Origin of the sequence: Sphingomonas kyeonggiensis, from assembly GCF_014204495.1 — a bacterium.
Lineage (GTDB): Bacteria > Pseudomonadota > Alphaproteobacteria > Sphingomonadales > Sphingomonadaceae > Sphingomonas > Sphingomonas kyeonggiensis_A.
Genome location: NZ_JACHLN010000003.1, coordinates 690,758 through 745,400, shown reverse-complemented (window position 1 = coordinate 745,400; position 54,643 = coordinate 690,758). Strand labels below are relative to the sequence as shown.

The window sequence follows — 54,643 nt, the reverse complement described above, 5'->3', positions numbered from 1 at the left end:
CGGCGGTGAGCGCGAGGAACGCGCCCAGATAGTCGACGAACTCGACCGGACCATAGGCCCAGTCGATGGCGAAGCGGGCCGCGGCCTTCTGCGCCGCGGCGGTCGGTGCGCCATCGGCGGCGAGCTGCGCCTTGAGGTCGAGCAGCGCGATCCGATCGCCGAGCGACAGCGCCTGGAACAGCGGCGCGCCCGCCACGCCGAGCGACTTGAGCAGCGTATCGACCGCGGCGAGATCGGCGGCGGTGTACAGCGCCTCGCCCGCCAGCAGCGTTTGCGCGGCGGCGGTGGTGGCGGCGTCCTCGCTGCCTGCCTCCACCGCCATCAGCAGGCGCAGGTCGGCTGCGGACAGCGCGATCAGCCGCGCCGCGCCCGCCAGCAGCCCGAGTTTGGGCAGTAGCACCAGCGGCATGCCGTGCAGCCCCTGCTGGGCGGCGACGACGAGCGCCATCTCGTCGTCAAAGGCATAGACGCGCGGTGCCTGGATCGCGTGGGCGAGCCATTCATTGCCGCCGTCGATGCAGCTCAGCACGAGCAAAGCGGGCTGCGACAGACCCGCCGGCTGGAAGACCGGCTTGGATGCGACGATCAGTGTCATCCCGGTTTCTCCTCAGGCGCTGGGAAAGCCCTTGAGCGCGGTGGCGGCGGCTTCGCAGATCGTCGCATAGCTCCGCACCGCGGTGTCGAGCGTGGCCTGCGCCGCGGCGAGCGTTTCCCGCGCGCCGGCATCGCCCTCGAGCATCTGCGCCATCGCCACGCCGATCGCGGTGGTCGAGACGGTGGAGATGTTGCGCAGCATGTCGGTCGCGTCCTGCACCGCGATCGCGGCGGAGGCGGCGACCGACTGATAGGCGCGCCCGGCTCCGCCCGACAGCAGCACCTGCTGGCCGAGCGTGGCAAGCTGGGTCTGGCTTATCGCGTCGAGGATGGCGGGATCGACCCCGGGCGCCTGCGGCGCGGTTTCGGTTTCGTCGGCCATGGCTCAGCCCTCCTTGCTGGCGCGCGGGGTGGCGGCTGGGGCAGGAGGGGACGGGGGCACGGGTGCCGGCGCGACGAGCCGGCGCGCGGCGAGGATGCGCGTGCAGGCCGCGGTGGCGGCCGCCGCGCCCGATATCGCCGATTGCTGGTGGCGATGGACCGCGCCGTGGAGAAGCGTGCCCAGCGCATGCGCGGCGGCGAGGTCGACCATCGCCTGTGCGCCGGCCGGCGCCTGGCCGACGACCAGCGTGCTGGTGGAGGCGATGGAATCGACCACCTGGGCGTTCAACGTTGAGCTCATGATCGTGCTCCTGGGCGCGGTGTCCGGCTCAGGCCGACAGGATGTCGTGCGTCGCGATGCCGCTGGTCGTGGTGTCCAGCGAATAGAGCGTCGCCACGCCCATCGTCGTCGCGGCCTGGGCCGTTACATAGTTCTGCTGCTGGGCGTTGGTGGCGTTGTGCGCGGCATTGGCCAGCGCCTGCGCCGTCGCCTGGTAGAGATTGCCGAGCGCGATGGCCGGGGCATCGCCGAGCACCTTGACGTTGGCCTGGGTGACGCTGTCGGTGATCTGGTCGTTGACCGAAGTGGGGAATGCCATCTTCCTGTTCCTTTCTGCGTTCAGGCCGCCGGGCGAAGGGCGTGGAGAAGATCCGTCAGCTCGACGCCTTCGGCGGTGTCGAGCGAATAGAGGGTGGTCACGCTCATCGTCGTGGCCGCCTGGGCGGTGACCCAGCTCTGCTGCTGGGCGGTGGTGGCGTTGTGCGCGGCGTTGGACAGCGCCTGCGAAGTGGCGACGAACAGATTGCCCATCGCGATCGCCGGGGCGTCGCCCAGCACCTTGGTGTTCGCCTGGGTGACGCTGTCGGTGATCTGGCTGTTGATTGCCGTGGGAAATGCCATGGGAGCTTCCTTCCTGGGCTGGTCTGGGGCGGGGTAGGCGGGCGATCAGGCGGGGCGGGCAGCGAGGGAAAGACGCGCACCCAAGCCGATGGAATCGACGACCTGACTGTCGAACCGGTTCTTCTCGGCCATCGCGATCCTCCCCTCTGGCGACAGATGGCGGATCCGTGGATCCGCAATGCAGCAGCCAAATATCTGCAACGTTTCAAATGAGCTCGTGTCTTGTGCAAGACTCGAATCGTCATTCAGCAAGTTGCGGGGCCGAAACTATTCCACGGAAGTGGATTTGCAAGCTGGATTATATAATTGACGTGCCGTTCATATATTTGATGAAAATGGCGCCATTTCGGTTTGAATAGTTTATTTCATCGATGTGCATGATGATGGCAAAGAAAAGGGCGCCGGGATCGGATCTCGGCGCCCTTTTTCCTTTAGTCCCGCTGGCTTACCAGACGTGGACGCGCTCCTCGGGCGGCAAATACAGCTTGTCGCCGGGCTTCACGCCGAACGCGGCATACCATTCGTCCATGTTCCGGACGATGCCGTTGACCCGATATTCCTCCGGGCTGTGCGGATTGGAGAGCAGCTGGGCGCGCAGCGCGCCTTCGCGCGCCTTGCCCTGCCAGCTCTGCGCATAGGCGAGGAAGAAGCGCTGGTCGCCGGTATAGCCGTCGATCACTACGGGCTCGCCGTGGCGCGACACGTAGCGGCGATAGGCGGCGTACGCCGCCTCGAGCCCGCCCAGGTCGCCGAGATTCTCGCCCAGGGTCAGCTGGCCCTTGATATGGACGCCGGGGATCGGCTCGTAGCTGTCGAACTGCTTGACCAGTGCCTGGGCATGCGCGGTGTAGCGATCGGCGGATTCCTTGGTCCACCAGTCGCGCAGCTTGCCGCTTGCGTCATATTGGCGACCCTCGTCGTCGAAGCCGTGGCCCATCTCATGGCCGATCGTCGCGCCGGTCTCGCCATAGTTCACTGCCGGGTCCGCCGCCGGATCGAAGAAGGGCGGCTGGAGCTGGGCAGCGGGGAAGGTGACCTGGTTGAGGACCGGGTCATAATAGGCGTTCACGGTCTGCGGCGTCATGTCCCACAGCGTGCGGTCGACCGGCTTGCCGAGGCGCGACAGCTGGAGGTTCCAGTCGAACCGCTCCGAGGCGAGGCTGTTGGCCAGCGGATCGGTGCGGCTGACCGGCATCGCCGAATAGTCGATATATTTCACCGGTCCGCCCAGGCGCGGATCGAAGGCGGCGAGCTTGGCGAGCGCTTCCTTGCGGGTGGGTTCGTCCATCCATTTGGCGGCGTTGATCTTGTCGGCATAGGCGGCCCGCAGGTCCTCGACCAGCTCATTGGCCTGGGCGGCGGCTTCCCTGGTCCAGTGGCGCTCGGCGTAGATCTTGCCGATCGCTTCGCCGAGGCTGCCGTCGAGCAGCCGCACGCCGCGCTTCCAGCGCGGGGACTGGCTCTTCACATCGTTGAGCGTGCGGCTGTAGAAATCGAAACGGGCGTCGTCGAACGCCTTTGGCAGATACTGGGCGTGGTCGCTGACGAAGCGATAGGCGAGCCAGTCCTTCCAGGTGGCGAGCGGCACATCGGCCATGCGCTTGCCGGCGGCGGTGACGGCGGTGGTCTCGCGCACCACCACGGTCGGCATCTTCGCCAGGCCCATATGCGCCAGCGTCGCGTCCCAGTCGAACTCCGGGGCGAGCTTCGCCAGCTGGGCGCGGGTCATCGGGTTATAGGTTTTCTGGGGATCGCGGCGCGCCTCGGGCGTCCACTGGTCCTGCGCCAGCCTGGTCTCGAGCGCCAGGATCGCGTCGGCCTTGGCCTCGGCATCGGGAATGCCGGCGAGCTGCTGGATCTTCACGACATAGGCGCGATAGGCCTTGCGGATCGTGTCGTATTTCTCGCCCTGCAGCAGGTAATAGTCGCGGGTCGGCAGGCCGAGGCGCGCCTGGCCGGCCATCACGGTGTACTGGGTCGGGTTCTTCTCGTCGGCCGAGATGCCGATGCCGATCGGCGCGGCATAACCCGGCTCGGCCATCAGCAGGTTGAGCGCCTTGCGGTCGTTCACCACGGCGATCCGCCCGAGATAGGGCTTGAGCGGTGCGGTGCCGCGCGCCTCGATCCCGGCCTCGTCCATCCAGGCGGCGTAGAAGTCGCTGACCTGGCGCATCACCGGATCCACGGGGTGCGCGCCGGCGCCCTCGACCAGGGTGCGGACCTCGACCTCGGTCTCGTCGGGCAGGTCGTAATTATAGCCGGCGCGCGACTTGTCCGGCGCGATCGGCGCGTCGCGCAGCCAGCTGCCTTCGGCGAAGCGGAAGAAGTCGTCGCCCGGCTTCACGCTCTTGTCCATCGTCGCATAGTCGACGCCCCAGGTCCCGTATTTGGGCTTGGCAGGCGCGGTCTGGGCAAGGGCAGGCGCGGCGAGCGCGGACGTGCCGAGCAGCAGCGCGGCGGCGGCGAGACGGGATAGACGCATGCGGGGAAACCTCCGGGTGATGCAGCGGGCTATCACACCGGAACCGGCCCGATCAATCGCTCCCGGCGTACCGCGCAGTACGGCAAATGTTTCCGAAAAATGTCCCCGAACGAAGCTTCGTCCCGGATCGGTTCTATAAAGTCAAAATTACAAGAATTGCGCATTTAATGGGGAAGGGGCCGAAGTGAAATTACGTTACCTGTTGCTTGCCTTCGCGGCGAGCTGTGCTGCTACGCCTGCGCTGGCGCAGACCGAGACCGCGCCGAAGGAAACCGACGCGGCCAAGCCGGCCAAGCCCGCGACGCAGGATGTGTTCTCGACCGGTGTCGCCAAGGGGCGTGACCGGCTCGACAGCGCGACCTCGACCAGCGCGCTCAAGGCGAGCGAGATCGAGAAGCTCGGGCCGCGTCCGCTTGGCGATATCCTGCGCACCATGCCCGGCCTGCGCGTCGAATCCGCGATCGGCGAGGGCAATGCCAACTACACCGTGCGCGGCCTGCCGCTTGCGGCTGGCGGCTCCAAGTACATGCAGCTGCAGGAAGACGGCCTGCCGGCGCTCGAGTTCGGCGACTTCTTCAACTTCGGCGGCGACGTGTTCCTGCGCGCGGACTTCAACCTGGCGGCGGTGGAATCGATCCGCGGCGGCTCGGCCTCGACCTTCGCCTCGGACTCGCCGGGCGGCCTGATCAACCTGATCTCGAAGACCGGCGATCAGCCGGGCGGCGCGGTGCAGGTCACCCGCGGGCTCGACTATGGCGAGAACCGCATCGATGCGGACTATGGCGCGAAGTTCAGCGAGAATCTCCGCTTCCATGTCGGCGGCTTCTATCGCTGGGGCGAGGGTCCGCGCGAGATCGGCTTCACCGGCTATCGCGGCGGCCAGATCAAGTTCAACGTCACCCGCCAGTTCAGCAACGGCTATATCCGGCTGAACGCGAAGTATCTCGACGATCGCTCGCCGACCTTCGCGCCCTATTATTTCAAGCTGACCGGCACCGATGCCAATCCGGTGATCGCCAACTTGGCGAATTTCGACATTCGCAGCGACTCGGTGCTCTCGCCGAACATCAGCCCGGTGACGACGCTGGACGGCAAGAACCAGCTGCACCGCTTCCCGGTGAAGGACGGCATGCATCCCAAGTCCAAGTCGATCGGGCTCGAGGCCCAGTTCGACTTCGGCGGCTGGACGATCAGCGAGAAGGCGCGCTTCTCGAAGAACTCGGGCGACTTCCTGCGCGTCTTCGCCAATAGCGCGGACACGGTGGCGAACTTCGCCGCGTCGCAGGGCGGCGCCGGCGCCACCGCGCGCTATGCCACCGGCCCCAAGGCCGGCCAGCTGGTCCCCGCGAACGCCAATGGCAACGGCCTGCTCGCGCTCTACTACATGGCCGAGACCCGCGCCCGCTCGCTCGACAACTTCACCAACGACCTGCGTGCCACCCGCGTCTGGGGCGTCGGCAAGGGCAAGCTGACGATGACGGCCGGCGTCTACAAGGCGATCCAGACGCTCAATTCCGAGTGGCTCCACTCGGCGATCGACGTCGATGTCGCCGGCAATGGCGAGACTGCGATGGTCAACATCTTCAACGCCGCCGGCGTGGCCCAGACCCAGGACGGCTTCTACGCCTATGGCCGGGGCCGCAGCAGCAAGTTCCGCCGCATCTTCGACGTGAAGTATGATGTCACCGCGCCCTATGGCTCGGTCAACTATCATGTCGGCAAGGTCGCGATCGGCGGCAGCCTGCGCTACGACATCGGCAAGGTGCGCGGGTCGCTCTACGGCGCTGATCTGGGCGGTCGGGGCACCGGGCTGATCTCGTACGACGTCAATGGCGACGGTACGCTGAGCGTGCCCGAGCGCAGCGTCGCCTGGCTGCCGCTGAGCCAGCCGGCGCCAGTGAACTATGACTATGGCTATCTGAGCTATTCGGCCGGCATCAACTACCGCGTCGCCGAGCCCTTCTCGCTGTTCGCCCGCTACAGCAAGGGCGGGCGCGCCAATGCCGACAAGATCCTGTTCACCCCGGTGGTGAGCACGACCGATGGCAGTGTGGCGAATGACAGCGACAAATATGACGCGGTTCGCCAGCTGGAAGGCGGCTTCAAGTTCCGCAAGGGCGGCGCCAATTTCAACGCCACCGCCTTCCTCGCGCATGCCGATGATCACAATGTGCTCAACGGCTCGGCCAACCAGACCATCCGCAGCTACCGGGCCTATGGCCTGGAGATGGAAGGCGGCTTCCGCCGGGGTGCGTTCAGCATCACCGCGGGCGCGACCTATACCAAGGCGAAGATCACCGAGGACAAGCTCGACTCGACGCTGACCGGCAAGGAACCGCGCCACCAGCCGGCCTGGGCCTTCGAGGCGACGCCGCAGTTCGAGACGAAGCACTTCACCGTGGGTGCGAACGTGGTGGGCCTGACCAGCAGCTATGCGCAGGACAGCAACCTGCTGCGCATGCCGGGCTTCACCGTGGTCAACGCGTTCCTGCAGGTTCGCCCGCTGCCGCGGGTCCAGCTGATGCTCAACGCGAACAACCTGTTCGACAAGATCGGCTTCTTCGAGATCTCGCAGAGCACGGTGCCCGCCAACGGCATCGGCTCGGGCCGCGCGATCAACGGGCGGACGATCTCGGGTTCGCTGCGCTACGACTTCTGAGGCGCGGCGTATGGGGGGAGGGGCGCTCGGGAGACCGGGCGCCCCTTTTTCATGTCCTCGCGATCAGGCGGCGCCGAGCTTGCGCGCCGCTTCGAGCAGTTCGGTGGGGAACATCGCGACGATCGTCGAATTATGCTCGACGCCGATCTCGGTGAGCGTCTGCAGGCGGCGCAGCTCGAGTGCGCCCGGGCTGGCGGCGATGACGTTCGCGGCATCGGCGAGGGTGCGGGCGGCTTCCTGCTCGCCCTCGGCCTTGATGATGCGGGCGCGCTTCTCGCGGATCGCTTCGGCCTCCTTGGCGATCGCACGCTGCATCTGGGACGGGATGTCGAGGTCCTTGATCTCGACGGCGTCGATCGCGACGCCCCAGCGCTCGCAGGTCTGGGCGAGCAGTTCGAGCAGGCGCTGGTTGATCGCGGTGCGGTCCTTGAGCATCCGGTCGAGGTCGCTCTGGCCGATCGCGTCGCGCATCGCGGTCTCGGCGGCCTGGATCACCGCGCTGCGCCAGTCGGCGACGGTGGTGACGACGCGCTCTGCCTGGGCGGCGCGGAACCAGAGTACCGCGTTGACGCGCACCGCGACGCCGTCGCGGGTGACCGTCTCCTGCGTGTCGAGCGCCCAGGTGAGGGTGCGCAGGTCGACCTTCACGATGCGGTCGGCCAGCGGGATGCGCCAGAACCAGCCCGGCCCCTTGGTCTCGTGGAGCCGGCCGAGGCGGAAGACGACGCCGCGCTCATATTCCTGGTTGATGCCGAAAGAATTCAACGCAAACGCAAGCACGATCACCCCGATCGGGGCGAGAATTACCAGCGATGTCGGGAGCATTTCGAATGCCTTCGATGCCGCTTGCACGCGGCGAGGTGCGGCGAGTGCCGCGAGGACGTCATTTACGCTCGTTGCGGAGGCGAACCAAGCGGCGTCGCGGGGATTTGCGGTTGCAGGAAATGCACCTGCCGTGCCGCAGAATCAGAGGTTGAACGGCGGCGTTTCCGGCAGGCGATTGGCGGGGAATCCGGCACCGGTCAGGATCGCGCGGACACCGCCCCAGAGTGCACCGGCGATCGCGTTCCACGCCTGCTCGATCGTCAGCGCCGACAGCATGACGACCGACCGCGCGGCGTTCTCGGCATTCTGCTGGAGACCCTGGAGGAAGAACGCGAACAGCTCGTCGTCGTCCTTGAGCGATCCGGTCGCGCGCGAGGTCGCGATGTTCTCCGCCTGCCGGGCGAGCAGATTGCCCTGGTTCTGGATGAAATTGCTGATCGTCGAATAGCCCTGGCCGAGCTCGCCCTTCAGCGCGGCGACCATGTTGCCCAGAATGTCCTGACTATCCATGGCTTCCCCCTTAGCGCTTCAAGGCGTTTTCGACGGTGAGCGCCTGGGCGATCGCCGGATCATAGTTGCCACGGAACAGGACGACGATATCGGGCTGGAGACCGGCGCTCCTGTGGGTGTCCCGCATCCGGCGGAAGGTGCTCAGGATCTGCGCCAGGCTGGCCGGCGAGGTGTTCACGCAGGCAGCGGGATCGGTTTCGCTCTTGCAGAGCTTCCCGACGAGCTTGAGCCCGGAAAGCCGCTTGGCGAGCGGTGGGATCTGGCGGGCCATCGCTTGTTGGCGGAGGGATTCGAACTGGCCGATCAGCGCGGCGTAGCGCGGCGCATAAGAGGGGAAGTCCGAGGCCGGCGAGCCGGTCTCCAGCTCCGCAAAGAGCGTCAGCGCCTGGGTATTGGTCTGGTCCAGCCCCTGGACCAGCGCCGGATCATAGGCGGGTGCCAGCTGGACCGTGCAGGCAGCGAGCACGAAGGCCCATAGCAGGACGGTGCGCTTCAAGATTGCCGGAACCATCATGCTCCTCCCCCAAGGATGCCTCGATTCATCACAGCCGCGCTGTCGGGGGAAGCGCCTATTTGGCCGATTCCGTGCAATCACCGGCAAGCGGATACAAAAACGCCCGGACCTTCCGGCCCGGGCGCTTCGCTTCTGGTCTGTCCGGAAGGATCAGGCCGAATAGTACATGTCGTATTCGACCGGCGACGGGGTCATCTCCCAGCGGGCGACTTCGCCGCGCTTGATGTCGATGTACGCCGCGATCTGGTCCTTGGTGAACACGTCGCCCTTGAGCAGGAAGTCCTGATCGGCTTCCAGGCTGTCCAGCGCCTCGCGGAGCGAACCGCAGACGGTCGGGACCTGCTCGAGCTCCGCCGGCGGCAGGTCGTACAGGTTCTTGTCCATCGGGTCGCCCGGGTGGATCTTGTTCTGGATGCCGTCGAGGCCGGCCATCAGCAGCGCCGCGTAGCAGAGATACGGATTGGCCAGCGCGTCCGGGAAGCGGAACTCGACGCGCTTCGCCTTGGTGCCGGCACCGTACGGGATGCGGCACGAAGCCGAGCGGTTGCGCGACGAATAGGCGAGCAGCACCGGAGCCTCATAGCCCGGGACCAGGCGCTTGTAGCTGTTGGTCGACGGGTTGGTGAAGGCGTTGAGCGCCTTGGCGTGCTTGATCACGCCGCCGATGAAATAGAGGCACGCGTCCGACAGGCCGGCATAGCCATTGCCCGCGAAGGTGTTGGCGCCCTTCTCCCAGATCGAGATGTGGGTGTGCATGCCCGAGCCGTTATCTTCCTTGATCGGCTTCGGCATGAAGGTCGCGGTCTTGCCATAGGCATTGGCGACCTGGTGCACGACATACTTGTAGATCTGCATGCGGTCGGCGGTTTCGACCAGCGTGCCATAGGTCAGGCCCAGCTCGTGCTGCGCCGCGGCGACTTCGTGGTGATGCTTGTCGCAGGGCAGGCCCATCTCGAGCATCGTGGCAACCATCTCGCCACGGATGTCGACGGCCGAGTCGACCGGCGCGACGGGGAAGTAGCCGCCCTTGGCGCGCGGACGGTGGCCGAGGTTGCCGGCTTCATATTCCTTGCCCGAATTGCCCGGCAGCTCGATGTCGTCGATCGCGTAGTACGACGTCGAGTAGCTGTTCTCGAAGCGCACGTCGTCGAACATGAAGAACTCGGCCTCGGGGCCGACATAGACGGTGTCGCCGATGCCGAGCGACTTGAGATAGGCCTCGGAGCGCTTCGCGGTCGAGCGCGGGTCACGGGCATAGAGCTCGCCGGTCGAGGGCTCGACGATGTCGCAGACCAGGATCAGCATCGGGGTGGCCGAGAACGGATCGATCCAGACGGCGTCCAGATCCGGCTTCAGGATCATGTCCGACTCGTTGATCGCCTTCCAGCCCTCGATCGACGAGCCGTCGAACATCAGGCCGTCGGTCAGCTCGTCCTCGCCGATCACCTTGGCGACCATGGTGAGGTGCTGCCACTTGCCCTTGGGATCGGTGAAACGCAGATCGATCCACTCGATCTCGTTGTCCTTCACCATCTTCAGAACGTCGCTGGCCGAATTCGCCATTGTTGAACCCTTTCGCTCTCTTTCGTTGACCCGACGAATCGGGAAAGAATCTTGCCCCGGAAGGGCGCTACATCGACGCTATGTTGCGCCGCGTCAAATCGCGTTTTCGTTGCGCTCGCCGGTGCGGATGCGCAGCGCGGTCTCGACCGGGATCACGAAGATCTTGCCGTCGCCGATCCGGCCGGTCTGCGCCGCCGCGGCAACCGCCTCGACCACGCGATCGGCAAGCGAGTCCTCCACGACGACCTCGAGCTTCACCTTGGGAAGGAAGTCCACGACATATTCTGCGCCGCGATAGAGCTCGGTATGGCCCTTCTGACGGCCGAAGCCCTTGGCTTCGGTGACGGTGATGCCGGAGACGCCCACTTCGTGCAGCGCTTCCTTCACTTCGTCGAGCTTGAACGGCTTGATGATCGCTTCGATCTTTTTCACGGTTTCCCCCGAGGCACATGAGGCTTGCCTGTCCGCGCGTCTGGCAAGGTTCGTGCCAGTGCGGGACTCGGCTTGCTCCCTCGGATGCACGCCGGGCAAAGCTTTAACAAGTGCCTATCAATTGAGCAGCGGGGCCCGCGGTGCCGGATTTGGGGGCAGCAGCGCGGTGTGAGGCTGAAACGGGTCGACCGGCGGGTCTTTTTGGGAACCGGCAAGGCCCGTCGCGGGTTGTACGCTGCTTGAGCGTACCGGGGTGTGACCCAAATGCAGACAATGCCGATGAACCTGCCCGCCGAGCTGCATCGGCGGGGAAGCGATGTGCCGGGTGGCGACGTGATCGTCGCCCGAGGGCCGCTGGTCATCATGGCGCAGGGCCTGCTCGCGCTCGACCCCGAGGCGCGCAAATCCTGCTGGATCCACAGCGAGGCGGGGGACCTGGATGCGGCCGGCGCCGAGGAGCAGCTCGAAGGCTGGGGCAGGCTGCCGCATTGAAACGCCCCCGGAAGCATGGGCTTCCAGGGGCGTCTCGTAACCTGAAAAGGCAGGATCAGCGGGTGGCGGGGCCGCCGCCCGGGATCTGGACGTTGAGCGGCTCGGTGGTGAACACCTTGTACTCGCGTCCCTGCTCGACGATCGCGCTCTTGCCGGTGACGAAGGCACCGAACACGCCGACCGCGACCGCCGCGCCGACGGCTGCGCCGGTGTTGCCCTGGCCCTCCTGGCGGAAATGGCCCTTGAGCGGGATGCGATTGCCGTTGAGCTCGATATGGGTGATGTCGAACTCCATCTTGGCCGACTTGCCGAACGCGCCCTTGCCGGTGCGATAGGTGACGATACCAAAGGCCGGCGTGCCCTTCGGGATCACCACGAAGTCGCCGATCATCACGTTGTTCGCGACGCTCAGGTCGAACTTGTGGCCTTCCTTCTTGAACTTCTTCGAGTTCAGCTCGGCGTTCATGCTGACGGTGACTTCGGTGTTCGGAGCCAGCGTGGCCGTGGAGCCGGCGACGGCGGTTTCGATCGGGCGTGCGACGATCGGTGTGGAGCCCCCCGCCGTGGCGGTGACCACCGCAGGCGTGGTCTGCGGTGCGCTCTGCGGCGCATCCTGCGTGCCGGACACGAGCAGCATCATCCCAATAACGATATTCATGATTCCCCCCCAGTGCAAAGAATTGCCCGCAATTGGTTGCGCGGGTCGCTGCAAAGGTCAAACAATATTTGGTCCGCGTTCCATGCGGTTAGATGGTTACCCCGCAGTTGCGAAAGAAAAGCGGGCGCGAGGACTGGTCCACTTCGGTTCGAACCGGTATCCGGTCATGCGACCCCAAAGGGGCGGTCGCTTCCTTGAAACAGGGCAGGAAAAACCGATCATGAACCTCCGCATGATGTTCGGTGCGGCCGTTGCGGCCGGACTTCTCTTTTCCGTGGCGCCGGCACAGGCGCAGTTCGGCAGTATCGGCAAGCTGGTGAAGAAGGCCGGCGTGAGCATGCCGAGCCTGCAGAAGGAGCCGATCACGACGAGCCTGCCGGACGCGAAATGGGGCGATCCGAGCCAGGACGGCTTCGTGCCGCGCGAACCCAAGATGCCGCTTTCGCAGTTGCAGCGGACGGCGGCCGGCGGGTTCGTGCTGCAGCCGGGCTATTACAGCTTCCACGACCAGAGCTATTGCCTGAAGGCCGGCACCCACGGCCCGGGCGGGGGCGACGGCTATCTCTACGCGCCGCCCAAGGGGCCGGCCGAGGATGTGGTGCTGGCGATCGTGCGCAATTCGGTGAGCCATCCAGAGATCGATCAGCACATCATCCAGACTTTGCTCTGGGCGATCATCGCGCGGGCGAAGTTCGAGGACCTGTCGACCGAGCACAAGGCGGTGGCGGCACAGCTGCTCACCCCGCGCCAGCTCGCCTCGCTCAACCGCAGCGCGCTCGACCTGCTCAACCAGGGGCCGATCGCCGACAATCTGCCGAGCGGCGTGCGCCAGGCGCTGCGCGCCGAGGCGGACCTGCGGCGGATGCTGGCGTCGGGCGGCAGCTATGCCGATCTGGAGCGGGTGGCGGTGCTTGCCGGCGCGGCCGGTGTGGGCGAGGGGAGCGAGGACGTGCCGAGCGGGCGCTGGAGCAAGCACCCGGACGGCTATTTCATCCGCTATTTGCCGCAGAGCTACACCAACACGATCGTCGAGATCTGGGTGCCGCAGGGCAGCCCGGCGGCGGGCCGGGAATATGACCCGGCGACGCACATCGCAGTGCCGGGCAATACGAACCGCCAGCGCCTGATCCAGTCGGGCCGACCCTACAAGTCGTGAATCAGGGATGGGGGCGGCCCGGGCCGCCCCTTATTCCCCTGCCTCAATAGGGCGGGTGGTCGAGGCCCTTGGGGCTCTTCGTGAAGATCTCGCAGCCGTCTTCGGTGATGCCGATCGAATGCTCGAACTGGGCCGAGAGCGAGCGATCGCGGGTGACCGCCGTCCAGCCGTCGTCGAGCAGCTTCACATCGGCGCGGCCGATGTTGATCATCGGCTCGACGGTGAAGAACATGCCGGGGCGCAGCTCCGGGCCGGTGCCGGGGCGGCCGACATGGACGACCTCGGGCGCGTCGTGGAAGACCTGGCCGAGGCCATGGCCACAGAAATCGCGGACGACGCCGTAGCGATGCTTCTCGGCATGGCGCTGGATCGCGTGGCTGATGTCGCCGAGATGGTTGCCGGGCTTGGCCTGCTCGAGGCCGAGCATCAGGCACTCATAGGTGACGTCAACCAGGCGGCGCGCCTTGATCCCGACATCGCCGACCAGGAACATGCGGCTGGTGTCGCCGTGCCAGCCGTCGAGCATCGGCGTCACGTCGATGTTGACGATGTCGCCGTCCTTGAGCGCCTTCTCGCTGGGGATGCCGTGGCAGACGACATGGTTGCTCGAGATGCAGCAGCTGTGCGTGTAGCCGCGATAGCCGAGCGTGGCGGGGACGCCGCCGGCGGCGATCGTCATCTGGCGAACGATGTCGTCCAGCTCGGCGGTGGTGACGCCGGGCACGACATGCGGGACGAGCGCATCGAGGATCTCGGCGCCGAGGCGGCCGGCGCGGCGCATGCCCTCGAAGCCCGCCGGGCCATGGAGCTTGATCGCGCCATCGCGGGCCTGCGGCATGTCGGCGGTAACGGTCACATATTCGGTCATCGGGGCCATATAGGCCGATCGGCCGGGTTTTTCGAGAGGCAGAAACGCTAGGCGCGGGCACCGCATGCGGCTATGCCGGTGCCATGGGAGAGCGCATCTGGACGGCTGGGCTGGCGGTGATCGGCGACGAGATTCTCTCGGGCCGCACGCAGGACAAGAACATTGCCCAGATCGCGACCTGGCTGAACGTGCAGGGCATCCGCTTGGCCGAGGTGCGGGTGGTGCCGGACGTGCAGGAACGCATCGTCGAGGCCGTGAACGCGCTGCGCGAGCGCTACGATTATTGCTTCACCACCGGCGGCATCGGGCCGACGCATGACGACATCACCGTCGACGCGATTGCCGTGGCCTTGGGCGTCGGGGTGGTGATCCATCCCGAGGCGCGGGCGGTGCTGGAGCGCTACTACGAAACGCGCGGCGGGATCACCGATGCACGGCTGCGCATGGCGCGGGTGCCCGAGGGCGCCGAGCTGATCCCCAATCGCATGTCCGGCGCGCCGGGCATCCGGGTGGGCAACCTCTTCATCCTCGCGGGTGTGCCGTATATCACCGCGGGCATGCTCGACGCGCTGACCGGCACGCTGGAGGGCGGGCGCCCGGTGTTGTCGCGGACGATCGGATCCTGGGCGGCGGAAAGCGAGATCGCCGACATGCTGGCCGCTACCGAGCGCGCGCACGAAGGCGTGGCGATCGGCAGCTATCCCTTTTTCCGCGACGGCAGGATCGGAGCGAACTTCGTGGTGCGGGCGACCGAGCAGGGGGTGCTCGATGCCTGTGCGGAAGACCTGATCGCGGGGCTGGCTGCCAAGGGGCTGGAGGCAGTCGACGGCGGCATCTGAGGGGGACGGGCATATGGGCGAAGGCAAGCGACCATTCGGCTTCTGGACGGCGGCGGCGCTCGTCGTCGGCGGGATGATCGGATCGGGGATCTTCGTGCTGCCTGCCCAGCTCGCCCCGTTCGGCTGGACCGGGGTTGCGGCCTGGGTCTGCGCGATCGCCGCTGCCGCATTGCTCGCTACCGTGCTCGCCGCGCTGGCCAGGGCGATGCCCGAGGAACCCGGCGCGGTGGCGATCTGCGCGCGGGCGCTGGGGCCGCTGCCCGGTGTGCTCGTCGGCTGGGCCTATTGGGTGGGCGTGTGGTGCGCCAATGCGGTGATCGCGCTCACCGCCATACGCTATCTCGGGGTGTTCTGGCCGGCGATGACCGCGACCGCGCTGTCGAGCGCGCTCTGGGCGGTGGCGCTGATCTGGCTGCTCACCGCGCTCAACCTGCAAGGCGCCAGGGCGGCGGGAAACTTCCAGCTGGTGACGACCGCGCTCAAGCTGCTGCCCCTCATCGCGGTCGTGGCGATCCTTGCCGGGCTGGCGCTGTCCGGCGGCAGGCAGTTCGGCACGGAGGCGCATGCGCCCTTCGCGGCGGACCAGCTGACGCCCGCCATTACCCTGGCTTTCTTCGCGCTGGTCGGTTTCGAGGGGGCGAGCGTCGCCGCCGAGCGGGTGCGCGATCCGGCGCGCAACGTGGTGCGCGCGACCCTGGCCGGGCTGGCGCTGACGGCACTGCTCTACCTTATCATCTGCTCGGGCATCATCTTCGCCATGCCGGTGGCGGCGGTGGCCGAAGCCCAGGCGCCGATAGCGCTGTTCGTCGCGCATTATGGCGGTGCCGCGGCGGGCTACGCGGTGGCGGGGTTCGCGGCGGTGGCGGCGATCGGCTGCCTGAACGGCTGGGTGCTGCTGCAGGGCGAAGTGCCGTTGGGAATGAGCAAGGCGGGGCTGCTGCCGCGCTGGGTGGCCGTGACCAACAAGCGCGACGTGCCAGTGGGGGTGCTGCTGGCGGCAAGCACGCTCGCCTCGCTGCTGGTGCTGAGCAACGCAACGCGCTCCACGGGAGGCCTGCTCGACTTCATGTTGCGGCTGACCACCGCGGCGACCCTGTGGCTCTATGTCGGGGGCTGCCTGGCGGCGATCCGGCTGGATGTGGCGCGGCCGGTGGCGGTGCTGGGGCTGGGCTTTGCGCTGTGGGTGCTTTGGGGATCCGGGCTGGAGGCAGTGCTGCTCAGCATCGGACTGATGCTGACGGCGGTGCCGCTCTATTTCCTCGCGTTGCGGCGGGGCTCAGCCGAACAGCCGGCCTAGCAGGCTGCGATCGCGCAATATCTCGTGCGCGGCATTGTGCCCCGGTGCGCCGGTGACGCCGCCGCCGGGATGGGTGCCGGCGCCGCACATGTAGAGGCCGCGGATAGGTCCGCGATAATCGCCATGCCCCAGCACCGGCCGCGCGGCCCAGAGCTGATCGAGCGACATGTGCCCGTGCATGATGTCCCCGCCGATCAGGCCAAACTTGCGTTCGAGATCGAGCGGGGAGTGGATCTGGCGCGCGATCACCGACGCCTTGAAGTTCGGAGCATGCGCAGTGACCGTGTCGATGATCCGGTCGGCGGCTTCTTCCCGGCGCGCGTCCCAGTCGAGGCCGGGGGCGAATTGCTGGCAGAACAGCGCCGCTACATGGCAGCCCGGTGGGGCAAGGCTGTCGTCCACCGTGCTCGGGATCGTCATCTCGACGATGGGTTCGTCGGACATGCCGTTGGCCTTCGCGCTGGTATAGGCGCGGTCCATATAGTCGAGCGTCGGGCAGATCATGATGCCGGCGGTGTGATGCTCGCCGGTGCCGGGAAGCACGGTGAAGTCGGGCAGTTCGGAGAGCGCGACGTTCATCCGGAAGGTGCCCGAGCCGGCCTTGTAGTGGTCCATGCGGCGAGCGAAGTCGGCGGGCATGTCGGCGCGATCGACGAGCTGGCGATAGAGCAGGGCCGGGCCGACATTCGCTGCGACCACTCCGGCCGCGATCTCCTCGCCGCTCTCCAGCCGCACGCCGGCGACCTTGCCCCCATCCACCAGCAGCTTCGCGACCGGCGCTTCCAGGCTGATCTCGACCCCGGCCTCGGCGCACGCTTCCGCCATCAGCCGGGTGATCGCACCCATGCCGCCGACCGAATGGCCCCAGGCGCCCTTCTTGCCGTTCACTTCGCCGAAGACGTGGTGGAGCAGCACATAGGCGCTGCCCGGCGTGTCTGGGCTGGCATAGTTGCCGACCACCGCGTCGAAGCCGAACGCAGCCTTGATATAGTCGTTCTCGAACCAGCTATCGAGGAAGTCGCGCGCCGACTTGACGAACAGGTCCATCGTGTCGCGCTGGGCCTCCAGCGACATGCCGGCGAGCTTGCGGCCCTGCGCGGCGGCGGCGAGGAGGGCGCGGATGCCGCCGCCGGCATTGGGCGGAGTCTTGAGCGCCATGTCGCTCAGCACTTCGGCGACGCGCTCCAGCGCTTCCTCGTAGCGCGGAAAGGCCTCGGCATCCTTCGCGGAAAAGCGGGCGAATTCGGCACGGGTGCGCTCAAAGCCGCCACCCAGCTTCAGATAGCCGCCGTCATGCGGCAGGAAATTGGAGATCTGTCGTTCGACCACGCGCCAGCCCCGTGCGTGGAGCTTCATGTCCGCGATCACCTTGGGCCGGAGCAGGCTGACCGTGTAGCTGGCGGTGGAATTGCGGAAACCGGGGTGGAACTCCTCGGTCACCGCAGCGCCGCCGACGATGTGGCGGCGCTCGAGTACCCGGACCTTGAGGCCCGCGCGGGCGAGGTAGAAGGCGCATACCAGCCCGTTGTGCCCGCCGCCGATGATGAGCGCGTCGTATCTGCTGGTCATGCCGGCCTCCCCGTTCGATCCGCACTAGACGGGGAAAGCGGACGCTCCGCAAGCGGGCTATCCTCGCTTTCTCCTTGGCTTCTGCACAACGGCGCAGGCGATCCGTGCCATGATGCGGGCAGGATGGATTGTGGAAGGCAGGCAGATGACGGGATCGAGGGAATTGGCCGGTGCCGGCCCCTGGAACGGCTGGCGGATCGCGCGCTGGAGCGTGGCGGTGGCGCTGCTGCTGACGCCGCTGGTGATGATGCAGATCAGCGATGAATGGCATTGGGAGGCCGGCAGCTTCGTGATGGCCGGCATCATGATCGGCGGCGTGGGGCTGCTCTACGAGCTGGCCGAGCGGGCGAGCGCGAGCCGGGCCTATCGCGCCGGCGCCGCCGTCGCGCTGATCGCATCGTTCCTGAGCGTGTGGGCAGTGTTCGTCCGCGATGACGGGACGGGGATCGGCTATTTCCTGGTGGTGATGGCTGCGGGCGTGGGTGCCTTTGCCGCCTGGTTCCGCGCGGCGGGCATGGCGCGGGCGATGCTGGGCGTGGCGGCGATGCAGGGACTGCTCGGGCTGGCGATCTCGACCGCGCCCGACACCGCGCGGGTGGCGGACGGGCCGTTCAAGGCAATGGTGTTCGGCGGCGTGTTCGCGGTGCTGTGGCTGGTGTCGGCGCTGTTCTTCCATGCGGCGGCGAAGGGAGCGAGCCGGTCCACGGGATAAATCCGCGCGGAAAGCCGTGCGGACGATCGGACCGTCTATATTTCAAAGTTTGCACGCCACCCATTTTGGCGAAACCCCGGGCAATTGGTTACCCAAAATTAGCCCTTCGGCCCCTAGCCGGATTGCCAATGGTGCAATCTCTTTCTTCCGATCAGAGCCGCGCGGTGGCGGCCTGGGCCGCGATCTCGCGCTCGCAGGCGATCATCGAATTCGACCTGCGGGGCAACATCCTGTGGGCGAACGACCGGTTCCTCGCGACCCTGGGCTACACGTTACCGGAGATCGTCGGCCGGCACCACCGGATCTTCTGCGCCCCCGATATCGTGGCGTCGCAGGCCTATGCCGATTTCTGGGCCAAGCTCGGCAACGGCCATTATGATTCCGGCGTCTATCTGCGGCTCGCCAAGGATGGCAGCCCGGTGTGGCTGCAGGCGACCTACAACCCCATTCTCGACGCGCGTGGATGGCCCGAGCGGATCGTGAAGTTCGCGATGGACATCACCGACCAGGTGGCGCTGCGCGATGCGCTGGGCGAGCAGAAACAGGCGCTCGAGGAGACGATGGGGCAGCTGGCCGAGATCGTCGGATCGATCAGCGACATCGCCTCGCAGACCAACATGTTGGCGCTGAACGCGACGATCGAGGCGGCGCGCGCCGGCGATGCCGGGCGCGGCTTCGCGGTGGTGGCGGGCGAAGTGAAGAAGCTGGCGGGGGATACCAGGCTGGCGACCGAGCGCGCGACGCGGATGATGGCGGCTCGGGAGCTGGCTGCTTAGGGGGCGGAAGTCTGAGCATTCTTGCTCCCCTCCCTGCAAGGGAGGGGTTGGGGGTGGGTTGCGCCTCCGGTCTTCCGGAGGCGCCCAGCGAGACGGCATCGCGAAAAGAGAAGGCCGGGCATCGAGCCCGACCTTTTCTAACCCACCCCTAGCCCCTCCCTTGCAGGGAGGGGAATTGAGTATCGCCTTCGCTAGGTTGCCCGCGGCCGCCGCGACCACCCGGCAGGCGGTGGCCGATGCAGCCTCGCTTCCGGGATCAGCCCGCGGATCTTCCGGGCGAAGCTGCGCAAACACACCTCGCTGTCGCCGATTGGGCCGACCGTGTAGCTTTTCGAGGCCATGCCCGCCTGGACGTTGGTGATCAGCCAGGTGTCCTCGGCATTGACCATGCGGTTGATCCGCCAGTTGGCGTAGCGGACCAGCTTCATCTCGCGGCTGTCGTCGGGCAGGGCGAAGGCCATCTCGCGCAGCACGCAGCTGGTCGGGCCGGTGGGCAGCCACTGCATGAAGTCGATCTGGTCCGCATAGAGGTCGAACGCCTGGTTGGGCCAGAGCTTGTAGTAGAGCCAGAGCCGCTGGTGGCTGTCGGGCAGATGCGGGGCGTGGGGCAGGCGCTCCTGATAGAAGCGTTCCCAGAAGTTGGCGCGCGGACTGTCCGCCAGATAGCCGGACATGCGATCGATCCAGGGCATCGCCTCGATCCGGTAGCTCTTGCCGAACAGCCGGGTGAGGCCGGGATGGGCGACGGGGATGTGCAGCCCGTCCGAGTAATTGTCGCCGACATTCTTCCAGTTGACCGCACGGTCGCGCAGGCGGACCGGGCTGATCGTGCGCATCTCCTCGAAGCGATAGGGCGCGATCTCGGTGTCATAGGGCGCCATCATCTCGGCGACCGAGGGCCCGCCGCGATCCTCGAGCCGGACGAAGACGAAGCCGCGCCAGATCTCGACATCGACCGGGGCGAGGCCGTGCTGGGATGGATCGAGCGTGGAATAGTCGGCGCGGGAGGGGACTCCGCTCAGGCGGCCGTCGGTTTCATAGGTCCAGGCGTGATAGGGGCAGACCAGCTTCCGGGCACAGCCGCTCGGCCCCGCGACCAGCCGCATCGCGCGGTGGCGGCAGACATTGGTGAAGGCGCGGACCTGGCCGTCCTGCCCGCGGATTGCGATGACGCTCTCGCCGAGATAGTCGAGCGTGTGGAAGTCGCCCGGGCCGGCGATATCGTTTTCATGGCAGACGATCTGCCAGGACGGACGCAGGACCGCGTCGAGCTCAACGGCGTAATATTCGGGATCGGTGTAGAGCCAGCCGGGCAGGCTCAGATGATCGTCCGGATCGGCTCCCACCGACGCGAAGCTGTGCGCCACCTTCGGTCTCCCATCACTTCGTGAGGCCCCTATTTGGTAAGCCCCTTCAGCAGGAACTTGTAGTACACGATCGAGGGTGCGATTTCACTGAGCGGCGTACGCTCGTTGAGGCCATGGGCGAAGCTGTCCGACCCCTTCATGAAGATCGGGCTGACGCCGTAGCTCGGCACCCCCTTGGCGCGGAACCACATCGAGTCGCTGGCGCCGGCCGACATGGCGGGGACGATCGGCACGCCCGGGAAGCGGGCATGGATGCCCTCCGCAACCAGCTTCATCAGGTCCGGGCGCAGCGGCGAGGCCGGGCTGGCAATGCTGCCGCTGTCGAGCGTCTTCAATTTGAGCTCGGGATCGCCGACCACCTTGGTGAGCGTCGCGGCGACGGCCTCGACCGAGGTGCCGGGGAAGATGCGGCAATTGATGTTGGCGGTGGCGCGCTGGGGCAGGGCGTTGGTGGCATGGCCTGCATTGACCATCGTTGCGACGCAGGTGGTGCCGGTCTGGCCGATCAGGCCGGGCTCGGAGCGCAAGGTAGCGAGCGCCTTGGGGTCCTGCTGGTTGGCGAGGAAGGCGCGCATCGCACGGGCCATCTCGGGGTCGGCGGTCTTGGCGCCCTGGACGAAGCCGGCGCGGGTGATCTCGTTGATCTCGCCGGGGAACTGGTAGGCCTCGATCTTCGCCAGCGCATGGGCGAGCGAATAGATCGCGTTGCTGGCGCCGGGCGCGCTCGAATGGCCGCCGGGATTGGTGAAGGTCAGCTCGTAATCGGCATAGGTCTTCTCGGCGCCCTGCAGGCCGAAGATCTCGGGCTTGCCATTCTCGTCGAGCCCGCCGCCGCCGCCATCGACGTTCAGCAGCAGCTCGGCGTCGTGATACTGTTCCGCCATGGCGGCGGTGGTCTTCATGCTCGTCTCCTCGTCGCCCGAGGCGAGGAGGATGATGTCGCGGCTGGGCCTGTAGCCTTCGCGCTTGAGCTGGATCAGCGTGGCGACGACCGTGGACAGGTCGTACTTCATGTCGGTGGCGCCACGACCGAAGATATAGCCGTTCTCCACGATCGGCTTGAACGGATCGCGGGTCCAGTCCTCTGGCTTGGCCTCGACCACGTCCATATGGCCCGAGATGTAGATCGGCTTGGCGGTCTTGCTGGTGCCCGGATAGCGGGCGGCGAGCCACGCGGTGTCGCCCAGCTTCTCGATACGGATATCGGCCGGATCGAAGCCGCCGGCGACCAGCTGCTCCTTGAGATAGGCGGCGTATTCGGGCGTCTGGTTGCCCGGGCCGGCGACGGTGCGGAAGGCGATGCCGCGCTTGAGCAGCTCGAGCGCCTGGGCTTCCGCCTGGGGGTTCTGCTGCGCATGGGCGTGCCCCGTGAACGCCATCGCAGCCAGCGCCGCACCTGCCAGAACCCGCTTCATTCGTATCTCCTTGCTGTGCGGGCAGGCTAGCGGGCGTGAGGTCGAGGGGGAAGCCGTCATCCCGACGAAAGTCGGGATGACGGTGGTGGCGCAGTATGGCGGGAGCTACACCGCCACCTTCTGCGCGACGCGGCCTTCCTCGCCGAAGATGCGCAGGTAGCGGGCGATCTCGGCCGGGTCGCCAGTGGCCTTGGAGGGGTTGTCCGAGAGCTTGACCGCGGGGCGGCCATTGGCGCTGGTCACCTTGGCGACGAGCGAGATCGGCTCGAGATCGTGGCCGCCGGCGGGATCGCAGCCGCGGAAGTCGTTGGTCAGGTTGGTGCCCCAGCCGAAGCTCATCCGGACCCGGTCGTGGAAGTGGCGATAGGTCGCCTCGATGCTGTCGACGTCCATGCCGTCGGAGAAGATCAGCAGCTTGGTGCGTGGATCGCGGCCGCGCGCCTGCCACCAGGCGATGATCTGCTCGCCGCCCTCGATCGGAGGCATCGAATCCGGGCGGAAGCCGGTCCAGTCGGCGACCCAGTCGGGCGCGTTGCGCAGGAAGGTGGTGGTGCCGAAGGCATCGGGCAGGGCGACGCGGAGGTTGCCGTCATAATGCGCCTGCCATTCCTCGAGTACGCGATAGGGCGCTGCGGCGATCGCTTCGTCGGTCTCGGACAGGGCGGCGAGGACCATCGGCAGCTCGTGGGCGTTGGTGCCGATCGCTTCCAGGTCATTGTCCATCGCGAGCAGCACGTTGGAGCTGCCGATGAAGCGGTTGCCAAGGCCTTCCTTCAAGGCCTCGACGCACCAGCGCTGCCAGAGGAAACCGTGACGGCGGCGCGTGCCGAAGTCCGAGATGACGAGATCGGGGAGCTGGCGCAGGCGCTCGACCTTGTCCCACATCTTGGCCTTGGCGCGGGCATAGAGCACGTCGAGTTCGAACCGGCCCTTGCCCTTCAAGGCAGCGCGCGAGCGGAGTTCGTTGACGATGGCCAGCGCGGGGATCTCCCACATCATCGTGTGGGTCCAGGGACCGGCGAAGTGCAGCTCGAACTGGCCATCTACCTTGTGCAGGTCATATTCCGGCAGCTGGAACTCGGCGAGCCAGGCGATGAAGTCGGGCGCGAACATGCGCTGCTTGCCGTAGAAGCTGTTGCCGGCGAGCCAGATCAGCTCCTTCTTCGAGAAGCGCAAGGTGCGGGCGTGATCGAGCTGGGCGCGCAGCTCGGCCTCGTCGATCACCTCGGCGAGGCGGACGCTCCTGGTGCGGTTGATCAGCGAGAAGGTCGCCTGCACCTCCGGATGGAGGTGGCGGATCATCTGCAGCATCAGCAGCTTGTAGAAATCGGTATCGAGCAGGCTGCGGATGATCGGGTCGAGGCGCCAGCCATGATTGTAGACGCGGGTGGCGATGTCGGTGACGGGCAAGGCTTCCTCCGGGTTCGGCCGGTGACGATAGACGGGGCGGGGCGGCTCAGCGAGGGGGCTGGTAGCGATAGAGCTCGGCCGGGCGGAACGAGGCGCCGGTCTCGCGCGCGCCGGTCGGCGCCAGCCAGCCGCGATCGAGCATGCGGCGGCGGAAGGCGGGCTTGTTGAGGCGCGTGTCGAGGATCGCCTCGTACACGTCCTGCAGCGCGCGCAGGGTAAAAAGCTCGGGCAGCAGGGCGAAGGCGATGCCCGAATAGTCGAGCTTGCCGCGCAGCCGCTGCATCGCGACGCCGAGCATGTCGCCATGATCGAAGGCAAGGGCGAGCTGCTCGCCCTCGGCAAGCCGCGCCTCGGCCGGGCCGGCTTGCTGGACGGTCAGCCGGGCGAGGGCCAGCTCCGGGGCGGCCTTGAGCGCGGCGGCGAAGGCCGTGGCGGGGATCAGCGCGAAATAGGCGACGCTGATGATCCGCATGCGCGGGTCCCGGTCGACCGCGCCGAAGGTATAGAGCTGCTCGACCCAGGCATCCGCCATGTGCGCCTTTTCGGCGAGGATGCGGTGGGCGGCCTCGTCCAGGCTCTCGCCGATGCCGACGAACCCGCCGGGGAGCGCCCAGTCGCCCTGGAAGGGATGCTGGTCACGCCGGGCGAGCAGCACCGCGGGGGCGCCGTCGACCACGCTCATCAGGATGAGGTCGACCGCCACCGACGGGCGCTCGAATGCGGCCGGTTCATAGCTTTCGAGGAAGGTCGCTTCGTCCATTGGCGGGAGCCTTATGTCCACTGTGCACTTTACTTATGTCCAAATTGGATATATGTCAAATCCCGAAGATTGGAGACGGACCATGCCGAACTTCGTGATCGTGGTGGACATGCAGCGGGACTTCGTGGCGGCGGATGGCGCCTTGCCGGTGCCGGGCGCGGAGGAAATCGTCGCGCCGATGCAGGATTGGCTGGCCGGGCTGCATCCCGGGGACACCGCCGGCGTGCTGTTCACCTTCGATACGCACGTGCCGGAGGTCTATGCGGTGTCCGAGGAAGCGAAGCAGTTCCCGCCGCATTGCGTGAAGGGCACGCCGGGCTGGGAACTGGTGGTCGATCCCGGTGCGGTGGATCCCGCGATCCCGGTGCTGCGGCTGGAGAAGGGCGTGTTCGACATGTGGGCCGAGCCGGGGCTGGCGGTAGAGCGGATCGGCACGGGAACGATCGCGGACCGCGACGGCTTCTTCGCCGGGCTGATCGGTGCGGGGATCGAGGACGTGACCGTGGTCGGCGTCGCGGCGGACTATTGCGTGCGCTGGGCCGTGGAAGGGCTGATCGCGCGGGGCTTCCGGGTGACGGTGCCCGCCGGGCTGACCCGCGGAATCGCCCGGCCGATCGGCCAGGTTGCCGCCGAGGAATGGCCGGGCGCGGCCGTGGTGATCGAGGAGGTGGCGTGATGCGTGCCGACCGAGTGCCGTCCCTATGGGAGTGGCTGTTGCTCTGGGTTTGCCTGAAGCTGTTGTTCCGCAAGCGCCGGCCGCTGCCGCATCACCTCAAGCTACGACACTGAGCGGAGCCGCTTGACAGAATCGGCAAAAGCGGGGATTTCGGCGGGCCCGAGCGGGTATGGTGAAATGGTATCACAGGAGCTTCCCAAGCTTCTAGCGCGGGTTCGATTCCCGCTACCCGCTCCAACTTCTCCACGCTTCAGTCGATCACCCGGCCTTCGCCGATGAAGCGGCCTTCCCACAGAAAGAAGCGGCCCGCTTCGCGCAGCGCGCGGACCGCAGCGTCGCCCGACAGGAAGACGAAGCCCAGCTCGCGGGTCTCGCCCGGATGCAGCGGGGTGTCGCGGAGCAGAGGCAGTGCGTCCCAGCCGACCAGCGGCTTGCTCGTCTCGGTCATGACCGGGCAGGTCCAGCCTGGCTGCGCGGCACTTTCGAGCCCGCCCTCGGCAGTTTCGTACATGCGCACTTCCGCCATCAGCTGGGGCGGTGCGACGCGCTGGAATTCGGCTCGGGACATAGGGGCTCCAATCTTCGGCCCGCCGGTTGGCCCACCCGAGCGATCGGCGCAAGCTTGGCCTTCCCAAGGACGAATAACTCCGACTATTGTGCGCGCCATGCTACGCTGGCTCACCACGCTCGCCCTTTTCCTCGCCGCGCCTGCGCTGGCGCAAACCCCGCATCTGGAAGGCGGGCGGCTGATCGTCGACGGAAAGCCGTTCCTGATCCGTGGCGGCGAGCTGGGGAACAGCTCCGCAACCGATCGCGCCTGGCTCAAGCCGCATTGGCAGCGGCTGAAGGCGCTGCACCTTAACACCGTGCTGGCCCCGGTAACCTGGGAGGCGATCGAGCCGGAGGAGGGAAAGTTCGATTTCTCCAGCCTCGACTGGCTGGTCGAGGATGCCCGGGCCAATGACATGCGACTGGTGCTGCTGTGGTTCGGCAGCTGGAAGAACAGCATGTCGACCTATGCGCCTGCCTGGGTGAAGCGTGACGGCAAGCGCTTCCTGCGCTCGACCGGCAAGGACGGGCAGCCGCAGGACATCCTCTCGGTGTTCGGCAAGGCGACGCTCGACAGTGATGCGCGGGCATTCGCGGCGGTGATGAAGCATTTGAAGGCGATCGACGGCGACCGCCACACGGTGCTGATGGTGCAGGTGGAGAACGAGATCGGCTTCCTGCCGACCGCGCGCGAGCATGGCCCGCTCGCCGATGCGGCATTCGCGAAGTGGAAGGGCAGTGAGGAAGGCTTCACCGCGCATCATTATGCGCGCTTCGCCAATGCCGTCGCCGAGGCGGGGAAGCGCGAATACAGGCTGCCGATGTACGTCAATGGCGCGCAGGGACGGCCGGGCAAGCTGCCGGGCGAATATCCAAGCGGCGGGCCGCTGGCGCATCTGATGCGTGAGTGGAAGGGAGCCGCGCCAGCGATCGACATGCTCTCGCCCGACATCTACTTCCCCAACTTCGCCGGGATCACCGATGGCTATGTCGTACCGGGCAATGTGCTGTTCGTGCCCGAGGCCAACCAGGCGGGCGACCTGCGCGCGCCGGCCAATGCGATGCGGGTGATCGGCAAGCACAAGGCGATCGGATTCAGCCCGTTCGCGATCGAGCAGATCGGCGACAAGGACCGGCTGGGCGGCTTCTATGCGATGCTCGAGCAGCTGACGCCGGCGCTGTTCGCGGCGAAGGCGCAGGACGGCTTCTCGCCGGTGGTGAGCTTCGAGGGCGTCGTCGACAGCAGCGCGCAGGTGGCGAACATGGGCGGGTACAGGATCACCGCGAACTTCGTTGATCCCTGGACGCCCAGGGACAAGCAGGAGCCGGGCGAGCATGGCGCGATCCTGCTCTGGCTGGGCGGCGAGGATTATCTGGTCGCGGGCAGTGGAGTGACCTTCACCTTCGAGCCGCGGGTGGGGCTGGATCTGGTCGAGGAAGGCCGGTTCGAGGACGGCAAGTGGATCGCCGGACGGCGGCTCAATGGCGACGAGACCCACCAGGGCCGGCATGTCCGCCTGCCGCCGGGACAATATGGCATCCAGAAGGTTCGCCTGTACCGCTATTGAGCCAAATCGATTCCCGGGCGTTACGACCGGGATGGAAAGACTCTGGTTCATTACAAACCCCGGCTCGGGATCGACCACCAAGGCCAAGTGCGATGCGCTGGAGGCCGTGTTCGAGGAACGCGGGCTCACGCTTGTCGGGCGTACCGAATTCCCGGCGGAGGAATTGCCCAAGGGGGCGTCGCTCACCCGCAAGAAGGTCGATACCGTCGTGCTGTTCGCAGGCGATGGGACGATCAACACGACGCTCTGCGCACTGGAGAAGTGGAAGGGCAGTTTCCTGATCCTGCCCGGCGGCACGATGAACCTGCTGGCCAAGTCGCTGCACGATACGCTCGATCCCAAGACGATCATCGAGGCGGCGCATGACGAGACGACGCGGGTGGCGCTGCCCTTTATCGAGGCGGGCGAGCATCGCGGATTTGTCGGACTGATCCTTGGGCCGGCCACTGCCTGGTTCCGGGCGCGCGAGGCGGCGCGCAAGGGCGCGATCAGGAAGCTGTTCCAGGCCGCGCATGTCGCGTGGAACCGCACCTTCGGCGGCAGCGGCATCCGCATCGGCGGGGTACCGGCGCTCAGGGACAAATATCAGGCGGTGTTCGTCCGGCCCGAGGGCAAGGAACTCCACGTCGCCGCAGTGGACGCGCGCGACTGGGGCTCGATCGTCCAGCTCGGCTGGGAATGGCTGACCGGCGACTGGGTGGCGGCGCATGCGGTGAGCGAGAGCCTGACCGACGAACTGCGGACCACGGGCAAGAAGCCGGTGCTTGCGCTGTTCGACGGCGAACCGGTGTCGCTGGCGCCGGGAACGGCCGTGACCGCGGGGATGAGCCGCGAGGTGTTCATCGCGACAAAGGCCGCGCTGGGGTGACGCGGCTCTTCCACGTCAGCGACGTCCATTTCGGTTGCGAGGATCACGCTGCGATCGACTGGTTCGGCGCATGCGTGCAGGAGGAGCAGCCCGATGCGGTGATCATGACCGGCGACCTGACGATGCATGCGCGGGCGCGCGAGTTCACGGCGGCGGCGGCGTGGCTGCAGGGGTTGGGAAGGCCGGTGACGGTGGAAGTGGGCAATCACGACCTGCCCTGGTTCAACCTCTGGGCGCGGTTCGTGACGCCCTACAAGCGCTACCGGGCGCTGGAGGCGATGATCGAGCGGCCGCTCGACCGGCGGGGTGTGGCGGTGGTGCCGCTCAAGACCACGGCGCGCTTCCAGTGGCGGCTCAACTGGGCGAAGGGGTATGTGAGCGACCGGGCGCTGCAGGAAGCGCTGGCGCTGGTCGAAGCGGTGCCGGCGGGCGATCTGGTGTTCGTTGCCTGCCATCATCCGCTGGTCGAAGGCGGCACCCGGATGACCAGCGAGACGCGGCGCGGGCCCGAGGCACTCGCGGCGCTGGCCCGGGCGGGTGCGCACGCGGTGCTGACCGGGCATGTCCATGACCCGTTCGATGTCGAGCATCACGTCGAGGGCCGGGCCGTGCGGCTGATCGGGGCAGGGACGCTGTCCGAGCGGGTGCGCGCCAGGCCGCCCTCGTTCAACGAGATCACGGTGGAGGGCGCGAGCTTCTCGACCGAGGCACGGTTCATGGGGGAGGGGAGCGTGGCGCTGTAACTCGGCGGCGTCTTGCAATCCCTTGGTCATCTGTACATCGTAGTCGTGCGGGAAGGGGGCATCCATGCGGCAGGGCGGACGTTTTCTATTGTGTGTGGTGGCAGCCTGGCTGCCGACAGGGGCCAATGCACAGGCCTGCAAGGTCCACATCTGGCCGACCACCCGCTTCAATGCCACAACGAGCAGTATCTTCCTTCGCGCGCCGGTCGGGGGGACGCATGAAGCCCCGACCGCGAAGGACAATCTCACCGAGATTATGTCGCCCGAGCGCCAGGCCGAGGTCTATCGTTCGCTGGATTGGGGAGGCTTGCTCGCGAGCAAGAATCCGGTCGAGATCGTGATCGAGCCAGCCATGGATGCGATCGCACTCAAGGTAAAGCAGAAGGGCCCTCGCCTGGTGAGAGCGGAGTCCGACTGTCACTATGAAGTGATCATCCAGGGCATTGCCTATGGCGAGGATCCGCTGTGGGGAAAGGGCTTGAGCACCTGGCTGATCCTGCGCAAGTACGAGGGAGCATCGGAGACGGCGCAGGCAACCGGCTTCATCGGCGGTAGCCAGGGTGTGAAACAGTCGCTCAACAAGACGGCTGTCAGTATCGAAGAGGCATATTCGGTGATGCGGGAAGCGCTGGTGACGGTGCTCACCGAGCGAGTCCCGGTCATCGGCCGCAAGAAGTTCGGCTAGCTGCGGCCCGCTGGGCTGCAGCGCATCTTACCGCTTCGAGATATCCTGCCCGAACACCAGCAGGTTCCCGTCCGGGGCCACGACCATCAACTCGCGCTGGCCGTACATCTGGTCGATGGGACCATAGATGTCGCCGTCATTGAGCAGCGGCGCCTTGGGGGCGAGCTCTTCGGCGATGGCGTCAACATCCTCGACGTCGATATAATAGCAGAAGCGGCGGTTGCCCGGAGGCGCGCCGTCGTCGCCCATATTCTCGAGAATGCGGAAGGCCGCCTGTTCGCGCCGGACATAGGCATAGTTGGGCGTCCGGAAATAGAGTTCGAAGCCCAGGACGTCCGTGAAGAACCACAAGGCCTTCTCGAAGTCCGGCACATGCATGAACGGCGTAATGCGATAAAGATTGGCCATCATTCGCCTCCCCGAAAGGCGCGCCCCATTACCCGGGCGCAACGATAGCGCAATCCGGATACGCAGTTAAGCGCGGAACAACTGTAACGGTCCGCGCCCGCCCGTGCTCCAGGTCGACCAGTTGGGGAAGACATAGGGCATGTCCGCATCGCTGACGCCATGCCAGCGGGCGATCGCGCCGATATATTCCTCCTGCGAGACGGCGGGGACGAAGCGGCCCTCGCTGCTGACGTCGGTCGCGCCGCCGAGCACCGGATCCGGATAGGCACCGAAGATGCCGCCAGGGGCGACATTGCCGCCGACCACCAGATGGTTGCCGCCCCAGGCATGGTCGGTGCCGTTCTGGGCATTGCCGCGATAGGTGCGGCCGAAGTCGCTCATCGTGAACGCCGTGACGTTCTCGGCCATGCCGATCGACTGCATCGCGCGGTGGAAGCCGGCCAGCGCCATCGCAAGGTCGCCGAGCAGGTTGGCATGGGTGCCGGTGTCGTTGGTGCCGCCATTCACCTGGCCGGAATGATTGTCGTATCCGCCCTGGCTGACGAAGAAGGTCTGGCGGCCATGGCCGAGCGAGCCGCGCGCATCGATCATCCGGGCGACGCGCATCAGCTGGCGGGCGACGTCGCTGGTCAGCGCGGCCCCGGTGGTCGGGTTGACGAAATAGCCGTCGAGCGAACTGGTCGCCGAGATGATGGTGTTGGCGGTGGTCGCCTGGGCATAGCTGCCATTGACGTCGCGCGCGGTGGCTTCGGTCAGGTCGCCAAGGCCCGTGGCCGAGGAGAAGGTGCCGAGCGCGTTGTTCTTGGCGGTGTTTGCGGCGTTCGACGCGGTCGAATAGCCCGAGCGTGACAGCGTGCCGGTGGAGGGCAGGACGAGCGCCGAGCTGGTCTTGCCGATCACCGCGAGCTGCGAGCCGGCGATCGAGATCATCGAGGGGACGCTGCTCGCACCCATCTTGTCGGTGAGGCGGCCCATGAAGCCGTCGGTCGCGAAATCGCGGGCGCGCAGGCCCTGCCAGTGCGCCTGCTCGTCCGAATGGCTGAGCAGGTTGGTCGGGCGGAGATCGGCCCGCGATTGGTAGGTCGCCTTGGTCAGCGGCGCGTAGAGCGTGCCGGCGTTGAGCACCAGGCCCAGGCTGCCCTCGTCCCAGATCGGGCGGAGCGCGGCCATCGCCGGATGCAGCGCATAGGCGGTGCCGGTGAGCGCGGTGAGGCGGCTGGCGGCGATGCCGACGCTGCCGCGCGCGGCGAGATAGGCGGCGTGCCGGGCATCGGTGGGGATCACCATGTTCCAGCTGTCATTGCCGCCGAACAGGAACACGCCGACCATCGCGCGGTAGCTGCCGTTCGGGGCGGCCATCGCGGTGGTGCGGCCGAGCTGGCCGATCGCGGCAAGCGCGCCGGCTCCGGCGGTGACCTTCATGAAATCGCGTCGGGAAAACGTCATGGTCCGGCTCCTCAGCGATCGACCAGGAACATCGGGCTCGAGGCCGCGACGTAGAGCATCATCTGGGCGCGGCGGCGCGCCTGGATGGCGACATCGGTATTGGTGATGGGGGTGGCGGCTGCCTTGAGCGCATCCTTCTGCGCCTGGCTGAGCGTGTTGGCGAACATCGTCAGGTCGATCCGCGCCACCATCGCGTCGAGGTCGACGCCATACGCTTCCCAGCTCGTCCAGAGCGGCTGAGTGAGCGAGGACATGGGCAGGCCCGAATCGAGCGCATATTCGCTGCGGCTGGCATCGCCCGAGACCGTCCAGTCATAGACGAAATTGTGCCAGCGCAGCACGTTCGAGGTGTTGAGCAACTTCGAGGCCGGGCTCTTCAGCGTGGCCGAGCCGGGCAGCGGGAAATCGTCCGGATAGAAGTTGAACACCGAGGGCGCCCGGAAGACCGGCTGGCCGAGGCTGGTGTCGCGCGTGGTGAAGACATAGCCGTCGGTCGCGAAGCCGATCGCGCGGGCGAGCGCGGTCATCAGCAGGACCGGCTCCTTGAGCTTGCCGCTGGTCGCGCCGGGCGCCGAGCGCGCCTCGCTGTCGAGCAGGATCGCGCGGACCACGGCCTTCATGTCGCCGCGCACGCCCTTGCCATTGTCGGCGAACACCTGGGCGACGCGGCCGATATAGGCCGGGCTGGGATTGGCGGTGACCAGGTGGACGATCATGTGGCGCGCGACGAAGGGCGCGGTCGACGGGTTGTTGAAGGCCGCGTCCACTACGGCGGCGACGCTGGCGTCCTGGGCAGCGCCGGCGGCGACGCTGGTGCCGAGGAAGCTCTTCTGGGTGGTGTCGTAGCGCGCCGCCACCTGGATCATCGGCTTGGAATAGTCGCGGGCATTGCCATCGGTGATCGCGGCGCCGCCGACCCGGGCATAGGTCCAGCCGGTTAGCGCCTTGGCGACGCCCTTGATGTCGTCGGTGGTGTAGTTGGGAATAGCACCGCCGGCGCTGTCGCGCTTCAGGCTGCCGTCCATGTTGAGCGCGTCCGGGCCCATCGAGAAGAGCTGGAGCAGCTCGCGGGCGTAATTCTCCGACGGGCCGGACTTGTTGCTGTCCGCCATGTCGAGATAGTCGCCCATATAGCCGCTCATCGTCACCTGGGCGAGGATGTCGCGGTAGTTGCCGAAGGCGTTGGCGGGGAAGATCTGGTTGAAGGTCGCGATGCCGGCGGTGGAGTTCACCTCCGCTTCCGAAGCGACGATCATCTGGCCGAGCGCGAAGGCGGTGCGCTGGCGCAGCTGGTCCGATCCGGCGACGGCATTGGCGAAGAAGCGCATCGCCACCGGCGTGCGGCTGAAATGGGCGCGGTTGCACACCGTATCGGTGCTCACGCAGAAATCGCGGCGCACTTCGGTGGTGAGATCGGCATAGCTGCTCGACGCGGCGGCAAGCTGCTCGTCGACCCAGGCGGTGGCGCCGAGCGACTTGATGCGGGCGACCAGATCGGTGGTCGGGCCGAAGCTCGCCTGCCGGGCGAGGCGCGCGGCATCGCCATCGGTGAACACCACCGGCGCCGGCGTCGGGCTGGGCGTGGTGACCACGCCGCCGGCGCTGCCGCTCGACGACGAACCACCCCCGCCGCCGCCATCGCAGCCGCCGAGCACAAGCAGACCAAGCGCCGCGCCAAGCACGGCCGTCCTGTGATTTTGGAACACCCCGAATTTCCCCCGAGGCCGCGGAACCGCCGCAACCTGCACTTCCATGAATAATTTAGAGGAGGAATCCGAACAACCTGCAGAAATACCTAAGGAAATCTTCATTGCGATTGCGCCGCGCGCAAACGCCGCAGCCCAGGCCGCTAGTTGCGCTGCCGCAACGGCGTTCATGGCGGCGAAGCGAGGCTGGGGCGCGATGGATCGCGAAGGCGATTGACTCCCGTGCAATTCCGTCTCATATTTCTGTTATGACAGAAATTACGGACAGCGCTGTTCAGTTGCCGATCGCGGTGCAGCAGTTCGTGCTGCACTGGGGCGAGATGGGCGGGCAATGGGGGGTGAACCGCTCGGTCGCCCAGATCCATGCTTTGCTCTACCTCTCCGACCGGCCGCTGAACGCCGAGGAGATCAGCGACACGCTGCGCATCGCGCGGAGCAACACGTCGAACAGCCTGAAGGAACTGCTGGGCTGGAAGCTGATCCGCCGCGTGCCGGTGATGGGCGACCGGCGCGATCACTATGAGGCCGAGGTCGACCTGATGCAGATGCTGACGCGCATCGCCCAGGGCCGCAAGGAGCGCGAGATCGATCCGGCGGTGGCGGCGCTGCGCGTCTGCACCGAGGAAGCGAAGCGCGACGCCGCGATCTCCGACACGGCGCGTAGCCGGATCGTGGCGATGCAGGACTTCGTCGTCACGATCGACGATTGGTACCAGCAGATGATGAGCGTGCCGCCGGGGCGGCTGATGACGCTGATCCGGCTGGGCAAGAAGATCCTGGCCTTCCTGCCCAAGGGCAAGAGCGAGTAAGCGAAAGGAGCGGTACGATGGGTGCGGCAATCGGATATGCGCCGGGTTCGCTGGCCCGCTATGCCGATTGGCACCGCGTTGCCGCGCCGCGCTGGGACGATGCCGAGAGCCCGTTCGCGCGGCTGCTCGGCGAGCGCTGGCTGTTCCTGCCGCCGGCAACGCGCCGCCGCTTCCTGCGCAAGATCAGGGCCGGCGCCTGTGTCTCCTATCTGGGCGAAGTCGCCGAATGCCGGATGAGCCGGGTGGGGTGGCTGCTGGCGCAGCTTGCCCGCGCGATCGGCGCACCGCTGCCGCTGGGCATGGACATCGGCGTGTCGGCCAGCGTCAGCGTGACGGCGGATGGCGACGGGCAGGGGCAATACTGGACGCGGCAATATGGTCGTGCACAGGGTTTTCCACAGGTTATCCACAGCGCCAAGCGCTTTGCCGGGCCGACGGGAATCGAGGAATATCTGGGGCTTGGTGTAGGAATCGCGCTGCGGCTGGAGGAAGATGGCGGGGCGCTGCTGTTTGTCAGCGATCACTATTTCCTGAAGCTGGGCGGGCTGCGGGTGAAGCTGCCCGGCTGGGCGATGCCGGGGAAGCTGACGGTGGGGCATATCGACATCGGCGATGGCCGCTTCGTGTTCAGCCTCGACCTGGTGCACCCGCTGCTCGGCGAGCTGGTCCACCAGCTCTGCATGTTCGCGGATCCGGCGGAGTGAGGCGATGAACCAGGACCAGCCTTCCGGACGACGCCTGCTGGCCGCCATCATGTCCGCGGTTCTTGTCGGGGCGAGCGCGTTTCCAGCCTATTTCATCGTGACCGGCGTGATGGAGGGTGCCCTCGAGCAGGCCTGGTTCATGGTGGTGGCGTCTTTCATCGTCGGGGCGATCCTGGCCGCGGGGCATGTGGCGCTGCTGGGCCTGCCCCTCTACGCCCTGCTCAGCCGGCGCTGGCGGTTGCGCTGGTGGAGCGCCGCGATCGGCGGCTTCCTGGTCGGCGGGCTTCCCTATCTGGTACTGCTCAACAATCCGGGCGAATATTCGCAGATCGGCGACACCGTGCTGTCCGAGCATGGACGCTACACTGCGGCGGGTTGGTACCGGCTGTTCGAGGTGAGTGCTTGGCTGGGCCTGATCGGGGCGCTGGCGGGGCTGGCATTCTGGGCGGCGCTGAGCTGGCGGCGGGAAGCACCCGAATGAACCCGATCATCCTGTTCGACGGCGTCTGCATATTGTGCACGGCGAATGCGCGCTTCGTGCTGCGGCATGACCGGTGCGGGCATTTCCGGCTCGCCTCGGTGCAGAGCGAGACGGGGCAGGCGCTGTGCAAGCGCTTCGGTGTCGATCCCGACGATCCGGATACGATGCTGGTGATCGACGGTGACCGTGCCCGGCGGGACAGCGACGGCGTGCTGGCGATCGCCGAAGCGCTGGGCTGGCCGTGGCGGGCGCTCGGCGTGATGCGGGTGATCCCGCGCGGCTGGCGCGACGCCGCCTATCGCCGGATCGCGCGCAACCGCTACCGGCTGTTTGGCAAGCATGATGCCTGCTGGGTGCCCAGCCCCGAGCAAAGGGCGCGCATCCTGTGAGCCGCATCCTCGTCATCGGCGGCTATGGCGGCTTTGGTGCGCGGCTGAGCCGGCGGTTGCTGGGCGCCGGGCACGCGGTGCTGGTGGCGGGGCGAAGCTTCGAGCGCGCCTCGGCTTTCTGCACCGGGCTGGCGGGCGCGGAGCCGGTGGTGGCGGACCGGACCAACGGCATCGGCATGGTGCTGGCTCGCGAGCGGCCGGACCTTGTGATCGACGCGGCCGGGCCTTTCCAGGGTAGCGGCACCACGGTGCCCGAGGCCTGCATCGCGATGCGCATCCCCTATCTCGACCTGGCCGATGCGCGCGATTTCGTCACCGGGGTCGGCGCGCTCGACAAGGGTGCAGCGGTTGCGGTGCCGATCATCAGCGGAGCCTCGAGCCTGCCGGCGCTGTCGGGCGCGGTGGTGCGGAAGCTGGCGGAGGGGCTGGACCAGGTGGAGCGGGTCGATATCGCGCTGAGCGCATCGAACCGGGCGGTGGCAGGTCCGGCGGTCGCGGCGGCGATCCTGTCCTATGTCGGCAGGCCGGTGCGGCTATGGCGCGGGCGCCGCTGGATCGGGGCGACCGGCTGGCAGGCGCTCTGGCGCGTGCGGTTCATGGTGGACGGGATGGCGCCGCTCCATCGCTGGGTTGCGCTTGCCGAGGTGCCCGATCTGTCGCTGATGCCCGATGCGCTGCCCGGCCGCCCGGCGGTGACCTTCCACGCCGGTACCGAGTTCGGTTTCCACATGCTCGGACTATGGCTGATGAGCTGGCCGGTGCGTTGGGGCTGGATCGGCTCGCTCGGTGGGACGGCGCGCTGGATGCATAAGCTCCAGACGCTCACCGGGCGGGGTGGCAGCGACCGTTCGGCGATGACCGTGACGCTGACCGGATCGGGCATCGCGCGGCGCTGGACGCTGATTGCCGAGCGGGGCGACGGGCCCGAGATTCCGACGCTGGCGGCGGAGCTGCTTGCAGAGGATATCCTCTCCGGAAAGGTGCCGCCGGGCGCGCGCGACGCGAGCGGGCTGTTGACGCTCGATCGGTTCGAGCCGCTGTTCGCCAGGCTCGCGATCCGGACCGAAGTGGTCGAGCGTGCGGTCGATCCGCTCTATGTCCGGGCGATGGGCTCGCGCTTTGGCAAGCTGCCGGAGGCGGTGCGTGGGATGCACGACTTTATCGGCGATGCCGGGGCGTCGGGGAAAGGCGAGGTGCGTCGGGGCAGGGGGCTGGCCTGGCTGGTGGGGCGCGTGATGGGCTTTCCGCCCGAGGGCAGCTGGCCACTCCGCGTCGCTTTCTCGGCGGAACATGGCAAGGAACGCTGGACGCGCGACTTTGGCGGCCATGCCTTCTCCAGCGAACTCAGCCAGGCGGGGCAGGGTGTCGCCGAGCGGTTCGGGCCGCTGCGCTTCGCCTTCGACCTGCCTTCGGATGGGCAGGGGCTGAAGATGGTGCTGCGCGGCTGGACCGCCTTCGGCGTGCCGATGCCGCGCCGGTTGGGGCCGCGCATCGATGCGCGCGAATGGCAGGAGGATGGACGCTTCCGTTTCGAGGTACGGGTGCGCCTGCCGATCATCGGCGACGTGGTGCACTATACCGGCTGGCTGGAGCGGGCATGAGAGAACCGGCGCCTTTCGGCAAGGTGATGGGCGCGTTCCTGGTCGCCTCGATCGCGGCATCCCTTCTTGCCGGCGCAATCCTCTGGTTGCTGTTCGCACGCGAAGCGCCGTTGTCGGCATTCACGGACACGCCGGCCATCCTGTTCTATGCGCTGGTGCTGGGCTTCCCATTCGCCTTCGGCCATGCGCTGGTGCTGGGATTGCCGGCTTATCTGTGGCTCGAGCGCCGCTATCGGCTGCATTGGTGGAACGCGATGGCCTCGGGTGCCGTGGTCGGCGTCGTGCCGATGCTCATCTGGATCGGGCCCGCATCGGCATGGGAAGGCATCGCGCTCCTACTGATAGTCGGAGCGAGCGGTGCGGGCGGCGGGCTGGTGTTCCGGCTGGCGCTCTATGACCTGATGCGCAAACCCTAGCGCAGCCATTTCGCCATTTGTGGATAGACCGGAAGGCCGAGTTTCTCGGCCTGGTGCGGCTCGGCGGCCATGCCGTAAAATTGGAGCATGGGCGGGCCGGGGCCCTTGCCGCTGTCGAAGGCGATCGCAAGCGCCTCGCCACCACCGAGATAGCCGTCGGCATGGAACAGCGCGCGCGTGTCGATCCCGATCGCGCGGGCAGCGGCATAGGACCAGGCGATCGCCGCCATTTCCTCGCCCGGATCGTCACGGACTTCGCACAGCGTCGGGCGGTCCGCGGGATCGGTGCAGGCGATATGCCCCGCTTCATGGAGCAGGTCGCCGGGATAGAAGGGGCGCTCGGGGTCTAGCAGCAGTCCGCCGTCGCGCACTTCGATGCCGGGCAGGAAGCTGTCGCCTGCGATCGTCCCCTGGGACACGGGAATGCCGATCTCGCCCAGAAAGGCGAGGATACGGATCGTGTCGGGGTGATCGAGCGCCATGGCCCAAGGCTAGCCGCGCATTCCCCAAACGAAAAGAGGCGGCCCGTTGCCGGACCGCCCCAATTCGTTGGCAGTTGCCGAGGCGCTTAGCGCTTCGAGAACTGGAAGCTACGACGGGCCTTCGCCTTGCCGTACTTCTTACGCTCGACCGTACGGCTGTCGCGGGTCAGGAAACCAGCGCGCTTCACCGGGGTGCGCAGGATCGGCTCGTACTTGGTGAGCGCCTGGCTGATGCCGTGCTTCACCGCGCCGGCCTGGCCCGAAAGACCGCCGCCCTTGACGGTGGCGATCACGTCATACTGACCTTCGCGCTCGGTGATGCCGAACACCTGGTTGATGACGAGACGCAGCGTCGGACGCGCGAAATAGACTTCCTGGTCACGACCGTTGATCGTGATCTTGCCGGTGCCGGGCTTCAGCCACACGCGGGCAACGGCGTCCTTACGACGGCCGGTCGCATAGGCGCGACCGAACTTGTCGAGTTCCTGCGCACGCAGCGGGGCGGTGTTGACCGGCTCGTCGAGCTGGCCGGCGAGATACGCATCGGCGCGGGTGTCCGAGTCGGTCTGGGCCTGGGCGGCCACGGCCTGCTCACCGGCGGCGATGGCGCCGAGATCGGAAAGGGACTGGCGGTTGTCAGACATTATGCGCCCACCTTGTTCTTGCGGCTCATGCCGGCGATGTCGAGGACCTCGGGGTTCTGCGCTTCGTGCGGATGCGCAGCGCCGGCATAGATGCGCAGGTTGCGCATCTGCTGGCGACCCAGCGGGCCGCGCGGGATCATGCGCTCAACGGCCTTCTCGAGGACGCGCTCCGGGAAGCGGCCTTCGAGGACCTTGCCGGCGGTGATGCCCTTGATGCCGCCCGCATAGCCGGTGTGCTTGTAGTACACCTTCTGGCCCAGCTTCTTGCCGGTGAACTTGATCTTGTCCGCGTTGATGACGATGACATTGTCACCGCAATCGACGTGCGGGGTGAAGCTCGTCTTGTGCTTGCCACGAAGCACATTGGCGATCACGACGGCAGCGCGGCCGACGATGAGGCCGTCGGCATCGACGATATGCCACTTCTTCTCCACCTCGGCCGGCTTCGCCGACTTGGTGGTCTTCATCAGCGCCTTCATGGGCTGGGACCTTTCGAGTATGAAACGCGAGCGCGCCACCCTTTCGGGCAGCGCGGTTGAAGGCCCTCTGACGATTCGCTCGGGAAAAGTCAAGAAAAGTGGGGCTTTGCTGACGGGTATCTGAATACCGTGGGTCGTTTTCCCCTCAGCGCAGCCAGGTAAGTGCGAGCGATTCCACAGGAACGGTCTTGCCGTCGATGGTGGCGATGCGCCTGTTTTCGTAGCGCAGCGGCATGCCGCTGGGCAGGTCGATCAGCGTGGTGCCGGTTTCGCTGAGCAGCATCTCGGGCAGCATCTGCTCGAGCTCCTGCGTACGCGCGGCCTTCTCCGCCGGGGTGAAGCGATCGGCGAGCTGGGTGAGCAGCCGCTTGAAAGAATCGGGATCATAGTCGGAGCGGGAGGTGAGCGTGGCGGTGCGGCCGGGCTCGGCGGCGCTCAGGGTGATGGTGACGTCCATCGCGACGCTGCCGCCGAGCAGTGGCACCGGCTGCTCGATCGGTGTGCTGATCTCCTCGCCGACATGCATCGACAGTCCGCCACCGCCGAACAGCGGCTCGACGTTGCGCAACAGGGCCGAGGGCGCGGTCTCGGCGGTGAGGCCGGTGAACATCGCGCGGACCTGCGGCATCACCTTGTCGCGATCCGCGGCGGGGATCAGCTGCCCGGCGGCATCGACGGCGGCCAGGATCCGGGCTTGCGCCGCCGGCCAGTCGCGGACGCGCAGCACGGTGCCTTCCGCGTCGAGATCGAAGGCGATCGGCTCGCCGGTGAACGGGGCGATCATCGGGGCGACCCCGGGCGCGCGCATCTCCGGCGGCAACGAAGCGGCCTCCATCCGCCAATGCGCGATGAAGCCGTCGCCCGCCCTGGTGAAGCGCAGTTCCTCCACCCAGCTGGCTGACATCGCCGGGCGACTGGTGCGGGCGGCGCGGTCGCGGGCGACGCGGTAGCGCATCGGCGCATCGGTCGGCGGGTTGAAGACGATCTCGATCGTTGCGGGCTCGGCCTTGGTCGCCGCCTGGGCCGTTGCGGGCGGTGCGGGCGCGAGGCAGGCGAGCAGAGCGGCGGCAAGAATCGAGCGCATGGATTTCCCCTTTGCCCGGCGTTCGGCCATGCGCGGCACGGCGAGTCAATCGGCGAGCGGTTCGACCGTCAGCTGGGTGCGGCTGATCTTTTCCAGGCCCCCGGTGCGGATCCGCAGCGTCTTGCTGTTGCGGGTGATCAGGCCGGTATGGGGATCGACTTCGGTGATGCGTTCGAGAGTCACGTTCTCGCCGCTGGCGACAGTGGTGCTGCGGAGCAGGCCGCCGGGCGAGGCCGTTACGCTGCGCATGCCTTCAAGCGGCCTGGCGCTGCCATAGGCCGAACTGCCGGGTAGCCGAACCGGGCCGGTGCCCGGCACCAGCGGCTCGTCGGGGACCACCGCCAGCACCAGCGAGGCGAGCATCGCGCGCCGGCGGCCGTCGGGCAGGGCGCGGATCGGGGCAGCGACGCGCTCGGCGAATTTGGGCCGCTCGGCGGGGGCGAGCGCGCGACGCGCGGCGGCGACTTCGGCGACGCGGCGGCAGAAGCGCTCCCACAATGCGGGGAGGTCATCGATCGCGGTGACCGTGCCGGCCTTGTCGAGGTGGAATATCAGGGGCGTACCGGCGAGCGCGGCATAGCCTGCCTCGAACAGCGCGCCGCTGCTGTCGCTGGTCTCGCCTTCCGCTTCGGCGAGCACGACTTCCGCGCGATAGCCGCCGTCCTCGCGTGCGAAGCGGATCCGGCGCTCCATGCGATAGAGGCGGGTATCGTCATGGCGCTCGGTCACGACCAGCAGGGCCCGGTCGAGCGGCGGGGAGAAGCTGGCCGCGCTTGCCTGGAGGACAATCGCGGCGAGCAGCATCAGCGCGTCGCGCCTTCCACCCAGGCGGCGACATCGCCGCCGACGGTGACGGTCCAGCTCTCGATCACCGGCAGGTCATAGGGATGGAGCGCGGCGATCCGCTCGCGCAGGCGGGTGGCGAGCATCGGGCGGGTCTTGAACAGCACCGGCACTTCCTCGGCCCGCTCGAGTTCGCCGTGCCAGAGATAGAGCGAGGTGCAGGGCGCGAGGATATTGGCGCAGGCGGCAAGCTTCTCGGCCAGCGCCGTCTCGGCCACGCGCTCGGCATCCGCCCGGGCGGCGAAGGTCACGTAGAAGAGGCTGAGCTCGCTCAAGCGCCGGCCCGGCTGCCCGCGACGTGCGCGCCCCAGACGGTGGCGATGACGACCAGCGCGCCGGTCAGCTGGTGGAGCGCGGCAAGCCAGATCGGCATGCCGGCCATCACCGTGGCGATGCCGAGCAGGATCTGGGCGCCGAACGCGCTGTGGATCGCGATCGAGGCGCGGCGATCGGCGGCGCGGATCTTGCGGGCGAGCACCACCAGCGCGGCGACCGTGACCCAGGCCCACCAGCGGTGGATGAAATGGACCACCGCCGGGTCGGAGAAGAGGATATGGCCCAGGCTCTGCCCCGCCTGGCTGACGCCGGGGAAGAAATGGTCGTTCATCAGCGGCCATTGGTCGGTGACCAGCCCGGCGCGCAGCCCCGCGACCAGCGCGCCGAAGAAGAGCTGGACGGCGAGCACCGCCAGTACCGCGACCGCCAGACCGGTGAGGCGAGCGGGGCGGGCCATCGGGTTGCGCCTGAGCGCCAGCAGGTCGAGCGCGGTCCAGACGATGCCGCCCAGCGTGAACAGCGCGGTCATCAGGTGCGCGGAAAGCCAGAAATGGTCGACCGCGGTGCTGGTCTTGTTCAGCCCCGACTTGACCATCCACCAGCCGAGCGCGCCCTGCAGCCCGCCAAGCGCGAGCAGGGCGATCAGCCGCCAGCCATAGCCCTTGGGGATCGCCCGGCGGATGGCGAACCAGAGCAAAGGCAGCGCGAAGGCCATGCCGATCACCCGGCCGAGCAGCCGGTGGAGATATTCCCAGAAGAAGATGTTCTTGAACTCGGCCAGGGTCATGCCCTGGTTCAGCTGCTCATACTGGCCGATCTGCTGGTAGCGCGCGAACTCGGCCTGCCAGGCGGCTTCGGTGAGCGGCGGTATGGTGCCGGTGAAGGGCTTCCACTCGGTGATCGAGAGTCCCGATTCCGTCAGGCGGGTGATGCCGCCGATCACCACCATCAGCACGATCAGCGCCGCGACGGCGAAGAGCCAGGTGGCAAGCGCGCGGGGGCGGACGGAGGCGGGCAGCGAAGTCATCTTGAGCACGGGCGGTGGTGTAATTCCGATCAGGAGGGATGGCCAGTCCTGCGCGGTTGCCGCGCGCACGGCTTTGACCGGCGGCAAACCGGTGCCCCATGCGTTGAGGCCATGACTTTATGCAGCCTTGGTGATTCGCGCGGGCCGCGCTTGTGCGCATAGTCCGGCAAAAGCGATCGGGGAGCGGCATGAAGCAACGTTTGACACGGCGACAGGCATTGGGCGGAGCGGTGGCGGCGGGCGGGCTTTCCGCATGGCCGATGGTCGCGACGCTGGCGGCGCAACCGGATACCCTGTTCCGCGAAGTGCAACTGGTCGACGGCACCGGCACGGCGCCGCGGCTCGCCAATGTGCTGGTCAGCGGCGATCGGATCGCACGGATCGATCCGCCCTCGGCCAGAGCCGAAGCGCGGCGCGTGGTCGCCGGTGAGGGGCGGGTGCTCGCCCCCGGCTTCATCGACATGCACAGCCATGGCGACCCGTTGAAGGACAGCTATGAAGCCTTCCTGGCAATGGGTGTCACCACGATCACGCTCGGCCAGGACGGCAGCGGCCCGCGGCTGGGCAAGGACCTCGACCCGCGCAGCTGGATGGCGGCGGTGGACCGGGCGCCGATCGACCTCAACGTCGTGCTGCTCGCCAGCCATGGCACGCTGCGCCGCGCGGCCGGAGTGGCGGACTCGGTGCGCGTGCCCGATGCGGCGGGGCTGGCGCGGATGGCGGCGCAGCTCGACAGCGAGATGCGTGCCGGTGCGTTCGGCTTGTCCTATGGCCTCGAATATGTGCCGGGCATCTATTCGGAGACCGCCGAGCTGACCAATCTCGGCAAGGTGGTGAGCCGCTATGGCGGCGTGGTGATGAGCCATATGCGCTCGGAGAATGACGAGGACATCAAGGCGTCGATCGACGAGCTGATCGCCTCGTCGCTGCCGGCGCGGCCGCATATCTCGCACCTGAAAGTGGTGTTCGGGAAGGGCGAGGCGCGGGCGCGCGAGCTGCTCGCCTTCCTGGCGGACAAGCGCCGCCAGGGGATCGAGCTGACCGCCGATCAATATCCCTATGAGGCGGGCTATACCGGCATCGCCATCCTCTTCCCCAAATGGGCGCTGCCGCCGACGGACTATGCCAAGGTGGTGGCCGAACGCCGGCAGGAGCTGCGTGACTATCTGGTGCAGCGGATGACGCGGCGCGGCGGTCCCGAGGCGCTGCTGATCGGCACCGCGCCCTATGCCGGCAAGACGCTGGCCCAGGCGGCGCAGGAGGCGGGGCTCCATTATGCCGATTTCCTGATCAAGATCGGCCCGCAAAGCGGATCGGGTGCGCATTTCACCCAGGACAAGGCGCTGCAGGACGTGCTGCTGCTCGATCCCTATGTCGCCTTCTCGACCGATGGCGGCCCCGGCATGCGCCATCCGCGCGCGACCGGCACCTATGCCAAGCTGGTCGAGGAATATGTGGTCCGGGACAGGAAGCTCGGCATCGCGGAGATGGTGCGCAAGGGCAGCGGCCTGCCCGCGCATATCCTGCGCCTCGGCGATCGCGGCGTGATCCGGCCGGGCATGCAGGCGGACCTGATCCTGTTCGATCCCGCGAAGGTGAAGGCGCGGTCGAGCTATGTCGATCCGTTTGCGAAGGCCGAGGGCTTCGACCTGGTGATGGTCGGCGGGCAGGCGGCCTATGAAGGCGGCGCGCGGGTGGCCAAGCGGGGCAGGTTGCTCCGGGCGCGCTGACGGCTTTCAAGAGTGGACGCTTCCCCGGCGAAAGCCGGGGCCCAGGGTTTCTCTGCCGCCTCGCTTTGTTACCCTGGGCCCCGGCGTTCGCCGGGGAACAGCTACTCGCAAATCCTCGACTATTTCTTCGCGGCAACCGCCTTGCACAGCCCATCCGTCGCCAGCGCCACGCGGGACTCCGGCATGTCGCGGTTGCCCGGCGCATTCTCGGCGCCGCGCGTCTCGGTGTTGAAGGTGAGCAGCGTGCCGAGATGCTGGTCCGGGCACAGGCTCAGATAGGCGCGGAAGCCGTTCTGGTCGCCATTATGGCCGACGATCCGGATGCCGTCGGTCCGATCGACGAAGAAGGACAGCCCGCTCCAGGTCGTGCTGGCCATCCGGCCCTGGGTGAAATCCTCACCCGCGCTGATCCGGGGCTGCCACATCTCGTCGAGCGAGGCGCGCTTGAGGACCAGGTCATAGTCGGGCCGCTTCGGGTCGCCGAGCAGGAAGGCGACATATTTCGCCATGTCCGGCAGCGGCGCGTTGAGGCCGCCGTTCGAAACGGTCACCCCGGTATCGGCATCGAAGGGCGCGGCCACGCGCTTGCCGTTCTCGATGTAATAGCTGTGTGAGCGGTGCGGCAGGAGGAAGGGCGGGGTGCGGTCGAAATAGCTGGCGTGCATGCCGAGCGGGCGCAGGATGTTCTTGTCGATATAGACTTCGAAATCCTCGCCCGAGAGCCGCTCGATCACCTGGCCGAGATAGACGATGCCGGGGTTGGAATAGCTGAACCTGCTGCCCGGCTTGAAAAGCACTTCCGTATAGGGGAGCATTGCCTTGAGCTGTTCCCAGGCGGGCGGCTCGAAGGGCTGCCAGGGCTTGTTGCGCCACGGCCAGGTGCCGTTCCGGAAGCCCGCGCTATGGCTCATCAGCTGGCCGATGGTGATCTCGGACACATCGCCGAACGGGTCATGGACCCGGGCGAGTTCGGGCACATAGCGGATGATCGGGTCGTCGAGCTTGAGCAGGCCGCGGTCGCGCAACTGCATTATCGCGATCCCGGTCATCGTCTTGGTGATCGATGCCCAGTGATAGATGGTCTGCGCGTCGACCGGCACATGCGCATCGGCATCCTGCTCGCCGAGATGGTCCGCCACCACCGTGCGGCCGTCGCGGATCACATAGAAGCCGCTGCCGGCGATCCCGGCCTTCGCCACTTCGGCGCGGTGGAGCGCGCGGAACTCGGCGACCGCCTTGTCGAAGCCGCGATCCTGCGCCGCGGCGGGCGCGGCGCTCAGCGCGAGCAGGAGAGCGGCGGCGGCCCTCATGCCGGGTTCAGCGTGGTGCGGGTGGCGGCACGGGCGTCGACCGCGGAGCGGCTGAACGGCATGGGCTGCATCCGGCCATTCGCCCAATTGGCATATTGGTCGCGATAATGCGGCGAGCGCGGGTCGATCGACTGGCCGGGCAGGCTGAGCATCAGCGAATTGTCCCAGGCGCCGACATCGATCACCTGCAGATAGCTCGCGCCGCCGCCGACCTGCCAGCCGGGGCCGGAGCCGAGCCAGCGCGCCATCACCGTGTAGCCGTCGCCACCCGAGCCCTCGCCCTCGATCGCCGGGAAGGCCCTGGCGATGGCGGGGATCGCCGAGAGCGGATGGCGCAGCCGCACCTGGTGGAGCGCGCCGTAGCGCCAGGCAGCGGGATCGGGTCCAAGCTTGTCGCGGATCGCCCCCCAGCCGGCGACCAGCGCGGCGTCGAGCAGCGCGTCGCGGGCAGCGACAGGATCGGGGCCGAGCCGGTTGTCCGGCTTTGCCAGGGCGTCGAGCAGGATCGAGGGCGCGATGCTGGTGACCAGCCCCTTTGCCCGGGCGGGGACGATCGCGGCGAGCATCCGCTTGCCGGCCTCGCGCCACACCGCCTCGAACAGCGCGGCGGCACCGCTGTCGCGGTCGATCCGCGCGTCCCAGCCACGCAGCATGTCCACCGCCGGCTTGGCGGCGGGGGAGGGGGATTGCGGGAGCAGCGCCTGGAACTGGCGCGCCGGGGTGGAGAGCGTGTCGTGCTGGAGGGCGACGCTGTCGGCCAGCGTGTGCTTGGGCTGCGACGTCAGCACCTCGGCGATCCGATCATAGCGATAGGGATCGCGGAACGAGAAGGCGGGGATGCGGTCGCGCGGCCAGTCGGCGGGCAGGTTGTTCTGGTTGGCCGAGGCGAACCAGCCCTTGGCGGGATTGTACTCGCTCGGCAGCGACTCGTATTTGCGCACGCCGGTCCAGTCGTAACGGCCGTCGCCCGGCACGGGCAGCAGCCCGTCGCCCTTCTTGCGCACCGGCACGAAGCCGATCACCTGCCAGCCGGTGTTCCCGTCGACATCGGCATAGTGGAAATTGGTCGGCGAGGGGTGGAGCTCGAAGGCCTTGCGCAGGCTCTTCCAGTCCTGTGCCAGGTTGATCGCGATCATCGCGAAGGCGCCGTCGCCGCCCGGCTGCATCGCGATGGTGGCGAGCGCGGTGGCGCGGCGCTTGGCCGGATCGTACGAGATCACCGGCCCCTGCACCGAATAGCGCAGCGTCACCGTGGACGGCGCGCCGTCCTTCACCGCTATCGCTTCCTCGACCTTGTCGAACCGCTTCCAGCCGCCGTCATGGCGGTAGCGCTCGGGGTCGGCGGGATCGAGCTCGAGGATGAACAAGTCGCCCTGGTCGATATGGAAGTTGGTGCGGCCGAACGCGAAGCGGTCGGTATGGCCCTGCATGATCCCGGGCAGGCCGGGCGCGCCGCCGCCGATCAGGTCGAGCCCCGGCGCGGTCAGATGGGCATTGTGGCGCGGGCTGAACCCGCCGATGCCGAGATGCGGATCATTGGCCAGGATCGGCCGGCCGCTGGCGGTGCGCGACGGCGAGACGGTCCAGGCGTTGCTGCCGGCATTGGCGCGCTCGGCCTGTGCGGCGGCGGGGTCCTGGCCGGTGAGGTTGGCCCAGGGCAGTCCGTCGATATTGAGCACCCCGAGATCGGCCGGGCTGATCGCGGCGGTGTCGAGCCCCTCGGGCACGGCCATCTTCCAGGCCGGGCGCAGCGGGGCGACGATCGCGTCGAGATCGAGCATCCCGATCGCTGCCAGGCGGGCGCGGCGGATCTCGTCATCGACATTGCCGCCGGCGGCCTCGCGGGCGCGGACCATGTCGCGCAGGTCCCAGCGGATGGGCATGATCTGCAGGATGCGATATTCGAGCGGGAGCAGCGCCGGGTTGGCGATCACTTCCTCGATGCGCGCATTGATCCCGGCGACATAGGCCCTGGCGCAGGCGAGCACATCGGCCGGCACGCGGCGTAGCTCGGCATCGATATCGCCGCGATAGTGGAACAGCCGCGCGTTTGCGTCATGCTTGGCGAAGCTCGGCCCGAACGCTTCGGCAAGCCGCCCCAGTTCGCGGCGGTGCGCCAGGTCGATCTGGAACAGCCGGTCGCGCGCGACGACATAGCCCTGGCCGAAGAACGCATCGGGGATGGTGGCGGCGCGGATATGCGGCGTGCCCCAGAGGTCGTCGACGATCTCGATCGGTGCGCTGGCGCCGCGGACGCGCTGCTGCTGCTGCCGGGTGACGGCTGCGGTTGCGGCACCCCCGGAGAGCAAAGCCGCGCCGGAGCTCAGCAGGAAGGCACGGCGGTTCAGCATTGGACAATCCCCGGGTTACGCTTTGGCCGGGGATGCTGGTCCGCGCGGGCGGCGCTGTCCATCGGAACAGGCGTTCGACGGACATAACCTGGGGTTATCGGAAGAACCTCAGGCCCGCGCCCCGTCGGTCACCGCCGCCTCGTTCCAGCGCAGCGCCTTGAGCACCGTGTCGACGATGTTGTCGGCGTTGAGTCCCGCCTCGGCATATTGCAGCTCGGGCTTGTCCTGGTCCTGGAACACGTCCGGCAGGCGCAGCGTGCGCAGCTTGAGGCCGGCATCGATCAGCCCCTGGTCGCTCGCCATGGTCAGCACATGCGCGCCGAGCCCGCCGACCGCGCCTTCCTCGATCGTCACCGCCACCTCATGCGTGGTGAGCAGGCGGCGGATCAGCTCCTCGTCGAGCGGCTTGGCGAAGCGCAGGTCGGCGACGGTGGTCGAAAGACCCTTGGCCTCCAGCACATCGGCGGCCTTGAGCGCTTCGGCCAGGCGGGTGCCGAGCGAGAGGATCGCCACGGTCTTGCCCTCGCGGACGATGCGGCCCTTGCCGATCTCGAGCCGCTGCGCGACCTCGGGCAGCGCCACGCCGGTGCCGTTGCCGCGCGGATAGCGCAGCGCGATCGGCCCGCTGTCGTGCAGCACCGCGGTATGCGTCATATGGACCAGCTCGGCCTCGTCGGCCGCGGCCATCACCACCATGTTGGGCAGGGTGGCGAGATAGGTGATGTCGAAGCTGCCCGCATGCGTCGCGCCGTCCGCGCCGACCAGCCCGGCGCGGTCGATCGCGAAGCGCACCGGCAGGTTCTGGATCGCCACGTCATGCACGACCTGGTCGTACGCGCGCTGCAGGAAGGTCGAGTAGATCGCGCAGAACGGCCGCATCCCCTGCGCGGCCAGGCCGGCGGCGAAGGTCACCGCATGCTGCTCGGCGATGCCGACGTCGAAGGTGCGGTCGGGGAACGCCCTGGCGAAGCGGTCGACGCCGGTGCCCGAGGGCATGGCGGCGGTGATCGCGACGATCCGCGGATCGCTCTCGGCATCCTTGATCAGCTGGTCGGCGAAGACGTTCTGATAGGCAGGCGGGCCCGGCGGCGCCTTGGCCTGGGTGCCGGTGATCACGTCGAACTTCTGGACGCCGTGATACTTGTCCGCCGCCGCCTCGGCCGGGGCATAGCCCTTGCCCTTCTTGGTGACGACATGGATGAGGATCGGCCCCTCCGCGCTGTCGCGGACATTCTCCAGCACCGGGATCAGGTGCTCGAGATTATGGCCGTCGATCGGGCCGACATAATAGAAGCCCAGTTCCTCGAACAGCGTGCCGCCGGTGACGAGCCCGCGGGCGAACTCCTCGGTCTTGCCCGCCGCCGTGGTCAGCCGGCGCGAGAATTTGCGGATCGCGCGCTTCGCCAGGCTGCGCAGCCCCATATATTCGGACGACGACACCATCCGTGCCAGATAGGCGGAGAGGCCGCCCACCGGCGGCGCGATCGACATGTCGTTGTCGTTGAGGATCACCACCAGGCGATTCCCCGCCGCCTCGGCATTGTTCATCGCCTCATAGGCCATGCCGGCGCTCATCGCGCCGTCGCCGATCACCGCGATGCCCTTGCCGGGCTTGTCCGAGAGCTTGTTGGCGACCGCGAAGCCGAGCGCGGCGCTGATCGAGGTCGAGCTGTGCGCGGCGCCGAACGGGTCGTACTCGCTCTCGCTGCGCTTGGTGAAGCCCGACAGGCCACCGCCCTGGCGCAGCGTGCGGATGCGGTCGCGGCGGCCGGTGAGGATCTTGTGCGGATAGCATTGATGCCCGACGTCCCAGATCAGCCGGTCGTCGGGGGTGTTGAAGACGTAATGGATGGCGACGGTCAGCTCGACCACGCCCAGGCCCGAGCCGAGGTGCCCGCCCGTGCTGCCCACGGCGGAGATCGTCTCGGCGCGCAGCTCGTCGGCGAGCTGGCGGAGCTGGTGCGGCTGGAGCTTGCGCAGGGCATCGGGCGTGTCGACGGTATCGAGCAGCGGGGTGCTGGGTAGATCGGCCATCCGACTGCCCTTACTCCTCCGTTTTCGCGAAGTCGAACGTTGCGGTCATGGATTTTTGGTGCAGCGGTGCCGCACCGGGTGCGATCAGTCGCAATCCGCGCATTTGCCGCGCACTTCGATCACCGGGCGCTCGGGCGAGAAGCCCGCGCCCTTGGCGGCGGCGCGTACCGTCTTGGTGATCGAGTCGTCGTCGATATGCGTGGTCTGCCCGCAATTGTCGCAGACCAGGAAGATGCAGTCGTGCAGGCAGTCGGGATGCGTGTTCGCCATATAGGCGTTGGCACTCTCCACCCGGCGGGCGAGGTTCGATCCGACGAACAGGTCGAGGATCCGGTAGACGCTGTTGGCCGCGACTCGGCGGCCCTCGGCCTTGGAGACCGCCTCGGCGATGTCATAGGCCGAAGCCGGCTTGTCGAAGCCCGCCAGTGCCTCGAACACACGCTCGCGCATCGCCGTCCACTGCTCGCCGGACTTCTCCAGCGTGGTCTGTGCGGCCTTGGTCAGGTCGTTGCCGTGATGCTCATGATGATCGTGCGCGTGCATGGCTATAATGTAGGCCCGCGGGGGCCTCGCGGCAAGATTCAGTAGGTGGCGCGCCGGTTCAGGTCGTGTCCCAGCGCGACGAGGCTGACGCCCACCAGCGTCCAGAAGATCTCGAAGTCGCCATGCGGCAGCGAGAGCGCGCCGGCCATGATGCCGAGCCCGAAGGCGCCGACGATCGCGGGGGCCATATAGCCGTGCGACATCACGCCGCGGACCAGCGCGAAGGCACCGAGGCCGATCGCAAGCGTGAGGCCGACTTCGTGAATCGCCGGGTTGAGCAGGCCGCCGGCCGAGGAAATGATGGTGAGCAGGATGGTCGTGGTGACGCAGTGGACCAGGCAAAGACCACTGACCCCGATCGCGATGCGATCAAGGCGCCCATCAAGATTGCCCCATACACGGGCTAGCGGAAGACTCACCGGCATGGGCGCGATATAGGGCAAGCAGGTTAAAGATACAACATAACATGCGGCGAAAATGAATGGGCCGTCATCCCCGCTCTTACTCCCCTCCCTGCAAGGGAGGGGCTGGGGGTGGGTTGCGACCCCGGCGAAGGCCGGGGGAGCCCTGCGCACCGGCTCGAGGAAAAGAAAAGGCCGGGCATCGAGCCCGACCTTTTCTAACCCACCCCTAACCCCTCCCTTGCAGGGAGGGGAATGTTGAGCCCTGCTACCCCAGCAACCCATGCCCCTTGGCCCAGGCAAGGAACAGCTCCGGCCACAGATGCGCCGGCTTGCCTTCGGTGCGCTTGCCCCAGCCGAAGCCGTGCCCACCCTGTTCGAACAGATGCGTCTCCACCGGCACCTTCGCCGCCACCAGCGCCGAGCGCAGCGCCAGCGCGTTCTGCACCGGCACCGTCGCGTCATCCTCGGCATGGCAGAGGAAACAGGGCGGGGTGTTCGGGGTAACCTGGCGCTCGGGCGAATGCTCGGCGGCCAGTTCGGGCTTGGGATCCTTGCCGATCAGCTGGGTGCGCGAGCCCATGTGCGCGAAGCCCGGGTCCATCGAGACGACCGGGTAGGTCGGCGCGGCGAGGATCGGCCGCGCGTCGAGCGCGTCGGCAGCATCGACGGGCGCATAGACCTTGCGGTCGAAGCGGGTGGCGAGATCGGCGCAGAGATGGCCGCCGGCCGAGAAGCCCATCGCGCCGACGCGCTTCGGGTCGACCTTCCACTTCGCCGCCTGGTGGCGGATCAGCCGCATCGCGCGCTGGGCATCCGCCAGCGCGACGTTGCTCGGGTCCTGCCACGGGTCGCCGGGCAGCCGGTAGAACAGGACGAAGGCGGTGATCCCGCGCGCGGCGAGCCAGGGGCCAAGCTCATAGCCTTCCTTGTCGACCACCACCCGGGCATAGCCGCCGCCCGGGATGACCAGCATCGCGGCGCCCTTCGGCTCCTTCGCGCGGAACACGTCGAGCCGCGGCGTGCGGATGTGGTCCATCGCGCGATCGGGGAAAGCGGGGTCGGGATTGCGGACCACGACATGGTCCTGGAGGGCCTTGTCGAGCAGCCCGGGCGCTTCGCCGGGCCAGAGCGGGAAGCTGGCATCGGGAATGGCCGGGCCGGCGGGTGGCGGTGCGCTCGCCCGTGCGGCAAGCGGCAGCAACGGGCCGGCAATTCCGGCGGCGGCGAGCAGGTCTCGGCGATCCATGGCGCCGGTCTAACCGCAAGCAGGACGTAAGGGAAAGGGGCGCGGGTAGGCCGGGTGACGCTCTAGGGTACGTCACCCGGCCACGCCCGCATTTCCTATGTAGAGGATTTGCGGGCAGTTACCAGAGGCGGGCAGCCGAAAGCACCGGCCGCCCGCCGATTCTTCACGCATGGCTCCCCAGATAATGGGCCTGGGCAGCCTCGGTTGCGTTGATCGCCAGGATCGAGCGGGCATCGGCGGCGGAGCGGACGCGGCCGCTGCGGTCCGATGCGGCGTCGAGCACCCGGTCGAGCAGCTCCTGTCCCTCATGCCACCAGCCGATTCCGCTGGCGGCGTTGAGATGGCCCTGGGGGCCCGCATCGACGAAGAAGCTGCCCCAGCGCTTGGCGAGATCGCGGGCGCGCTCGATCGAGATCCAGGGATCGTCCTGGCTCGCGACGGTGATCGAGGGGAAGGGCAGCGGCCTGGCCGGGGCGGGGGAGAAGCCCGCCAGCTCGGACTTCACGTCCGGCCGGTCGACATCCGCCGGGGCCACCAGCAGCGCGCCGGCGACGGGCCAGCCGAACGGCTGGGGCGAAAGCTCGGCCCACCAGGCGACGGCAAGGCAGCCCAGGCTGTGCGCGGCGAGCACCACCGGCGCCTGCGCGCTGCGGATCGCCTGGTCGAGCCTGGTCACCCAGGCGTTGCGATGGGGGGTATTCCACATGCCGAGCTCGACTCGGCTGGTATCGGGGCGCGACTGCTCCCAGAGCGTCTGCCAATGTGAGGGCCCCGAGCCACCGAGCCCGGGGACGGTGAGAACGATCGGCGAATGATCGTCAAACGGAGCAAAGATACTCATCAATTGCACTCCAAGGGAGGGCAGGCCGGAGCGCCAACTTATTCCCACTAGATAGATAGGCAATAGGCCCTGCGCCGGATCGAAGTCCGATTGCGCTGAGTTGTTGGGGGGCTCGGAATCCCCCTCCCTGCAAGGGAGGGGTTAGGGGTGGGTTAGAAAAGATCGGGCTCGATGCCCGGTCTTTTCTTTTCACGGCAACCGTCTCGCTGGGCGCCTCCGGAAGAGCGGAGGCGCAACCCACCCCCAACCCCTCCCTTGCAGGGAGGGGAGTAGGAAGCCGGGTAGGGGAGTAGGAGAGCGCCGCGTCCCTACGCCTCAGGCCTTCTCGTAAAGCGCCTGCTCCGCCGCCCGCCGCTTCTGCAGGCCGGGGAGCACCTTGCCGTCGGCATGGTCCCACAGCGGAAACTGCGCCGCGGCACCGGCATAGTCGCCGGCCTTGTGGAGGCGCAGCAGCGTGCTGCTCTCCAGATTGGCGACGCCGATATTATAGGCGAAGTCGACCAGGGCATCGAACTGGTTCTGGCTGGTCTGGGCCGATCCGAGCAGCGACGAGACCTGGGCGGAGAAGCTGGTGAGGTTTGCCTCCAGCCGGGCATCGCACTGCGCCTGGCTCCACACCGTGTTCTCGACGATGTCGGCGCCCGTCGAGCCCCAGCCGATCGTCCAGGGCAGCTTGCCGGTACCGGGATCGGGATAGGCCTTGAAGCTGCCGTCCGGCTGCTTCTGCGCGCAGCCTTCGAACTCCTGGACGAGCGCGATGCAATTCTGGCTGGGCGTCACGGCGATGCTCTCCCTTGTCTCTTGGCCCGTGCCCATAGTGCCCCAGCCGGTTTGCGAAGACCCGCGGCTTTGCATCCGAAGCGGTTGGACCTAAAGGCGCTGCATGCCCAAGCAACGTGCCGACCAGATGCTCGTCGATCGCGGCCTGGCCGAGAGCCGTACCCGCGCCCAGGCGCTGATCATGGCCGGCCTGGTCTTTGCCGGCGATCGCAAGGTCGACAAGCCCGGCCAGCAGCTCCCCGAGGAGATCGTGCTCGACGTGAAGGGGCGCGACCATCCCTGGGTGTCGCGCGGCGGGATCAAGCTGGCGCACGGGCTCGAGCATTTCGGCTGGGACGTGACCGGTGCGGTCGCGATCGACGTCGGTTCCTCGACCGGCGGCTTCACCGATGTGCTGCTGAGCAAGGGCGCCGCGCGCGTCTATGCGGTGGACAGCGGCACCAACCAGCTCGCCTGGAAGCTGCGCCAGGATCCCCGCGTGATCGTCCACGAGCAGACCAGCGCGCGCATCCTCACCGAAGCGCATATTCCGGAACAAGTGGACGTGATCGTCTGCGACGCGAGCTTCATCAGCCTCGCCAAGGTGCTCGAGGTGCCGTTCCGCTTCGCCAGGCCGGGCGCGCATCTGGTCGCGCTGATCAAGCCGCAATTCGAGGCGGGGCGCGACGAAGTCGGCAAGGGCGGGGTGGTCCGCGATGCCGCGGTGCACGAACGCGTCTGCCGCGAAGTGACTGACTGGGTGGCGGCGCAGGGCTGGACGGTGGCCGGCATCACCACCAGCCCGATCACCGGGCCCGAGGGCAATGTCGAATTCCTGATCGGGGCGACCCGCGGCTGAGACACAAGCTGTGGACACCCCATATGGCAACGCTTGCGTTTCGGCGCGCTGCAACATAGCCCTTTCGCCGCACACATAACCGGAGGCCGCATTGAGGGAAATCGCATCGAAGGGGCAGCTGAGGCTCGCCTATCTGCGATGGGCCGTGGTCACGGTGCCGTTCATCCTGTTGCTGGGCATCACTTCGGCGCGGCTGGCGCCCTCGGGCAGCGACAATCCCTGGTTCGCCCGGCTGGTGAAGCCGGCGATCATGCCGCCCGAATGGGCGTTCCCGGTCGCCTGGACGACGCTCTATGTGCTGATGGGGCTGGCGCTGGCGATGATCATCAACGCGCGCGGATCGGCGCTGCGCGGGCCGGCGCTGGTCGTCTTCGCGGTGCAGATGGCGGTGAACCTGGCCTGGTCGCCGGTGTTCTTCGGCATGCACCAGGTCGTGGCGGCGCTGGCGATCATCGGCGCGCTGTTCGTGCTGGCGCTGGTCACCTTCATCCTTTTCGGCCGC

At 67.4% G+C, this 54,643-nt stretch carries 59 protein-coding genes, 1 tRNA gene and 1 pseudogene (2 of these 61 cut by a window edge); 23 read left to right on the top strand and 38 right to left on the bottom strand.

All coding sequences use genetic code 11. The features are described from left to right. The 7 genes from HNP52_RS17575 to HNP52_RS17545 form a co-directional block, all read right to left on the bottom strand. Positions 1-595: the 5' portion of a hypothetical protein gene (locus HNP52_RS17575; RefSeq protein WP_184168909.1), read on the bottom strand. It extends 428 nt beyond the left edge of the window; 595 of the gene's 1,023 nt are visible here — the first part of the coding sequence; it begins with the start codon at positions 593-595; its stop codon lies beyond the left edge, outside the window. 12 nt (positions 596-607) lie between these two features. Beyond that, positions 608-976: a hypothetical protein gene (locus HNP52_RS17570; protein ID WP_184168908.1), complete on the bottom strand. Its 369-nt coding sequence runs from the start codon at positions 974-976 to the stop codon at positions 608-610. Between the two features lie 3 nt (positions 977-979). Then, positions 980-1,276, bottom strand: coding sequence for a RebB family R body protein (locus HNP52_RS17565; RefSeq protein WP_184168907.1), 297 nt, complete (start codon positions 1,274-1,276; stop codon positions 980-982). A 28-nt stretch (positions 1,277-1,304) separates the two neighbouring features. After that, a complete protein-coding gene (locus HNP52_RS17560; RefSeq protein WP_184168906.1) occupies positions 1,305-1,574 on the bottom strand; it encodes a RebB family R body protein in 270 nt (89 codons plus the stop codon). A gap of 20 nt (positions 1,575-1,594) precedes the next feature. Continuing rightward, a complete protein-coding gene (locus HNP52_RS17555; protein WP_184168905.1) occupies positions 1,595-1,876 on the bottom strand; it encodes a RebB family R body protein in 282 nt (93 codons plus the stop codon). Positions 1,877-1,921: 45 nt separating this feature from the next. After that, a complete protein-coding gene (locus HNP52_RS17550) occupies positions 1,922-2,128 on the bottom strand; it encodes a hypothetical protein (protein WP_184168904.1) in 207 nt (68 codons plus the stop codon). 193 nt (positions 2,129-2,321) lie between these two features. Then, positions 2,322-4,358, bottom strand: coding sequence for a M13 family metallopeptidase (locus tag HNP52_RS17545; RefSeq protein WP_184168903.1), 2,037 nt, complete (start codon positions 4,356-4,358; stop codon positions 2,322-2,324). A gap of 184 nt (positions 4,359-4,542) precedes the next feature. On the opposite strand from HNP52_RS17545, the gene HNP52_RS17540 reads away from it, so the two are divergent. Further along, complete coding sequence (locus tag HNP52_RS17540; protein ID WP_184168902.1) at positions 4,543-7,017, top strand: TonB-dependent receptor domain-containing protein; 2,475 nt, start codon at positions 4,543-4,545, stop codon at positions 7,015-7,017. Between the two features lie 63 nt (positions 7,018-7,080). On the opposite strand, the gene HNP52_RS17535 is transcribed toward HNP52_RS17540, so the two are convergent. The 5 genes from HNP52_RS17535 to HNP52_RS17515 all read right to left on the bottom strand — a co-directional run bounded on the left by HNP52_RS17535 (position 7,081) and on the right by HNP52_RS17515 (position 10,861). Further along, positions 7,081-7,782: an SPFH domain-containing protein gene (locus tag HNP52_RS17535; RefSeq protein WP_260396203.1), complete on the bottom strand. Its 702-nt coding sequence runs from the start codon at positions 7,780-7,782 to the stop codon at positions 7,081-7,083. A 201-nt stretch (positions 7,783-7,983) separates the two neighbouring features. Then, on the bottom strand, positions 7,984-8,352 hold the full coding sequence (locus HNP52_RS17530) for a hypothetical protein (protein ID WP_184168900.1): 369 nt from the start codon (positions 8,350-8,352) through the stop codon (positions 7,984-7,986). Between the two features lie 10 nt (positions 8,353-8,362). Further along, positions 8,363-8,863, bottom strand: a complete 501-nt coding sequence (locus HNP52_RS17525) for a hypothetical protein (protein WP_184168899.1) — start codon at positions 8,861-8,863, stop codon at positions 8,363-8,365. A 153-nt stretch (positions 8,864-9,016) separates the two neighbouring features. Then, positions 9,017-10,429: a type I glutamate--ammonia ligase gene (glnA, locus tag HNP52_RS17520; protein ID WP_184168898.1), complete on the bottom strand. Its 1,413-nt coding sequence runs from the start codon at positions 10,427-10,429 to the stop codon at positions 9,017-9,019. 93 nt (positions 10,430-10,522) lie between these two features. Beyond that, positions 10,523-10,861, bottom strand: a complete 339-nt coding sequence (locus tag HNP52_RS17515) for a P-II family nitrogen regulator (protein WP_086131131.1) — start codon at positions 10,859-10,861, stop codon at positions 10,523-10,525. Between the two features lie 264 nt (positions 10,862-11,125). Between HNP52_RS17515 and HNP52_RS17510 the strand changes: the two genes are divergently transcribed. After that, positions 11,126-11,353 (top strand): hypothetical protein, encoded by a 228-nt coding sequence (locus tag HNP52_RS17510; protein ID WP_184168897.1) that lies wholly within the window; start codon positions 11,126-11,128, stop codon positions 11,351-11,353. Positions 11,354-11,408: 55 nt separating this feature from the next. Here the strand turns inward: HNP52_RS17510 and HNP52_RS17505 are convergent, their stop codons facing one another. After that, a complete protein-coding gene (locus HNP52_RS17505) occupies positions 11,409-12,011 on the bottom strand; it encodes a hypothetical protein (RefSeq protein WP_184168896.1) in 603 nt (200 codons plus the stop codon). A 220-nt stretch (positions 12,012-12,231) separates the two neighbouring features. Between HNP52_RS17505 and HNP52_RS17500 the strand changes: the two genes are divergently transcribed. Beyond that, entirely contained in the window at positions 12,232-13,167 is a 936-nt protein-coding gene (locus tag HNP52_RS17500) for a hypothetical protein (RefSeq protein WP_184168895.1), read from the top strand. A 43-nt stretch (positions 13,168-13,210) separates the two neighbouring features. Here HNP52_RS17500 and map read toward each other — a convergent pair whose 3' ends face one another. Beyond that, positions 13,211-14,035 (bottom strand): type I methionyl aminopeptidase, encoded by an 825-nt coding sequence (gene map, locus HNP52_RS17495; protein WP_184168894.1) that lies wholly within the window; start codon positions 14,033-14,035, stop codon positions 13,211-13,213. Positions 14,036-14,118: 83 nt separating this feature from the next. Between map and HNP52_RS17490 the strand changes: the two genes are divergently transcribed. After that, positions 14,119-14,874, top strand: a complete 756-nt coding sequence (locus HNP52_RS17490) for a molybdopterin-binding protein (protein ID WP_184168893.1) — start codon at positions 14,119-14,121, stop codon at positions 14,872-14,874. A gap of 13 nt (positions 14,875-14,887) precedes the next feature. After that, positions 14,888-16,171, top strand: a complete 1,284-nt coding sequence (locus HNP52_RS17485; protein WP_184168892.1) for an APC family permease — start codon at positions 14,888-14,890, stop codon at positions 16,169-16,171. Here HNP52_RS17485 and HNP52_RS17480 read toward each other — a convergent pair. Further along, complete coding sequence (locus tag HNP52_RS17480; protein WP_184168891.1) at positions 16,151-17,740, bottom strand: NAD(P)/FAD-dependent oxidoreductase; 1,590 nt, start codon at positions 17,738-17,740, stop codon at positions 16,151-16,153. The genes HNP52_RS17485 and HNP52_RS17480 overlap by 21 nt on opposite strands. Positions 17,741-17,885: 145 nt before the next feature. Here HNP52_RS17480 and HNP52_RS17475 point away from each other — a divergent pair, with 145 nt between their 5' ends. The 3 genes and pseudogenes from HNP52_RS17475 (at position 17,886) to HNP52_RS23370 (ending at position 19,228) form a co-directional block, all read left to right on the top strand. Then, on the top strand, positions 17,886-18,452 hold the full coding sequence (locus tag HNP52_RS17475) for a hypothetical protein (RefSeq protein WP_184168890.1): 567 nt from the start codon (positions 17,886-17,888) through the stop codon (positions 18,450-18,452). Between the two features lie 128 nt (positions 18,453-18,580). After that, positions 18,581-18,967, top strand: a pseudogene (locus tag HNP52_RS23375) (PAS domain-containing protein); the annotation flags it as partial. Further along, positions 18,944-19,228: a methyl-accepting chemotaxis protein gene (locus HNP52_RS23370; RefSeq protein WP_409372654.1), complete on the top strand. Its 285-nt coding sequence runs from the start codon at positions 18,944-18,946 to the stop codon at positions 19,226-19,228. The pseudogene HNP52_RS23375 and the gene HNP52_RS23370, both read left to right, overlap by 24 nt. Positions 19,229-19,419: 191 nt before the next feature. Here the strand turns inward: HNP52_RS23370 and HNP52_RS17465 are convergent, their stop codons facing one another. The 4 genes from HNP52_RS17465 to HNP52_RS17450 form a co-directional block, all read right to left on the bottom strand. Then, positions 19,420-20,595 carry an aromatic ring-hydroxylating dioxygenase subunit alpha gene (locus HNP52_RS17465; RefSeq protein WP_184168888.1) on the bottom strand — a complete coding sequence of 392 codons (1,176 nt, stop codon included), beginning with the start codon at positions 20,593-20,595 and terminating at the stop codon, positions 19,420-19,422. A 29-nt stretch (positions 20,596-20,624) separates the two neighbouring features. Next, entirely contained in the window at positions 20,625-22,010 is a 1,386-nt protein-coding gene (locus HNP52_RS17460; RefSeq protein WP_184168887.1) for a M20/M25/M40 family metallo-hydrolase, read from the bottom strand. A 105-nt stretch (positions 22,011-22,115) separates the two neighbouring features. Further along, a complete protein-coding gene (pncB, locus tag HNP52_RS17455) occupies positions 22,116-23,420 on the bottom strand; it encodes a nicotinate phosphoribosyltransferase (protein WP_184168886.1) in 1,305 nt (434 codons plus the stop codon). 46 nt (positions 23,421-23,466) lie between these two features. Then, the gene (locus tag HNP52_RS17450; RefSeq protein WP_184168885.1) at positions 23,467-24,180 is read right to left on the bottom strand and encodes an NrtR DNA-binding winged helix domain-containing protein; all 714 of its coding nucleotides are present in this window, start codon (positions 24,178-24,180) and stop codon (positions 23,467-23,469) included. Between the two features lie 82 nt (positions 24,181-24,262). On the opposite strand from HNP52_RS17450, the gene HNP52_RS17445 reads away from it, so the two are divergent. After that, complete coding sequence (locus tag HNP52_RS17445; protein WP_184168884.1) at positions 24,263-24,856, top strand: cysteine hydrolase family protein; 594 nt, start codon at positions 24,263-24,265, stop codon at positions 24,854-24,856. Between the two features lie 163 nt (positions 24,857-25,019). After that, a tRNA-Gly gene (locus tag HNP52_RS17440) sits at positions 25,020-25,093 on the top strand. A 13-nt stretch (positions 25,094-25,106) separates the two neighbouring features. Here the strand turns inward: HNP52_RS17440 and HNP52_RS17435 are convergent. After that, entirely contained in the window at positions 25,107-25,424 is a 318-nt protein-coding gene (locus tag HNP52_RS17435; protein WP_184168883.1) for a hypothetical protein, read from the bottom strand. Between the two features lie 97 nt (positions 25,425-25,521). Here HNP52_RS17435 and HNP52_RS17430 point away from each other — a divergent pair, with 97 nt between their 5' ends. The 4 genes from HNP52_RS17430 to HNP52_RS17415 all read left to right on the top strand — a co-directional run bounded on the left by HNP52_RS17430 (position 25,522) and on the right by HNP52_RS17415 (position 29,269). Beyond that, entirely contained in the window at positions 25,522-26,973 is a 1,452-nt protein-coding gene (locus HNP52_RS17430; protein WP_184168882.1) for a DUF5597 domain-containing protein, read from the top strand. 31 nt (positions 26,974-27,004) lie between these two features. Continuing rightward, a complete protein-coding gene (locus HNP52_RS17425) occupies positions 27,005-27,841 on the top strand; it encodes a diacylglycerol kinase family protein (RefSeq protein ID WP_184168881.1) in 837 nt (278 codons plus the stop codon). Next, entirely contained in the window at positions 27,838-28,584 is a 747-nt protein-coding gene (locus HNP52_RS17420; protein WP_184168880.1) for a metallophosphoesterase, read from the top strand. Before HNP52_RS17425 ends, HNP52_RS17420 begins: the two co-directional genes overlap by 4 nt. 64 nt (positions 28,585-28,648) lie before the next feature. After that, positions 28,649-29,269, top strand: coding sequence for a hypothetical protein (locus tag HNP52_RS17415; RefSeq protein WP_184168879.1), 621 nt, complete (start codon positions 28,649-28,651; stop codon positions 29,267-29,269). Positions 29,270-29,296: 27 nt separating this feature from the next. On the opposite strand, the gene HNP52_RS17410 is transcribed toward HNP52_RS17415, so the two are convergent. The 3 genes from HNP52_RS17410 to HNP52_RS17400 all read right to left on the bottom strand — a co-directional run bounded on the left by HNP52_RS17410 (position 29,297) and on the right by HNP52_RS17400 (position 32,829). Next, positions 29,297-29,677: a VOC family protein gene (locus tag HNP52_RS17410; RefSeq protein WP_221416472.1), complete on the bottom strand. Its 381-nt coding sequence runs from the start codon at positions 29,675-29,677 to the stop codon at positions 29,297-29,299. A gap of 66 nt (positions 29,678-29,743) precedes the next feature. After that, positions 29,744-31,123, bottom strand: coding sequence for a DUF1501 domain-containing protein (locus HNP52_RS17405; protein ID WP_184168877.1), 1,380 nt, complete (start codon positions 31,121-31,123; stop codon positions 29,744-29,746). An 11-nt stretch (positions 31,124-31,134) separates the two neighbouring features. Beyond that, entirely contained in the window at positions 31,135-32,829 is a 1,695-nt protein-coding gene (locus HNP52_RS17400; RefSeq protein WP_184168876.1) for a DUF1800 family protein, read from the bottom strand. 248 nt (positions 32,830-33,077) lie between these two features. Between HNP52_RS17400 and HNP52_RS17395 the strand changes: the two genes are divergently transcribed. Genes HNP52_RS17395 through HNP52_RS17370 form a run of 6 tightly spaced genes read left to right on the top strand, consistent with a single transcriptional unit; the run spans position 33,078 to position 37,229 of the window. Next, positions 33,078-33,638, top strand: a complete 561-nt coding sequence (locus tag HNP52_RS17395) for a GbsR/MarR family transcriptional regulator (RefSeq protein ID WP_184168875.1) — start codon at positions 33,078-33,080, stop codon at positions 33,636-33,638. A 17-nt stretch (positions 33,639-33,655) separates the two neighbouring features. Then, positions 33,656-34,342, top strand: coding sequence for a DUF4166 domain-containing protein (locus tag HNP52_RS17390; RefSeq protein ID WP_184168874.1), 687 nt, complete (start codon positions 33,656-33,658; stop codon positions 34,340-34,342). Between the two features lie 49 nt (positions 34,343-34,391). After that, entirely contained in the window at positions 34,392-34,823 is a 432-nt protein-coding gene (locus tag HNP52_RS17385; RefSeq protein WP_184168873.1) for a hypothetical protein, read from the top strand. Then, complete coding sequence (locus tag HNP52_RS17380; RefSeq protein WP_184168872.1) at positions 34,820-35,212, top strand: thiol-disulfide oxidoreductase DCC family protein; 393 nt, start codon at positions 34,820-34,822, stop codon at positions 35,210-35,212. The genes HNP52_RS17385 and HNP52_RS17380 overlap by 4 nt, the downstream gene beginning before the upstream one ends. Further along, positions 35,209-36,813 (top strand): SDR family oxidoreductase, encoded by a 1,605-nt coding sequence (locus tag HNP52_RS17375; RefSeq protein ID WP_184168871.1) that lies wholly within the window; start codon positions 35,209-35,211, stop codon positions 36,811-36,813. Before HNP52_RS17380 ends, HNP52_RS17375 begins: the two co-directional genes overlap by 4 nt. Then, the gene (locus HNP52_RS17370; RefSeq protein WP_184168870.1) at positions 36,810-37,229 is read left to right on the top strand and encodes a hypothetical protein; all 420 of its coding nucleotides are present in this window, start codon (positions 36,810-36,812) and stop codon (positions 37,227-37,229) included. The genes HNP52_RS17375 and HNP52_RS17370 overlap by 4 nt, the downstream gene beginning before the upstream one ends. Here the strand turns inward: HNP52_RS17370 and HNP52_RS17365 are convergent. The 7 genes from HNP52_RS17365 to HNP52_RS17335 form a co-directional block, all read right to left on the bottom strand. Further along, entirely contained in the window at positions 37,226-37,711 is a 486-nt protein-coding gene (locus tag HNP52_RS17365; RefSeq protein ID WP_184168869.1) for a hypothetical protein, read from the bottom strand. The genes HNP52_RS17370 and HNP52_RS17365 overlap by 4 nt on opposite strands. A gap of 86 nt (positions 37,712-37,797) precedes the next feature. Beyond that, positions 37,798-38,355 (bottom strand): 30S ribosomal protein S9, encoded by a 558-nt coding sequence (gene rpsI, locus HNP52_RS17360; RefSeq protein ID WP_184168868.1) that lies wholly within the window; start codon positions 38,353-38,355, stop codon positions 37,798-37,800. Then, positions 38,355-38,834, bottom strand: a complete 480-nt coding sequence (gene rplM / locus HNP52_RS17355; RefSeq protein WP_184168867.1) for a 50S ribosomal protein L13 — start codon at positions 38,832-38,834, stop codon at positions 38,355-38,357. Before rplM ends, rpsI begins: the two co-directional genes overlap by 1 nt. A 145-nt stretch (positions 38,835-38,979) precedes the next feature. Continuing rightward, entirely contained in the window at positions 38,980-39,918 is a 939-nt protein-coding gene (locus tag HNP52_RS17350; protein WP_184168866.1) for a hypothetical protein, read from the bottom strand. Positions 39,919-39,963: 45 nt separating this feature from the next. Further along, positions 39,964-40,722, bottom strand: coding sequence for a hypothetical protein (locus HNP52_RS17345; RefSeq protein WP_184168865.1), 759 nt, complete (start codon positions 40,720-40,722; stop codon positions 39,964-39,966). Beyond that, entirely contained in the window at positions 40,722-41,036 is a 315-nt protein-coding gene (gene cutA, locus HNP52_RS17340) for a divalent-cation tolerance protein CutA (RefSeq protein WP_184168864.1), read from the bottom strand. The genes HNP52_RS17345 and cutA overlap by 1 nt, the downstream gene beginning before the upstream one ends. Continuing rightward, positions 41,033-42,064, bottom strand: coding sequence for a COX15/CtaA family protein (locus HNP52_RS17335; RefSeq protein WP_184169278.1), 1,032 nt, complete (start codon positions 42,062-42,064; stop codon positions 41,033-41,035). The genes cutA and HNP52_RS17335 overlap by 4 nt, the downstream gene beginning before the upstream one ends. A gap of 188 nt (positions 42,065-42,252) precedes the next feature. Between HNP52_RS17335 and HNP52_RS17330 the strand changes: the two genes are divergently transcribed. Next, positions 42,253-43,794, top strand: a complete 1,542-nt coding sequence (locus HNP52_RS17330; RefSeq protein WP_184168863.1) for an amidohydrolase family protein — start codon at positions 42,253-42,255, stop codon at positions 43,792-43,794. Positions 43,795-43,913: 119 nt separating this feature from the next. Here the strand turns inward: HNP52_RS17330 and HNP52_RS17325 are convergent, their stop codons facing one another. The 8 genes from HNP52_RS17325 to HNP52_RS17290 form a co-directional block, all read right to left on the bottom strand. Further along, on the bottom strand, positions 43,914-45,104 hold the full coding sequence (locus tag HNP52_RS17325) for a serine hydrolase (protein WP_184168862.1): 1,191 nt from the start codon (positions 45,102-45,104) through the stop codon (positions 43,914-43,916). Beyond that, on the bottom strand, positions 45,101-47,455 hold the full coding sequence (locus tag HNP52_RS17320; protein ID WP_184168861.1) for a penicillin acylase family protein: 2,355 nt from the start codon (positions 47,453-47,455) through the stop codon (positions 45,101-45,103). The genes HNP52_RS17325 and HNP52_RS17320 overlap by 4 nt, the downstream gene beginning before the upstream one ends. A gap of 108 nt (positions 47,456-47,563) precedes the next feature. After that, the gene (dxs, locus tag HNP52_RS17315) at positions 47,564-49,489 is read right to left on the bottom strand and encodes a 1-deoxy-D-xylulose-5-phosphate synthase (protein WP_184168860.1); all 1,926 of its coding nucleotides are present in this window, start codon (positions 49,487-49,489) and stop codon (positions 47,564-47,566) included. 84 nt (positions 49,490-49,573) lie between these two features. Further along, a complete protein-coding gene (locus HNP52_RS17310) occupies positions 49,574-50,032 on the bottom strand; it encodes a Fur family transcriptional regulator (protein ID WP_184168859.1) in 459 nt (152 codons plus the stop codon). Between the two features lie 38 nt (positions 50,033-50,070). After that, the gene (locus HNP52_RS17305) at positions 50,071-50,457 is read right to left on the bottom strand and encodes a MerC domain-containing protein (RefSeq protein ID WP_184168858.1); all 387 of its coding nucleotides are present in this window, start codon (positions 50,455-50,457) and stop codon (positions 50,071-50,073) included. Between the two features lie 244 nt (positions 50,458-50,701). Further along, positions 50,702-51,682, bottom strand: coding sequence for an alpha/beta hydrolase (locus tag HNP52_RS17300; protein ID WP_184168857.1), 981 nt, complete (start codon positions 51,680-51,682; stop codon positions 50,702-50,704). A 163-nt stretch (positions 51,683-51,845) separates the two neighbouring features. Next, on the bottom strand, positions 51,846-52,523 hold the full coding sequence (locus HNP52_RS17295; protein WP_184168856.1) for an alpha/beta hydrolase: 678 nt from the start codon (positions 52,521-52,523) through the stop codon (positions 51,846-51,848). 315 nt (positions 52,524-52,838) lie between these two features. Next, positions 52,839-53,303: a lysozyme gene (locus tag HNP52_RS17290; RefSeq protein WP_311768508.1), complete on the bottom strand. Its 465-nt coding sequence runs from the start codon at positions 53,301-53,303 to the stop codon at positions 52,839-52,841. Between the two features lie 103 nt (positions 53,304-53,406). Here HNP52_RS17290 and HNP52_RS17285 point away from each other — a divergent pair, with 103 nt between their 5' ends. Together HNP52_RS17285 and HNP52_RS17280 are read left to right on the top strand one after the other, a co-directional pair. Next, complete coding sequence (locus HNP52_RS17285) at positions 53,407-54,141, top strand: TlyA family RNA methyltransferase (protein ID WP_184168854.1); 735 nt, start codon at positions 53,407-53,409, stop codon at positions 54,139-54,141. Between the two features lie 91 nt (positions 54,142-54,232). After that, positions 54,233-54,643: the 5' portion of a TspO/MBR family protein gene (locus HNP52_RS17280; protein WP_184168853.1), read on the top strand. The gene runs 147 nt beyond the window's last position; only the first 411 of its 558 coding nucleotides appear in the window; the start codon lies at positions 54,233-54,235; its stop codon lies off the right edge, out of view.

What these genes read in the sequence shown, in the direction of transcription:
- HNP52_RS17475 (WP_184168890.1), top strand. Translation starts at nt 17,886, where the DNA reads ATGACGGGATCGAGGGAATTGGCCGGTGCCGGCCCCTGGAACGGCTGG.
- HNP52_RS17370 (WP_184168870.1), top strand. Translation starts at nt 36,810, where the DNA reads ATGAGAGAACCGGCGCCTTTCGGCAAGGTGATGGGCGCGTTCCTGGTC.
- HNP52_RS17565 (WP_184168907.1), bottom strand. Translation starts at nt 1,276, where the DNA reads ATGAGCTCAACGTTGAACGCCCAGGTGGTCGATTCCATCGCCTCCACC.
- HNP52_RS17485 (WP_184168892.1), top strand. Translation starts at nt 14,888, where the DNA reads ATGGGCGAAGGCAAGCGACCATTCGGCTTCTGGACGGCGGCGGCGCTC.
- rplM (WP_184168867.1), bottom strand. Translation starts at nt 38,834, where the DNA reads ATGAAGGCGCTGATGAAGACCACCAAGTCGGCGAAGCCGGCCGAGGTG.
- HNP52_RS17390 (WP_184168874.1), top strand. Translation starts at nt 33,656, where the DNA reads ATGGGTGCGGCAATCGGATATGCGCCGGGTTCGCTGGCCCGCTATGCC.
- HNP52_RS17415 (WP_184168879.1), top strand. Translation starts at nt 28,649, where the DNA reads ATGCGGCAGGGCGGACGTTTTCTATTGTGTGTGGTGGCAGCCTGGCTG.
- HNP52_RS17490 (WP_184168893.1), top strand. Translation starts at nt 14,119, where the DNA reads ATGGGAGAGCGCATCTGGACGGCTGGGCTGGCGGTGATCGGCGACGAG.
- HNP52_RS17560 (WP_184168906.1), bottom strand. Translation starts at nt 1,574, where the DNA reads ATGGCATTCCCCACTTCGGTCAACGACCAGATCACCGACAGCGTCACC.
- HNP52_RS17450 (WP_184168885.1), bottom strand. Translation starts at nt 24,180, where the DNA reads ATGGACGAAGCGACCTTCCTCGAAAGCTATGAACCGGCCGCATTCGAG.
- HNP52_RS17380 (WP_184168872.1), top strand. Translation starts at nt 34,820, where the DNA reads ATGAACCCGATCATCCTGTTCGACGGCGTCTGCATATTGTGCACGGCG.
- HNP52_RS17460 (WP_184168887.1), bottom strand. Translation starts at nt 22,010, where the DNA reads ATGAAGCGGGTTCTGGCAGGTGCGGCGCTGGCTGCGATGGCGTTCACG.
- HNP52_RS17505 (WP_184168896.1), bottom strand. Translation starts at nt 12,011, where the DNA reads ATGAATATCGTTATTGGGATGATGCTGCTCGTGTCCGGCACGCAGGAT.
- HNP52_RS17435 (WP_184168883.1), bottom strand. Translation starts at nt 25,424, where the DNA reads ATGTCCCGAGCCGAATTCCAGCGCGTCGCACCGCCCCAGCTGATGGCG.
- HNP52_RS17555 (WP_184168905.1), bottom strand. Translation starts at nt 1,876, where the DNA reads ATGGCATTTCCCACGGCAATCAACAGCCAGATCACCGACAGCGTCACC.
- HNP52_RS17330 (WP_184168863.1), top strand. Translation starts at nt 42,253, where the DNA reads ATGAAGCAACGTTTGACACGGCGACAGGCATTGGGCGGAGCGGTGGCG.
- HNP52_RS17345 (WP_184168865.1), bottom strand. Translation starts at nt 40,722, where the DNA reads ATGCTGCTCGCCGCGATTGTCCTCCAGGCAAGCGCGGCCAGCTTCTCC.
- HNP52_RS17335 (WP_184169278.1), bottom strand. Translation starts at nt 42,064, where the DNA reads ATGACTTCGCTGCCCGCCTCCGTCCGCCCCCGCGCGCTTGCCACCTGG.
- HNP52_RS17525 (WP_184168899.1), bottom strand. Translation starts at nt 8,863, where the DNA reads ATGGTTCCGGCAATCTTGAAGCGCACCGTCCTGCTATGGGCCTTCGTG.
- dxs (WP_184168860.1), bottom strand. Translation starts at nt 49,489, where the DNA reads ATGGCCGATCTACCCAGCACCCCGCTGCTCGATACCGTCGACACGCCC.
- rpsI (WP_184168868.1), bottom strand. Translation starts at nt 38,355, where the DNA reads ATGTCTGACAACCGCCAGTCCCTTTCCGATCTCGGCGCCATCGCCGCC.
- HNP52_RS17320 (WP_184168861.1), bottom strand. Translation starts at nt 47,455, where the DNA reads ATGCTGAACCGCCGTGCCTTCCTGCTGAGCTCCGGCGCGGCTTTGCTC.
- HNP52_RS17480 (WP_184168891.1), bottom strand. Translation starts at nt 17,740, where the DNA reads ATGACCAGCAGATACGACGCGCTCATCATCGGCGGCGGGCACAACGGG.
- HNP52_RS17300 (WP_184168857.1), bottom strand. Translation starts at nt 51,682, where the DNA reads ATGGATCGCCGAGACCTGCTCGCCGCCGCCGGAATTGCCGGCCCGTTG.
- HNP52_RS17510 (WP_184168897.1), top strand. Translation starts at nt 11,126, where the DNA reads ATGCAGACAATGCCGATGAACCTGCCCGCCGAGCTGCATCGGCGGGGA.
- HNP52_RS17395 (WP_184168875.1), top strand. Translation starts at nt 33,078, where the DNA reads ATGACAGAAATTACGGACAGCGCTGTTCAGTTGCCGATCGCGGTGCAG.
- HNP52_RS17285 (WP_184168854.1), top strand. Translation starts at nt 53,407, where the DNA reads ATGCCCAAGCAACGTGCCGACCAGATGCTCGTCGATCGCGGCCTGGCC.
- map (WP_184168894.1), bottom strand. Translation starts at nt 14,035, where the DNA reads ATGACCGAATATGTGACCGTTACCGCCGACATGCCGCAGGCCCGCGAT.
- glnA (WP_184168898.1), bottom strand. Translation starts at nt 10,429, where the DNA reads ATGGCGAATTCGGCCAGCGACGTTCTGAAGATGGTGAAGGACAACGAG.
- HNP52_RS17530 (WP_184168900.1), bottom strand. Translation starts at nt 8,352, where the DNA reads ATGGATAGTCAGGACATTCTGGGCAACATGGTCGCCGCGCTGAAGGGC.
- HNP52_RS17410 (WP_221416472.1), bottom strand. Translation starts at nt 29,677, where the DNA reads ATGGCCAATCTTTATCGCATTACGCCGTTCATGCATGTGCCGGACTTC.
- HNP52_RS17325 (WP_184168862.1), bottom strand. Translation starts at nt 45,104, where the DNA reads ATGAGGGCCGCCGCCGCTCTCCTGCTCGCGCTGAGCGCCGCGCCCGCC.
- HNP52_RS17405 (WP_184168877.1), bottom strand. Translation starts at nt 31,123, where the DNA reads ATGACGTTTTCCCGACGCGATTTCATGAAGGTCACCGCCGGAGCCGGC.
- HNP52_RS17445 (WP_184168884.1), top strand. Translation starts at nt 24,263, where the DNA reads ATGCCGAACTTCGTGATCGTGGTGGACATGCAGCGGGACTTCGTGGCG.
- HNP52_RS17570 (WP_184168908.1), bottom strand. Translation starts at nt 976, where the DNA reads ATGGCCGACGAAACCGAAACCGCGCCGCAGGCGCCCGGGGTCGATCCC.
- HNP52_RS23370 (WP_409372654.1), top strand. Translation starts at nt 18,944, where the DNA reads ATGGACATCACCGACCAGGTGGCGCTGCGCGATGCGCTGGGCGAGCAG.
- HNP52_RS17545 (WP_184168903.1), bottom strand. Translation starts at nt 4,358, where the DNA reads ATGCGTCTATCCCGTCTCGCCGCCGCCGCGCTGCTGCTCGGCACGTCC.
- HNP52_RS17295 (WP_184168856.1), bottom strand. Translation starts at nt 52,523, where the DNA reads ATGAGTATCTTTGCTCCGTTTGACGATCATTCGCCGATCGTTCTCACC.
- HNP52_RS17425 (WP_184168881.1), top strand. Translation starts at nt 27,005, where the DNA reads ATGGAAAGACTCTGGTTCATTACAAACCCCGGCTCGGGATCGACCACC.
- HNP52_RS17500 (WP_184168895.1), top strand. Translation starts at nt 12,232, where the DNA reads ATGAACCTCCGCATGATGTTCGGTGCGGCCGTTGCGGCCGGACTTCTC.
- HNP52_RS17365 (WP_184168869.1), bottom strand. Translation starts at nt 37,711, where the DNA reads ATGGCGCTCGATCACCCCGACACGATCCGTATCCTCGCCTTTCTGGGC.
- HNP52_RS17305 (WP_184168858.1), bottom strand. Translation starts at nt 50,457, where the DNA reads ATGCCGGTGAGTCTTCCGCTAGCCCGTGTATGGGGCAATCTTGATGGG.
- HNP52_RS17350 (WP_184168866.1), bottom strand. Translation starts at nt 39,918, where the DNA reads ATGCGCTCGATTCTTGCCGCCGCTCTGCTCGCCTGCCTCGCGCCCGCA.
- HNP52_RS17385 (WP_184168873.1), top strand. Translation starts at nt 34,392, where the DNA reads ATGTCCGCGGTTCTTGTCGGGGCGAGCGCGTTTCCAGCCTATTTCATC.
- HNP52_RS17430 (WP_184168882.1), top strand. Translation starts at nt 25,522, where the DNA reads ATGCTACGCTGGCTCACCACGCTCGCCCTTTTCCTCGCCGCGCCTGCG.
- HNP52_RS17310 (WP_184168859.1), bottom strand. Translation starts at nt 50,032, where the DNA reads ATGCACGCGCACGATCATCATGAGCATCACGGCAACGACCTGACCAAG.